Origin of the sequence: Streptomyces albus subsp. albus (assembly GCF_000725885.1) — a bacterium.
In the GTDB taxonomy this organism is placed as follows: Bacteria; Actinomycetota; Actinomycetes; order Streptomycetales; family Streptomycetaceae; genus Streptomyces; species Streptomyces albus.
In genome coordinates this window covers 114,418-172,088 of the sequence record NZ_JODR01000022.1, presented here as the reverse complement: position 1 = coordinate 172,088, position 57,671 = coordinate 114,418, and the positions used below count along the sequence as shown (strand labels likewise).

Genomic DNA, 57,671 nt, shown 5'->3' with positions numbered 1-57,671 from the left:
TTGGCCAGTTCGCCCGGGCGGGGCCGCCAGTCACGGAGGACGGTCCCGTCCGGGTCCAGGATGCGCATGGCCTGGCCCTCGGGACGGGACAGCGCCTGGAACTCGGCCGACAGTCCCGCCTTCTCCAGCGCCAGTTGGCCCATCCCCTCGTGCAGGTCCAGCGTGCCGCCGGGCGGCCGGGCGTCGGGGGCGGCATCACGTTCGAGGACGGTGACAGGGTGGCCGTGACGGTGCAGGACGCGGGCGAAGGTGAGGCCGGCAGGGCCGCTGCCGACCACGGCGATACGGGTTCTCATGCCGTCAACGTACGGCCCCCTCAGCCAACCGCTCACGCCCGTCACCGAACCGGGACAACGGCAAGCGACCGGTCCCGCTCCGCCTGTTTGCCGTCGGCCACGACACCGCCCTCTTCGACGCCGGTTCCGCCGCCACTCGTGACGCCCGCCGTGGCCGAGGGTACGGCGAGGCGGCTTCGGACAGGGCCGATCCAACTCCGTGCAGCACAGAGCCTCAGAGAACGTCCTCACGGAACGTCCTCGAACAGTCGCCGTATCAACTCCGGGTACGTCAAACCCGCTTCGGCCAGGACCGTCCTCAAGGCATCGGGCGGGCCCGAGCGGAGCGGGGACGGTGCGCCCACCAGGCCGGGGACGGCGGACAAGTCGCCGCCGGCGAACCGCGACTCCGGAGTGGCCGGGGCACGCACCTCGTACGTGCGCCACGCGCGTGCCGGGGAATTGAGCAGGATTAGCCCGGACCCGGCCCAGGCCGCGAACGCCCACCGCTTTCTTCCGGTGGCACGGACGAGCACGCTCCCGGTGTGGTGGCGGCCGAGTCGGTCGGCGGCTCTGGCCACGACCGGGACCGGGTTTCCGAAAGAGCCGGTGACTTCCCAGATCCCGTCCTCGTAGCTGACGGACCACCCCGCCTTGGAGAGTTCCTCGATCGCCTCGGCGTGCGGATCGTCCTCCTCGGCAAGGGCCACGAGCCGTTCCACCTCGCTCCACGACGCCACGCGAGCGAGCGCCTGCTCCGGTGGCAGCATCAGATCCTTTGCCTCGGCGGGGTCGGCACGGGCGATCATGTGCTTGTGCTTCCGCCACGCGCGGGCGGCCAGCACGTCGTGCTCGCCGCCACCGGTGAAGGTGGCGTCCTGGCTGAGCAGGGTCATCAGGACGGCCGCCACCGCGTCCACACGCCGTCCGGTCTCGGGTGGCGCCTCCCGTCCGGCCGTACCGTCCCCCGGCCCGTCCCCGAACGCGAGGGCGTCGAGAAGGCCGCTCAGATCCTCGCGCCAGCTGTGATCGTCGTCGTCCCAGACCCTTGCGGCCAGGAGCTGGATGTACAGACCCGCCACCAGCAGCCGTATCGGAAGCGGTTGCGCCCGTCGCGGCGCCGCAGCGGTGCCGGAGCCGTCGCGCGTGCCCGGTTCCACGAGCCTCTCGGGTTCGACGAGCGTGTCGGCCCAGCGCCGCGCCCAACTGCGGCAGCGGGGGCGCTGGTCAGGGGGAACGCTGGGGACGCGCGGTGCCTCGGCCTCGACGGGGTCCTCGCCCTCCGCTTCCGCGGCGTCGTCCTCGTCCTCCCCTGCGGTCGCGGTGGAGGTCACCGCCGAGACGGTCCACCCCGGGGCCGGTGCCTGGGGCAGATCCATCTGCACGGAGCCCAACGCCAGCTCGGTCAGTGGCAGCCCGAGCATCCGGCGGCAGTCGGCGAGGTAGGCGTCCCAGCGGTCGACATCGCTCGTGACCACGGCGTGCGCCGCACCCTCCGTCGCCGGACTCGGCCGGGATACGGACCTGTCGGCCGCGAACTCGCGCAGCCGCAGGAGGTCCGCCTCGAAGCGCCGTGCGGCATGTTCGTCGGTGAAGAGCGCCTGGGCGGTGTAGTCGTACCTAAGCCGGGGCCCGCTGTCGTGGATGGAGCGACGCGCGCACTGAACGGGGCTGTAGACGAAGACCACGGACGACTCGACGCTGCTGCCGTCGGGGCGGACGCACGTGGCGCGCACGGCAGCACCGGGCACGTCCGGCGTCGGGAAGGAGAACTCCGTCCTTCCGGGAGGGATGGGCCCCACTTCGGTCCAGGAGCCCGGCGCCCCCTCCGGGGAGGTGCTGATCAGGACGGGGGCCGGTTCGCCGCAGGCCAGTAGGACGTGGAGCCCCTCGCTGTCCGTCTTGGCACCCAGCAGGACGAGCGCGCGGCCGTCACCGGCGGGGTGCGGCCGAAGGGTGCGGCCCTTCAGGTCGGCGAGCGCGGTGGAGGGGCCTTCTTCCGGCAGCAGGGGCAGGGTGTCGGCGGAGAGTACGGCGAGTTCGCAGTTGCCCCCACCCTCGGTGCTCTCGCACAGGGCGGCACGGGTGAGGTTGGGGCTTCCGGTGAGTGCGTGCCGGCGCTCACCGGTGCGCCACTCGATGAACTTGCCGTGCCGCATCCGCGTCTCCTCCAGGAGCCGGATGCCCACAGCGCGGCCGTCGAGCGCGTTTTGGACCGTCTCGGCGTCGTAGCTCGACCAGCGCGGCTGGAGGCCGAGCGTGACCTTCCCCGGGGACATGCGGTCGACGAGTGCGCGCAGCGCGCGGGCCTCGGGATCGATGAACGGAGCGTACGCCCGGACCTCGTCGACGGGGCCCGACGGCAACTGGTCCAGCAGACTCCGGTGGAGGTTGTGCACGAGCCGTGGGCCGGAGCCCTGGCAGGCGGAGGCGTGAGCGTGCCGCTCGCACAGCAGTTTCGCGAGTTCTCTCAGGTGATCCGCCGTCCAGCGGGCCATCCCCACGACGTCGGGCAACTTTTCCAACCAGTGCGCGAGGTCGGCGAGCAGGGGATGTGAGGCGCCGTCCTCGGTCTCGACCACGGTCCACAGCTCGTCGTTGGCCCCCCAGCCGGACAGTGTCGGATTCCCCGACCCGACGGCCAGCCGGCAGGCGTGTTCCCCGAGCAGCAGGACGACCTTGGGGTGGAAGGCCCCCCGGCAGCGGGCGAGGCCGTGCAGATAGTCGCGGCCCGCCATGCGCACATCGACCGGGTCGTACAGCCCTTGGGCGGCATCGCCGATCACCGCCGTGCGGGCACCCAGGCCACGTGCTGCCGGGATCGCGAACCGTTCCAGGAAGGGGAGGTCGACGGTGTACCCGAGGAGGAGCACTTCGTGCAGTGCCTGTTTGTCGGCCCGCACGGCCCACTCGCTCAGCAGGCTGTACGGGGACGCGAACCGGGTGTGCCGCGCCGCGCTCACCGCCCCGCCTCCAGGATCCCGAGGCCGCGTTCCGTGACGATGTGACAGCCGTCCCGGACGACGAAGAGCCCGAGCTGCCGACCGAAGAAACCCAGTTGGGGAATGCGCGTGCCGATGTCGGCATCACCCTCGTCCCCGGTCTTGAAGTAACGCTCGTTGCGTACGTGCAGCCGCGAGAAGATCTTCAGCCCGCCTGTCGCGGGGTCGGTGCGCAGCTTGGCGAGCGCCACCCGGCGCGACTGGGCCAGCATGTCGTCCACCAGCCGGGCCGCCAGGTCGCGGACCGGCCGGTCCCCGTAGTCATGGATGAGGCCGTCGACCCACGTCGGGTCGAGGAACTCCGCCGAACGACGCTGCCGGCCGAGGAAGACGGCGCGTACGTCGTCGGGCAGGTGCCCCTCCCTGGACCGCAGAGCGCCCACCAGCAGCAGCCTCACATCGGTCATGGGCCCGCCGTCGCCCGTCTCGAGAAGCCGCTGCTCGGCCGGCAGGAGCACCCCGCCCGGACCCTGGAGCGGCGGCAGATCGCGCAGGACGCCCCGTACGTCTCCCGCCGGGGCCTGCTCCGCCAGCCAGTCACGCAGTTCCTGCGCCGTCCGGTCCGCCTCACCCTCCTTGGACCCGATGCTGGAAACCAGAGCGGACCACAGTCTGCGCCAGGCACCCACGGAGTAGTGACGCAGCAGCAGTCCTCGCCAGCCCGCCGTCTCCGGAATGGCGGACAGGACCGGATCGGTGGTGACCTCCTGGCCGAAGGCGACGGCCGAGCGCAGCGTCTCCTGGTGGTCCTGCCCGTCCCGGCCGTGCAGGACGATCGCCCGGGCGAGGATCCGGAAGGCGGCCCTGCGGGTGCGGTCGGACGCTTCCCAGTCCCGAGGTGCGTGCCTGCCGCCGCTGTCCGTGGCTGTCAGCACCCGCGTCAGCCAGTCCTGCTCGGCCGGGGACGGTACGCCGAGCGCGGCCTGACCTGCCCGGTCCAGCTCGTCGAGGGGCACCACGTCCCGCTCGGCGAGCGAGAGCAGCGGGGCGAACAGTTCGCGCAGGGCCGCAGGGCAGGGATGCCGACCCGGCCGAAGCGCTCCGTCCCGGACCTCCACGGTCCGGAGAACCGTGGCCGAGCCTCCGTACTGGTCCCAGAAACCCCAACGACGCGGCGAATAGGACTGGTTCAGATTCTCTTCGTCGGCCGCCCGGGCCAGGTCCAGCTCCTGCGTACGGAACCGCCGCACCCGATCGACGCCGTGCGGGAACCACGTGTCCTCGGCGGTCTCGGCATCACGATGGAGCGCGGCCATCAACACCTCGCAGCGACGGACCAGCCGACGGCAGGCGACCAGGTCCAGAGCTTTCCGCTCGGCATGTGCGGCGATCGCCGCGTACAGCGAGTGATAACGGATGTAGCGGGTCACGGTGGAAACACCCGGCACCAAGCGGTCGACCGCCCGCATCACCGGGCCCTCCACGGCCAACGGGTACTTCCCGGCCCGCACTCCGAGCCCTTCCACCGCCCATGCCGGCCCCTGAACACGCGTGGTCACTGCCCCACCCCCTCCCAACAGACGCGATGGCGCAGCACGCCAGCCACCACACTGTGATCCACCCGCCAGACTAGGTGCCGGTCCCCCTCCACGAGCCCCCTTTGCCGGACTCGCCGGATGGCACGGCCCGGCACGAGACGGCGACCGGTCGCGGGCCGACAGGAGGCGGCGGACGGTCACGGGCCGGCACGAGGCGGCGACGGTCACGGGCCGGCACGAGACGGCGGACGGTCGCGGGCCGTCGGCGCACGGCTCACGTCTTCCCACCTGGTTTGGCGTTGGGTCGGCTCTGTTCCTTACGGTGACCGCGCCTCGCGAGCGCCCAGGGCCGGCTTGCCCTCCGTGCGGTCAAGTGGCGCACCGCCCGGGAACTGATCTCCGTCAGCCCAGGAAGCTCAGCCGGATCTTCCGCGCGGTTGTCGACGTTCGTGTCCACCGAATTCCGCTGGGACAACCCGGGCTGAGGCCCTCGACGTGCAGTCGCGCGATCTCGCTGGCATCGGCCGCGCAACCACTGGAGTGCGGCCGATTACCGGGCTGCCCGTCTCACCGTTGATGATTGGGATCGCCCAGTGCAGCCCATCGGCCGCCCGGTCGGTGTGAATGCTGACGCTGGGGAGGCGCATACGGCAGTTGTCGTCGCCAACTCGCTACCGGCCGCTCCCCAATGCCGAAGGCCGATGCTCACCCTCTGTGCCGCGTGGTCCGTTCGGTGTCGGCCACCGACCGGATGAAGGCGACCGTGCGTGCACGCAAGCCTTCCCGGCGTTCCTCGACACGGTCGCCGTCCTCAAGACCGAAGCCTTGGCGGATCGGCTTGGCGCTCACCTTGACCGCACAGTCGAGATCGGTGCACAGGAGAAGACCGAGCACGTTGAGGCGTTCGCGCTTGTCGCGCGAGGGGCGTCGAGCGGTGAACCGCGAAACCTCGTTGAACCGACGGGAGGACCTGCACAGGTCGCACATCACCGCTCGCGATTCGAGTTCGGCTCTGTTCGGCGCCTGCCGCAGCAGCACTCCCAATGCCTGGTCGTCGGCCTCGGTGACGAGGTACGCGAGTTGCGGAGCCCGGAGGTCCCGCCACCCGAGATAGTCGATCTGACGCCACGGGACGTCGTCCAACCAGGCAGGAAGTCGGATCTTCTTCGTGGTGGGGTCCGGGTTCACGAACGCACCGCGAACCTCTTCCCTGGTCATGGGGCGCATTGCTTCTCCTGACGAGGCTGAAGGAAGCGTGGACGAGGAGGCGTCGGTGCTCTGTCACACGACGCAGCGAGGTGGGGGCTCCGGGTACGGGCAGTGCTCAGGGCGTCGGCGGGGATCTGCTGGTGGGCCCCGGTGCGCGTCCCCCGTCGGGGTCCGAGACCCGCGGGGACCTCGCTGCACCACCCTGGCCGGGACGCTGGCGACGCCCCGGCCTCGCACGGCCCAGCAGGCGGCGTCGATCCGGTCGAGGTCGGCTTTCGGCGGACGACGCTTCCCCGTGGGCCATGCGGTGAGCGTGCGGTCGAATCGCGGCGCCCTTGCTGCTGCACGCCTACGACGCGGGCGCCTTGGCGGGCAGGTCATCGGAGGGTCGGCCACCGTGGCCTGTCGTATTCGGGGCCGGTCGAGAAGGCCGCCAGGGCCGAGGCGAGGCCGAACGCGGCGGCGCCGGTCAGCAGCACCCGCCGCCGCCCGACCCGGTCCCCGAGGGTGCCCATCGTGACAAGCAGGCCGGCCAGCAGGAACCCGTACGAGTCCATGATCCACAGACATGTCCATGGAGGCCAAGACACACGGCAAGACCAGGACCGCGAGCCCCATCCACTGTCGGGTACTGGCTCTCTCGCCTGTTCCTTGCGCCATCTGGTGCTCCAGCCAGACTCGGTTACGTCACTCGTGCGTACTTAGTACGCATCACAGTGTGCAGCATACGCATGGGGGCACCCCCGACGGCAAATGCATTGCACAAGCGACGAGCCACCACGCCGGGCCACCAGCCGCACCGACGAGCTAGAATTTCGTCACACGTTCAGGGTGTGACGAAATGGAGTACGGGGATGCCGGATCAGACGGTCTGCGAGGTGTGCGGAAAGGATCTGCACACTGCGGAACGGGGACGGCCGCGACGGTTCTGCAGCCACGCCTGCCGGACTCGGGCCTATCGGTCGCGGCTGTCGGAGAAGACAACGGAAGCGAGCAGCACGGGGAGCGGCACACGGAGCAGCACGGGAAATCGCGTGCCGGAGGACGCGGACCGGTCCGGCACACCCCATCTCACCGCCGAGCGCATCGCGTGGGCCGGCATCGCTCTCGCGGACGCGGAGGGGCTCGAGGCACTGTCCATGCGGCGGGTCGCCGCGGAACTCGGCGCGAGCACGATGGCCCTGTACCGGCACGTCGCGTCCAAGGAAGACCTGGTGGCCCTGATGGTGGAAGCCGCGCTGACCGAGGTCCCACTGCCCGACACCCCACCCAGGGACTGGCGGCACGGCCTGGAGCGGGCCGCCCGGCGCGACTGGGACCTGTACCACCGTCATCCGTGGATCCTGTCGAAGGTCCTCGTGACGACCCGCACGCACTCCAGCCCGGCACTCGCCGCGGACAGCGAGCACGCCTTCTCCGCATTCGACGGACTCGGCCTCGACCCTGCCGATGCCTTCCGCTACATGTTCATGTTCGCTTCCTACGTCCAGGGGGTGGCCCTGACCCACGTCAGCGACGTGGAAGCGGAACGGCAAGCCCGGCGTGCCGGCCGGAGCACGGCGAACGGCACGGACGACGCGCGCCGTTCGCTCTACCAGCCCGGCGCCTACCCGCGGCTCGGGCCCGCGATGCGTGCGGGTGCCGATCCTTGGGATCTCGACGCACTCTTCTTCTCGGGTCTCGCCGGTGTCCTGGACGGCATCGCCGCCGACCTCGCACGACGCGGCATCGCGTAGCGGAAAGCTCCCATCCGGCCCGCAGCGAAGGACACATCAGCACACGCTGGAAGACAGCGACGGGACGCGCGCACGCCGAGCAGGCACTCGCCGCCTCCGCCATCAGGCCGTCCGACCCTCCCAGGTCCGTAGCACCGTGCACGCTCTCTTCATCCCGGAAGTGCAGGGCACGGAGAAACGGTGGCACTGCCCTGGGAGTTGACCACCATCAGCACAGGAAACTCAGCCGCACCTTCCGCTCCGGGTTGTCGACGTGTCCACCAACCTCTGTTGATACAACCCACCCACGCTACTGAGGATCGGCCTGTATCACCACGAACCTGGCCCTCCGGCAACTCACACCGCTGCTCGGGCCTCGAAGCCGGCCGCCTTCATCAACCGCCTCGGCCCGTTGCTCGTGCTCCAGCCCCGCCAGCGATTCCGCAGGAACACCGTGTCGATCATGGCCGGTACTCCGGTCCCCACCTGCGATCACACCGTCGCCGAGGAGTGGAAGAACTACCAGCACTCGACCAACCGTCAGGTCGTCATCGACGCCGACACGCGCCGGGTCGTCGCCGTCGGCCGACCGGTGTCCGGCAACCGCAACGACTGCACGGATGGGAGTTGTCGGGCGCCAAGGCCGCCGGCAGCAAGACCACGGCGATCGCGAACGGTGGCTACCGGGGCACCAACCTGGTCATCCCACACCGACGAGAGCACGGCCAGACCGAACTACCGGCTGGGCGAGAGGAACACCATGCCTCCCACCGCAAAACCCGCGCTCGCATCGAGCACGCCTTCCCCGGCACGAAGACAGTCTCGACACGGACCATCCCCCACGGGCGCGGGGAGCACAACGCCCCCGCCCCGCTCGATTCCTGCTCGTTGGGGTGTCCCGGCAGCTACGGGACGAGGTGGGCGAGGGCCGTCAGGTCGTCCGGCGGGACGGGACGTCGCCCACGCCCGCAGTCGGCTCGGGTGCTGGTTCCGCTCGTCCGGCACGGTCGCCCTGAGTTGCGACTGACGTCCAGCCTCGACTCTCCGCCTCCTTGACCAGCATGTTTACGGAGCCCGCCGTAGCGCAACCCCCGACCCATATTCGCCTTTCTTCGTATGCACACCCTGTATAAACTCGGTGTATACAGGGTGTGTATAGTGGCCGTCATGATCGAAGTCATACGAACGAAAGCGACGCCGTCCCTGTCCCTGCTCACCGCCGTGGCGGCCACGCTGGCGCTAAGCGGCTGTGCCAAGGTCGACACGACGTCCCCGGCGGACGCTCGCAACCATCCCGCCCCGCAGGCAGCAGGCGAGGGCAAGGGGAAAGCCGCCGTGGCCTCGGGCCACCCGGACTGCCGGAAGGCCAAGTGCGTCGCCCTCACGTTCGACGCCGGTCCGAGCGGGAACACGCCCCGGCTGCTGGACATCCTCAAGAAAGAAAAGGTCTCCGCGACCTTCTTCCTGCTCGGCAAGAAGCACATCACCAAGCACCCCGACCTGGTGCGCCGCATCGCGGACGAGGGACACGAAGTCGCCAACCACACTTGGTCGCACGGCATTCTGACCGACCTCACAGACGACGAGGTGCGCGAGGAGATCTCCCGGGTGCAGCGCTCGGTCAAGAAGCTCACCGGCACCGAGCCCTCACTGATGCGCCCGCCCCAGGGACGTACGGACGAGAACATCACCAAAATCTGCGAGGACCTCGGCGTCTCCCAGGTGCTGTGGAGCGTCACCGCGAAGGACTACCAGACCACCGACTCGACGCTCATCAAGAAGCGCGTCCTGGAGCAGACCGACCGGGACGGCATCATCCTGCTGCACGACATCTACAAGGGGACGGTCCCCGCCGTTCCGGGGATCATCAAGGCGCTGAAGAAGAGGGGCTACACGTTCGTCACGGTCCCCGATCTCCTCGCACCCGCGGTCCCGGAGCCCGGGAAGATCTACCGGCCCTGAGAAGACCACTCAGGACCGTCAGAGCTGCTGATACCTGACGTGCGGCCCAACGCACCGCTCGCTCGGGTGGTGGAAGCTCCCGAGCACCGTGCCGACGACCTCGAAGCCGAGGGACACCCAGAGGGTGACAGCCAGGTGGGCGCACTCCACGACGGCCTTGAACCGCACGCCCCGCCCGTCAGCGTGGCCAGGCGAGCGTGCCCTCGCCGGGGGCCGGTCCGACGCCCCTGCCGCGCGCGGGAGGCGACCATGAAGCTGCCGTTGGAGATGAGTCGCGCCCCGCGGGTCGCATCCATGCTGGACCTGCAGAGGAGCGCTAGCCGACGGCACGCTGGAGGCCGACCGCGTCCGCCAGGTGTGCGGGAGTGCGCAGAAGGCTCGGCAGCTACTTCGCGGAACAAGTCCTCGAAGCCTCCCTGCCGCGCACGGCTGCGGCCTCCGCCCGGCATATCCGTGACCTGGCCAACGATGCGTCCCTCGCGCCCGGCCGACTCATCGCCCAGGCCGCCACTGCTCTCGTCCCACTCGATGAGCTGCGCCGACGCCGAGGCACCGCTGGAGACTCCACGTCAGGGCAGATGGCCACGACTGGCCCTCCGCGTGCGCAGCCTGCTGCCCGCGCCCGCACCCTCGCTCGGCAACAAATCGGGCCCATAGCGCCGCCGAACCTACGTCCTATCAGCCTTCGCCTGTCGCGTTTCGTTCGGATCACGGTGCGAGACAGATAGATGGTTGTGGTCTTGTCACAGCAGGTGGCCACGCCGCGCCGCTCCTTGAGCCTGCTGATGGCGCTGGACAGTGGTGCCGCTCTCGCACGGCCGGTACCGTATGCGGCCTGTTTGTCGGCCGGACACCCGTTCCCGGACATGACCTGCCCAGCCTCAACCTGGATGCGATCGGACCAACCGGGGGGTACAGGCGACCCAGACCGGAATGCCGATGCCGGTTTCCACGGGAGTGCCGAATGGTCGTCCGGTGATGAGGTCCGTCAATTGTGTCGCCCCATGCCGATCGGTGCGAGCGGCCAGGAGAAGGCCGCCGGAACAACTCACGACGGTCACTCCCCCACCATCGGGAGCGGTAAGGGGCTGGTCGAGGAGCCGGCCGGTGGTTGTGTCCCAAAGCCGAACCGTGCCGTCCCCGCTGCTGGTGGCCAGGATTTGTCCGTCAGGGGAAAATGCGACCGCCCAGACCGTGTCAGAGTGGCCGGTCAAGGGTCTGCCGACAGGCTTCCTGGTGGCCGTGTCCCACAGCCGCACTGTCCAGTCCCGGCTGGTCGTGGCCAGCAGGCGACTGTCGGGCGAGAACGCCACCCCCTCCGAGTCGGCAGTGTGGCCGGTCAAGGGCCTGCCCACGCGCTTTCCCCGAACCGGGTTCCACAGTCGCACTGTTCTGTCCCGGGTGGTTGTGGCGAGCAAGCGGCCGTCGGGAGAGAAGGCCATCCTGACCACGGTGTCGTTGTGACCGGTGAGGGGTTTGCCGACGAGACGGCCGGTAGTCGTGTCCCACAGCCGGACCGCGCAGTCCCGGCCACCTGAGGCGATCAGGCGGCCGTCCGGTGAGACGGCCACGCCCACCACAGCATGCACGTGGCCGGTGAGCGGCGGGAGAAGGGGCTTGCCGGTGACTGTGTCCCAAAGCCGGACGGAGCTGTCGCCGCTGCCGGTGGCCAGAAAGCTGCCGTCGAAGGAGAACTTCAGGTCCCAGACGGCGGCGGTGTGCCCGGTCAACGGTTGCCCGATCGGTCGCCCGGTCATCGGGTCCCATAGGCGCACCTCGGAGCTGCTCGCCGGCAACGTCTGCTCTCCGCCTGTAGTGGCGACCACGTATTCCCCGGGTCTGATCCCTCTGTGAAACGAGCCGGTCACTTCGCCATCTGTGGTGGTGACGAAGTACTCACCGTGCCCTGCGCCTGATTCCTCCGGTGGGAGGACCGTGGTTCGGGACAGGTCTGCGTCCTCTCTGGTGTAGGACACCGTCGGTTCGGATGGATGGTCGAGCCGCCGCAAGGCATGGGCGAGATGCCTTGCGTCCCAGCGCCGTTGGCCGGGCTCCTTGTGGAGCAGGGTCAGTACGAGCCGGTCCCATGCGGGCGGGACGTGGCCGGAGACCGAGCTGGGCGGAGGCGGATCTTGGAAGAGGTGTGCCGCAAGCTGGCCTACGGCGTCCGGAGCTCGGAACGGCAAATGCCCTGTGAGCATTTCGAACAGGAGACAACCGACCGCGTACAGATCGCTGCTGGGTACGGGGTGCCCCTTAGCCTGTTCCGGGGCCATGTACGCGGGGGTACCCACGGGAGAGCCGGTCTGCGTGAGCCGTTCGGCTGTCGTCCCCGCTCCGACCGCCCGTGCGACGCCGAAGTCCAGAACCTTCACGCTACCGGCCTGCGTGATCAGGATGTTCGACGGCTTGATGTCCCGATGGAGAATCCCGGCCTCGTGCACGGCTGCCAGCGCGTCGCAAATCTGTGCGCCCCATCGGGCGGTCTCCGGCAGAGCGACTGGACCCCGGCGCAGGATTGTGTTCAGGCCCTCGCCTAGGAGCAGCTCCATCACCAGATACGGCACCGTGCCGGCTTCGGACCCACTTCCGGCTTCGGTCTCGGAGAGGGCTTCGGTCTGACCGAAATCGTGGATGGTCACAATGTTCGGGTGCTGTAGCCGCGCGGTGAGTTGTGTCTCCCGCAGAAACCTGGCGCGTGCCTGGTGCATGCCGGTTCCGCTACCGGCGAGCGGGGAAATGACCTTGACCGCGACGGGTCTTCTCAGGGTCTCGTCCTGGGCCTCCCACACCTGTCCCATTCCGCCCTCGCCGATGAGGCGTACCAACCGGTAGCGGCCACCGAGAAGTTGCCCTGGTCCCATCTCGCCTCCTGCCGTCTCAGCCCCGCACCGCATCTCCCACCGCTTCGGGGAGGCCCGTGCCTCCGCACGAAGACCCGCAGGAGCGGGAGACAACCAGTCGGCCCTGGAGCAGCATCCCACCTGCTGCGTCTTCGCGACTACCGAATGGCTGCTGGTGCACACAAGCAACGCGGGTTAGGGCGCTTTGGGACGACCTGGTGGCCACCGTCACCGCGCTGGTGGCCCAAGGCCAGCAGCAGGCCGACGCCCTGGCCCGGCTCACCGAGGAACAGCCCATCCGGGAAGAGGGTGCGAACAAAACGGGCCCGGCCGGGAAGCCACTTCCCCAGCAGGCGCGGAGGAGGGCTCCGAGGGGCCGTCTTCGCCGTTCATCCTCACGCTGGAGGGCCACGCCTACGAGCAGCAATTGGCCGCGCTCGACATGGGTGCATGACCTGCTGCTGCCCGGTCTACGGGCGGGAGGTCACCTCCAGCAGCCCGTGGTGCCAGCAGTGGGCCCATCATCCCGAGGCCGTCGCGCGGCTCCACGCCCTGTGGCTGGCCTGGCAGCAGTACACCGACGCCGAAGCCGGCCTGGCCGGACCCTGCGGCGCCGCGACCACCTCGACCCTGCCCTGCTCCAGCTGCGCGCGGCGGAAGGTGCCTTCGGTGCCTGCACCGCCAGCCCCGCCCGCCCACCACCGGCTGCTGGCCTCCCCCGCACCCGCGTCCGAAGGGGAGGTGGCATGACAGCCCCGACTACCGCATCGACGGCTTCGAACCAGCCTCCGACCACGTTCAGCGCGTCGTGCGTCATCCGGTCCCACAGCCCCTCGCAGAGCCGTACCGGATTGCCCTCCTGGTCGATGACCGGCTTGCCGCGGTGCATGAGGTAGCCCAGAACGGCCTCCGAAAGGAGGATGTTCTTCAAACTCGTCGGATACCACCGCCGCCCCCGCGCGGGCTTGCCGTACATCGCATCGGTGTGGTCGGCAGGCGCGAGTTCGCCGATGCGGTTCAACCGCGCCGCCTCGCTGCTGGGAGTCACATTCATTGGATCGGCGAGGATGCGCTGCGCCACGTTCCTGATGACAACGGCCGCGTGCGGGTGCAGCTCCACGCTGTCGACCCTGCCGTTCATCACCTTCCGCACGTTCCGGAACCCGTAGGACGGCTGATGCTTGGGACGGCCCGCCGTGCGCGCCTTGACCGTGGCGTCACGGTTACGGCGCTGAATGGAGCGCAGCTCCATCTGCGCGCCCCACGCCTCGATCGTGAAGCTGTTCTCGTCGGCCGGATCATCGAGGTTCCAGGGACCGTCGTGGCCACGGGTGAGGAGGAGCTTGCCCTCGTCACGCATTTTGCAGCCGGTGTTCAGGCAGTCGACGACGTTCCGCCCGAGCCGGTCCACCGCCGCGGCGACCAAGCCGTCGTAGGAGCCCATCTCGTCCCGCAGCCAGGGCCCCAGCTGCGGCCTGGTCACCGGATCGGTGGCACCGGAGACTTCCCCGTCATCGGCCCCAGCCGATGATGTGCCCGCCGATCGACGCGGCGGCTGTCAGCACGTCCTGCCGCTGCCGTTCCGGCGAAGTCGTGGCCGCCCTCATGCGGGACAGCCGCCGCACGCCGACCAGACACTTTCCGCAGCCGTCCCGGGGACGTTCCGCCACATCCATGCCCACACCACGCACCGCCGCTCCGTTGCGGCCGGGCAGAGCACGGCGACATGGCGGCCACACCAAGGACGACCTTGGATCAGCCCAGGAAACTCAACCGCACCTTCCGCTCCGGGTTGTCGACGTTGGTGTCCACCAGGCAGACGGACTGCCAGGTGCCGAGGGCGAGGGAGCCGCCGAGGACGGGGAGGGTGGCGTGCGGGGGGACGAGGGCGGGCAGGACGTGGTCGCGGCCGTGGCCGGGGCTGCCGTGCCGGTGGCGCCAGCGGTCGTCCGGGGGAAGAAGGTCGCGCAGGGCGGAGAGGAGATCGTCGTCGCTGCCGGCGCCGGTCTCCAGGATGGCGATGCCCGCGGTGGCGTGCGGGACGAAGACGTTGAGCAGTCCGTCCCGGCCCTGGGCCGCGTCGGCGAGGAAGGTCTCGCAGTCCCGGGTGAGGTCGTGGACCGTCTCGCTGGAGCCGGTCGTGATCCGCAGGACATGGGTGCGCAGTGCGTCGGTCATGCCTCCATTCTGGGGGCCGGGTGGTCACGGGACGCGGGAAGGTTCCGGGGCCGTGTGTGGTTCGTACGGGCATGGAGAACGTGGAGGTCGTGGTCATCGGCGCCGGTCAGGCGGGGCTGTCCAGCGCGTACCACCTGCGGCGTACGGGTTTGACGCCCGGTGAGGACTTCGTGGTGCTCGACCATGCGCCGGCACCCGGTGGGGCGTGGCAGTTCCGGTGGCCGACCCTCACCTACGGCCGGGTCCACGGGATGCACGCGCTGCCCGGTATGCAGCTGACCGGCGCCGATCCCGGGCGGCCGTCCTCCGAGGTGATCGGCGAGTACTTCACCCACTACGAACACCGGTTCGGATTGTCGGTGCGGCGGCCGGTGGACGTCCGGGAGGTGCGGGACGCCGGCTGGGGAGGCCGGCTGCTGGTGCGGACTTCGGAGGGTGACTGGGCCGCACGTGCCGTGATCAACGCGACGGGGACCTGGGACCGGCCGTTCTGGCCCCGGGTTCCGGGACAGGAGCTGTTCCGGGGCCGGCAGCTGCACACCTCCGGATACCGGGGGCCGGACACGGACGCGTTCGTGGGCAAGCGGGTGGTCGTCGTAGGGGGCGGGACCTCGGCCGTGCAGCATCTGCTGGAGATCTCAGAGGTGGCGCGGGAGACGGTATGGGTGACGCGCCGCCCGCCGCTGTTCCGTGCCGGCCCTTTCGGGCCCGAGGAGGGCCGCGCCGCCGTCGCGCTGGTCGAGCAGCGGGTACGGCAGGGGCTGCCGCCGCAGAGTGTGGTCTCCGTGACAGGGCTGCCGATGACGGAGGAGATGCGGCGCGCGCGGGAGCGGGGGGTGCTGGAGCGGGTGCCGATGTTCAGCCGCGTCACCGAGGACGGCGTGGCCTGGGACGACGGCAGCCAGGCTGCGGCGGACACCATCCTGTGGGCGACCGGCTTCCGGCCCGCCATCGACCATCTGGCTCCGCTGCGGCTGCGCGAGCCCGGCGGCGGCATCCGGCTGGAGGGCACCCGCGCGGTCCGCGACGAGCGCGTCCATCTGGTCGGGTACGGCCCCTCCGCCAGCACCATCGGCGCCAACCGGGCCGGCCGCGCCGCCGTGCGGGACATCCGGGCGCTGCTGGCAGGCGGCCATGAGGTCACGGCCGACACCGGCACCGGTCTGACGAGGAACCCGGCAGCCTGATCCTGAGTAACGCGGTGCCCCTCCGCGGGACTGATGTGCCACGGCGGCACCCGTCCGGTGCGACTTCCGGTCCCATCCAGTGCGTTCTCTGGGGGCCGACAGCAGCGTCACCCCCGCTTCGTGCCGCACCGCGCCGCGCGAGCGGGTGTGCCCGGGGGCTCCGTACGGGGCGCTCTTGGTGCCGACGGTGTGCGGCTGCGAGAGTATGTTCCCGAGATGATCATCCGTCGCGGGAGCGGACCGCACAGTCCGCACCCCGACGGGGTCCCCGCGAGGGCCGACTGGACCAGGACGCGAGAGCCGGGACGGAAGGAGGCGCCGTGCGCGTAGCGCTCTTCGTCACCTGTATCAACGACGCGCTGTATCCGCGCACGGGTCAGGCCGTGGTGACGCTGCTGGAGCGCCTGGGCGTGGAGGTCGACTTCCCCCAGGAGCAGTCGTGCTGCGGCCAGCCGCAGTTCAACACCGGTTACCGGCACGCCACCGAGCCCTTGGTGCACCGCTGTGCCGCCGCTTTCGAGGGCTACGACCACATCGTCGTACCGTCCGGGTCGTGTGCGGCCATGGTGCGGGAGAACTATCCACGGATCGGGGCGAAGGCCGCCGCCGAGGGCCGGGGCCAGGCTCTGGCCCGGGCTGCGGAGCGCCTGGTGCCCCGCACCTGGGAGCTGACGGAGTTCTTGGTCGACGTCCTGGGGGTCACCGATGTCGGGGCCTACTACCCCCACACGGTCACCTACCACCCGACCTGCCACGGCCTGCGCATGCTCGGCCTGGGTGAGCGCCCCAGGAAGCTGCTGGAGCAGGTGGAGGGGCTGGAGCTGCGGGAGCTGGGGGGCGCCGAGGAGTGCTGCGGTTTCGGCGGCACGTTCGCCGTCAAGAACGCGGCCGTCTCGTCGGCCATGGGCGCCGACAAGGTGCGGCACATCGAGAAGACGGGAGCGTCGTCGGTGTGCACGGTGGACAACTCCTGTCTGATGCACATCGGGGGCACGCTGTCCCGTGCCGGCTCGCGGGTGCGGCCCGTGCATCTGGCGGAGATCCTGGCGAGCACGAGGGAGGCCCCCCTGTGAACGGACGGACGAACGCCTCGAGTGTCACGTACGTGGGGATGCCGACGTTTCCGGAGGCGGCCGAAGCCTCCACACGGGACGCACGGCTGCGCCGCAATCTGCGGCACGCGACCCACACCATCCGCGACAAGCGGGCGGGTGCGGTGGCCGAACTGCCGGACTGGGCGGCGCTGCGCGAGGCAGGAGCACACATCAAGGACCGTACGCTGCGCCATCTCGACCACTATTTGGAGCAGTTGGAACAGTCGGTGACCGATGCCGGCGGAATCGTGCACTGGGCGGCGGACGCCCAGGAGGCCAACGACATCGTCACGCGACTGGTGCGGGAGACCGGCGAGCGTGAGGTGGTCAAGGTCAAGTCGATGGCCACCCAGGAGATCGGTCTCAACGAGGCGCTGGAGCGCGCCGGGATCGCCGCGTACGAGACCGACCTGGCGGAGCTGATCGTGCAGCTGGGCGACGACCGCCCGTCGCACATCCTGGTGCCCGCCATCCACCGCAACAGGGGCGAGATCCAGGAGATTTTCCAGGACCGGATGGGACGGTGGGGGCGTGCCGCGCCGGAGGGGCTGTCGGACGACCCGGCTGAGCTGGCGGAAGCCGCCCGGCTGCATCTGCGCGAGAAGTTCCTCCGCGCGAAAGTGGGCATCTCGGGGGCGAACTTCATGGTCGCCGAGAGCGGCACGCTGGTCGTCGTGGAGTCCGAGGGCAACGGCCGGATGTGTCTGACGCTCCCGGAGACGCTGATCTCGGTCGTCGGCATCGAGAAGGTCGTGCCGACGTGGCGGGACCTCGAGGTGTTCCTCCAGTTGCTGCCGCGTTCGTCCACGGCGGAGCGGATGAATCCGTACACCTCGACGTGGACGGGCACCACCGACGGGGACGGCCCGAGCGCCTTCCATCTGGTGCTGCTGGACAACGGCCGTACCGACACGCTGGCCGACCAGGTGGGCCGGCAGACGCTGCGCTGCATCCGCTGCTCCGCCTGTCTCAATGTGTGCCCGGTCTACGAGCGGGCGGGCGGTCATGCCTACGGCTCGCCCTATCCGGGGCCGATCGGCGCCATCCTCACCCCGCAGCTGGACAGTCTGGAGACGGGTCTGGACGCGTCCTTGCCGTACGCGTCGTCGCTGTGCGGAGCCTGCTACGAGGTGTGCCCGGTGGCGATCGACATTCCGGAGGTGCTGGTGCACCTGAGGGAGCGCGTGGTGCAGGGCGGTACCGCGACGGTGCGGGGGCAGCGCACGACGGTGCAGCCCGCCAAAGGCCACGCCGCGGAACGGGCCGCCATGCGGGCGGCCACGTGGGCGTTCGACCATCCCGGTGCGCTGCGGGCCGGTGAGCGGCTGGCCTCCCGGGCCCGGCGGCTGGTGCCGCGCCGGCTCCCGGGCCCGGGCAGCGCCTGGACGGACACCAGGGATGTGCCGCGCGTGCCGCCGGAGTCCTTCCGGGACTGGTGGCGCCGCACCCGAGGCGGCGCCACGGGCACCGGCCCGGACCAGCGGGAGCGCGGCACCGGCCGAGGAGCGCGGAGCGGCGGCACCGTCCCGCGAGAGCAGAGCGGTCGCACCGGAGCGGACGGGCGGCACAGCGGGGGCGGCCCGGACGGAGGCGGGCGGCGGCCGGGCGGTCGGGCCGGTGGCAGCCGGACGGAAGGAGGCGGAGATGAGCAGCCCGAGCAGCCGTGAGACGGTGCTGGGCCGGGTGCGCCGTGCCCTGGCGGACGTCCCGCGCACCGAGCGGCCCGAGGACGTGCCGGTCCCCCGCGACTATCTGCGGGTGCACGGCGACCGCGACCCTCGCGAGACGGCACGTCTGCTGGCGGAGAACCTGGCCGACTACCGGGCCCGGGTGCACCACTGTGTGCCCTCGGCGCTGCCGGAGACGATCGCACGGCTGCTGGCCCGGCAGGGCTCGCGCAGCGTGGTGGTGCCCGCCGGGCTGCCGGACTCCTGGCTGCCCGCGGGCGTCGAGCGGGTCCACGATTCGGCGGAGCTGCCTTCGCACGCCCTGGACGCCGTGGGCAGCGTGGTGACCGGGTGCGCCGTCGCCGTGGCGGAGACGGGCACGCTGGTGCTGGACGCATCCCGGGACCAGGGGCGCCGCCGGATCACGCTGGTGCCGGATCATCACCTCTGTGTGGTGCGGGTTCCCGAGCAGGTCGTCGGGTCGGTGCCGCAGGCGCTGGAACGGCTGGATCCGGCCCGGCCCCAGACGTGGATCTCGGGCCCTTCGGCGACCAGCGACATCGAGCTGAACCGGGTGGAGGGCGTCCACGGGCCGCGCACCCTGGACGTGATCCTGGTCTCCGAGGAGGGGTTCCTTCTCTGACCGGCCGCGGGCCCGTGTGCCGACGGCTTACCGACGCTCCCCGCACTTGGGGGCGTTGAGGAATGTGTTCTTCAAGTTACTGACCGGAACGGGTGGTTCACCGGGCGGCACCGTGGAAGGGTCGAGTCGATCAACCTGCCCCTCACGTGTCGTACAAGGAGACACCCGCCCGTGAGCCACTCCCCGACCACCACCGCCACCGGCTCCCCGTCCGGCCTCCCGGACGCCGGAGGACCACCGGGAGCGCCGACACGCAGACCCGTCCCACTGGTCGCCATGCTGTGCACCGCCGTGCTGTCCGCGCTCTCCAGCGCACTGGGGGCGCTGATGGTGTACCTGGGCGGCAAGGATCTCGCGGACGAAAATGTCCGCAACGCCGTCGCGAGTGACCCGTCCGCCGTGGGGCTCCCCTCGGGTACGCGCCCCGCCGACATCGCACGGATGGCAGGCACCGCCTGGGACAGCGTCGTCACCGACTGGCAGGGCACCATGTCGGCCCGCGCCCTTCTGGCCGCCGTACTCGCCGTCGCCCTGCTGCTGTGCGCCTTGTCCGCCCGTACCGGAAACCGGTGGGCCCGCCTGGCGCTGACGCTCGTGGCGCTGACGGCCGCCGCCGTCCCGCACGTGTTCATCCTGCGCGACGCCGCACCGGTCACCTTGCACGCGACCAGCCTGTGCGCTGCCGTGCTGGCCGTAGCTGCGGTCGTCCTGTGCTGGCTGCCGTCGGTGGGACGGTACGCCGAAACGCCCACCGACTGGTGAAGCCTCGCGTCTGGCGGGCGTCCGCCGTGTGGGCACCGGAGCCCCGGGTGAGGTGGTGACCGTCCGCCTCGGCACCTGGGAGTCGCCGGCCGTCTCCGGTGGTGAGACGCCGACGCGGACCGCTGCCTGTTACAGCTAGTCTGGGCGCCCGCTCGGCGCGCGGAGCCGCCCGGCCCGCCCGCCGCATTCCGCCGCAGGTCCGGGAGGCCCCGCCATGAACAACTCGTCGCCCCGCCACGTCGCCGCGCTGGAGGGGGTCAGCGTCCGCCGCACGACCTCGGACCAGCTCATCCTCGACGGCATCGACTGGTCGGTGCGGGCCGGCGAGCACTGGGCTCTCCTGGGGGCCAACGGGGCGGGCAAGACGACACTGCTGAAACTGATCGGCGCCGTGATGCACCCCACCACCGGCAGCGTGGAGGTGCTCGGCAACCGGCTGGGCCGGGTGGACGTGCGGGAGCTGCGCGCCCACATCGGTCACGTCTCCACCTCGCAGCGGGTGCCGCAGGACGCGACGGCGCACACGGTCGTCCTGACCGGTGCGACGGGTACGGTCCAGCCGCTGTGGCGCAAGTACGACGATGCGACACGGCAGTTGGCGAGCGAGCTGCTGTCCGAGCTGGGGTGCAAGGAGCTGGCCGACCGGCCCTTCGGGGTCTGCTCCGGCGGCCAGCGTGCCCGCATCCTGATCGCCCGCGCCCTGATGCCGTCCCCTTCCCTGCTCCTGCTGGACGAGCCCTTCAACGCCCTGGACCTGCCCTCCCGCGAGGACCTGATCGACGCGCTGCGCCGGCTGGCCGCGGACCGTCCCACGCTGGCGACCGTGACGGTGACCCACCACCTGGAGGAGCTGCCGCCGACCACCAGTCATGCCCTGCTGCTGCGCGAGGGCCGTGTCGGGGCGCAGGGGCCCGTCTCCGACGTGCTCACCGGCGAGCTGATGACGCAGTGCTTCGGCCGCCCCATCGAGGTGAGCCGGCAGGACGGCCGCTGGCTGGCCCGCTCGGGCACCCGGCGCTGACCTCCGCCCACCGGGCCGTACGCCGCGCCGGGCAGCGTGGCGTACGGCCCGGCGCACGCAGCCAGGTCCGCCACCGGGGCGCACGCCGGTCGGCCCGCACGCCCGTCGACCCGTGCGACCGTCGCCCCGCACGGCAGGCGGCCCGCGCGCACAGGTCAGCCCGCGTACAGGTCGGCCCGTGCGCCGGTCCTAAGTCCCGCGGCAGCCGTAACTCGGTCCTGGGCCTGTTTCCGCCCGTGGCGCCCCCTCGTAGCGTCCCGGTATGGACACCACGACGAAGGACGCGGGCAGCCCCGACACGTCCGGGACGCTGGACGAGGCGCTGGAGCGTCTCCACGCCAGCGGCCCCGAGCGTGAGGGCTGGCTCTCCAATCACGCGCCGATGGCCGTCGAAGCACTCGTGCGGCACGGTCAGGCCGCAGCCGTGCACCGCTGGATCGACGGCTATTCCGACAAACTGGAGGACATGCCCCGCCCGGACTCGCCCCTCACCGACGAGGACTGGCGGACGGCGCTGGGCGATCCTGGGCGGCTGGCGGACTGGACGCACTACTTCACCCGGCAGATGACCGAACGTCCCTGGCGGGATGTCCTGGCCCTGTGGTGGCCGCGTCTGCTGCCGGGGATCTCCGGTGCGGCCACCCATCCGGTGATCCGCACCGGCCATGCCGTGCGCGCCCTGCTCGTCGACGGCGGCGAGACCGAGGCGCGCCGCGCGGAGCTGGCCCACGCGCTGGGCTACTGGGCGGCGCGGCACAGCACGCTGCCGGACGGCCTCGAACCGCTGCCCGGGGCCGCCTCCGCGACGGACGGGTACGAGAGCGTGCCGCTCATCGCCGAGCAGAGCGGCGGCATCCGCGAGCGCCTGGGCCGCATCACCGCGCTCCCCCGCAGGCCCCGCACCACAGCCGCCGGTACACAGAACGGAAGCGGCACACACGACCCGGAGCAGGCCCGCGCCGACCTGGCGGAGATCGTACGGGTGGCCACCCACCGGTACGCCACCCATGCGCATGGCGAGCCGGTGATGCTGGTGCACGCGGCGACGGCGCCCAACGCCGTCCTGCGCGTCCTGCCGGCGCTGCCGCGCGAGCTGTGGGCCGCCAGTGCGGACGCGGCCTGGGCGGCGAGCGCCGCCGTCACGGCCGTCTACGCTCCCCGGCTGGCCCGTCCCGTTGCCTCCGGCGGCGGACTCGCCCCGCAGGAAGTCTTCGCCCGTGCGGCGGCGCACGGGGACGAACACGCGATCAAGTTCGCGGACACGGCCCTGGACGTGGCCGCCCGGCAGGGCGGTGAGGACCCGCAGGCCGTGGCGGCGGTCCTCCGGGCGACCGAACTGATCGAGCCCGGTATGTGACTCGGTGACACCGGCCCGCCCGGGGAGTGGGTTTGTGCGCCGGCGGTTCCACCGGCTCCGGAGCGCGGTGCCACCGTACCGAGCGGTCCGGCGGCCCCCGTCAGCCGATCTGTGCGGCGAACGCCGCGTAGGCCCTTTGATCGAAGAGTACGAACCTGGCCTCTTCGACCTCGGTGTCCGCCGCGCGTACCGTCTCGACGGCCACTCGGGCCGCCTCCTCCAGCGGCCAGCGGTAGGCGCCTGTGGAGATGGCCGGGAAGGCCACTGTCCGGGCACCCAACCGGTCGGCGACGCGCAGGGACTCGCGGTAGCAGGACGCGAGTGGTGCCGGGTCGCTGCCGGCGCCCTGGTGGACCGGACCCACGGTGTGGATGACCCAGCGGGCCGGCAGCCGTCCCGCCGTGGTGGCGACGGCCTGGCCGGTGGGGAGCCCGCGTCCGTACTGCGTGGCGCGCAGCTCGCGGCACTCGGCGAGGATGTCGGGGCCGCCCTTGCGGTGGATGGCACCGTCCACGCCTCCGCCGCCCAGCAGCGAGGAATTGGCCGCGTTCACAACAGCGTCGACGTCCTGTTCGGTGATGTCGCCCTGCACCAAGGTGATGTTCGTCGGCATGCGCCCCATCCTGACGCGCCCCGCACCGGTGTGCACACGAGATGCCCGCCGCGTGCCCCCTGGTGGGCACCGGCGGGTTCGTATTAGCTTGCCCCACCGCGCGGCTTGTCGTACCGCTCGGCTTGACGTACCGCCTCGCCCGCCTCGCGCCGTGCCCGGACGCTGGAAGGACGGTTCCTCATGGCCGCCATGCCCTCTCGCCGTTCGCTGATGGCCGGTGGTACCGCCGCCGCCCTCGCCTCCCCACTGCTCGGCCGGTCCGCCGCCGCGGCGCCGACGGCACCGCCCCCGGGTCCCGCTCCCGCCGACGCCCGTGCGGTGGGACGCGGAGTGACGCCGGGGGCCGATGCCGCCGCTGCGGACGGCTGGCGCCTCCTGCGGGGCCGGAAGGCCGGCGTCGTCAGCAACCCCACGGGCGTACTGCGCGACGCCCGCCATGTGGTCGATTCGATGGCCGCGCAGAAGGGCCTGGAGATCGTGGGCGTCTTCGGCCCAGAGCACGGTTTCCGGGGCAGCGCGCAGGCGGGCGAGTCCGAACCCGAGTTCCAGGACCCGCGCACGGGCCTCACCGTGTACGACGCCTATGGGGCGGACGCCGCGAAAATGGCCTCCCTCTTCCGCAAGGCAGGCGTGGACACCGTCGTCTTCGACATCCAGGACGTCGGGGTGCGCTTCTACACGTACATCTGGACGATGTACCACGCCATGGTGGCGGCGCGGGATGTGAAGGCCTCGTTCATCGTGCTGGACCGCCCCAACCCGATCGGACGCAGAGCCGACGGGCCGCTGCTGACGCCCGAGTTCGCCTCCGGAGTCGGCCTCAAACCGATCATCCAGCAGCACGGCATGACGGTCGGGGAGCTGGCCCGGTACTTCAACGGAGAACTGCTGCCGGGCGAGGGCGCCGGCGGAAGGGTGGATCTGGAGGTCGTACGGGTACGCGGCTGGTCCCCGGACGCGACGGCCCAGCAGACGGGACTCCCCTGGGTGCCGCCGTCCCCCAACATGCCGACGCCCGACACGGCCACCGTCTACGCGGGCACCGGGTACTTCGAGGGGACGAACCTGTCGGAGGGGCGGGGCACCACCCAGCCGTTCCAGTTCGTCGGGGCGCCCTTCCTCGACCACCACTACAGCGACCGGCTCAACGCCCTGCGGCTGCCCGGCGTCCGCTTCCGTGAGGGCTATTTCGTCCCGACCTTCAGCAAGCACCAGGGCAAGACCTGCGCCGGCGTCCAGCTGCTGGTGACCGATCCGAGGCGCTACGAGGCGGTGCCGACGGCGGTGGCCATGCTGCGGGAGGCCATGCGGTACGAGGGCTTCGCCTGGCGGAAGGACGCGGACACCGAACGGCCGTACTGGATCGACAAGCTGTCGGGCTCCCCCCGGCTGCGGGAGATGCTCGACGCGGGTGCCGCGCTGCGGGAGATCACCGACGCCTGGCGCGATGAGGTACGCGCCTTCGAACGCACCCGGAGGCAGTACCTGCTCTACCGGTGACGGGGCGTCCCCGCAGCCGTCCGGCCGGCCGGTTCGGTCCGTCGGGCGGCCCGGTGGTGACACCGCGCGTTCCGTGCCGCCAACCGGGCGGCTGCGGCCGTACGCTCCCCTCATGCCCGCACGTTTCAAGGACCTCGCGCTCGACGCCGTCGATCATCAGGCACTCGCCGACTGGTGGTGCCGGGCACTGGGCTACGCCCGGCGCCAGCCCCCGGCCGGCTCCCCGGAACGGCCCCGCACCTGGCCGGTGCCCATCTACGACCCGAACGGATCGGGTCCGCTCATCTGGATCAACCCGGTAGACGAGCCCAAAAGAAGCAAGAACCGGATGCATCTGGATGTCTATGGGGACGCCCGGGAGCTGGTGTCGATGGGCGCCACACTGGTGCGTTCCCGCGACGAGGAGATCGAGTGGGATGTCCTCAGCGATCCCGAGGGCAACGAGTTCTGCGTGTTCGTCCCGCCGAAACCCAAGCCCCAGCCGACGCGCCGCTAGACGCCCTCCGCCCGGTCGGTTCCGGACACAACCGTGCCGTGCCCGGCCGCGGCGGATCCGCGGTCGGGCACGGCGTGGGTGCGCCTTCCTCGTCAGTTCCTCCGCGCGCTGAGCAGCAGGTTGATCGGCGGATGGATGCCGCCGTCCGGGATGCCGCGGAGGGGCTCCCAGGACACGTCCTGGAAGCCGGAGGCCGTGAGCGCCTCCTCAAGGGTCCCCCGACGCCAGTACCGGGCCGGCAGCGTGGTCGGCGGGGTGGTCGGAATGGTCAGATGGTAGGTGTCGCCGTCGGCCGGGTCGTCGGGGCGCGAGACCACGAGTCCGTTCATCTGCGCGCTTCCCGGAGGGAGTGCGGGGTTGGCGACGTAGGCCAGAAGCCGTCCTCCACTCTTGAGGTTGGCGTACGTGCGCTCGCACATCCGGGCGAGAGTGGCCGTACTGTCCGCGTAGTGGAGCACGGCGACGGCCACGACGACATCGAAAGAACCGAGCACCGGCATTTCCGCGATGTCGTGCACCGCGTATTCGGCGCCCACGGGATCCTTTCTCTCCAATTCCCGCGCCACCTCGATCATGGCCGGTGAGGAGTCCACGCCCAGCGTCCGGCCGGCGCCCCGCTGCCTGAGCAGACGGGCGTACGCCCCCGTGCCGCAGCCGGCGTCGAGCACCGAAAGTCCCTCGGCCGGACCGAGCGCCTCCAGGAACGAGGGAAGTTCCACCAGGTGGCGATAGGTGCTGAAGACGCGTTCGACTGCGAGATAGCTCTCCGCGATCCTGTCGTACTCGATCACGTCATGCTCCTGGGGCACTGGTCATCTCCCGCTCTCGGGGGTTCCGGTCGGTGGGCCGCACGACGATGAAGCCTTGCTGAGGGTGCCTGGTGGCTTCTTCCCGGCCCCGGTAGACCGCTTCCACGACCGGCATCAGCTTGTGGTAGCAGGTCACCGAGGAGCGGGCGCCCACGATCTGAGGGGTGTTCAAGAGAAAGGGGAATTCGGCGCGGATGTACGCCATTCCTGCTTTGAACACCGCCGAATCGGCGTCCAGATCCTCGGGTTTTCCGGCGCCTTCCCCCAGAAGGGCGGCCACCTGTTCCCGGCACGCCTGCATGAGGTAGGTGTCCTGCGCCAGCAGCCGGTCGATCGCCGGCTGGACCGCGGTGTAACCGGCCAGCGAAGTGCATTCGGATAACGAGCGGACCGTGATGGCGGCAGAGGAACCTGCCGCGTTCTCCACGGCCCGGCGTATTCTCCGGCGCAGATCTTTCAGCCGGGACCTGGCGTGTTTCGCCGCCTGAGCCGGTGAGCTGCCTTGCGCTTCGAGCATGGTGTCGATGTGCGTATCGACGTAGAGGACATCGACACGGTCGAACCGCGACTGAGCCCAGTGGAGGAGCGTACTCATGCGCTCGGCGCTGAAATAGGAGTTCCCCGCGCTGACCCCGATCAGCAGATGGTCGCCGTGCTCGAAGATGCGCCGGCAGGACCGGGTGACGGGATGCACCTCGAAAGGCTCCGCGGAATCCTCTTCGAGGAAGAGACGGCCATCGGGGGCGCGGGCCGCTTCGCCCTCCGGACGCCCGGGCCCCTGCTCCTGCCCCGCGTCGCCGAAGGAACAGCGGCGGTTCACTCCTGGTGGCCCGTGGAAGCGGAGATCAGCTCCGAATCCTTCAGCGCGGTGATCAGGCTCCCGCACACCTCGTCGAGGAATCCCGGAAGGTCCCGGTATTCCATCGGGCCGCACATGCAGTCGTCCAGGCGGGCGCGGACGGCGGAGAGCCGCTCGTCATGGAGTCCCGCCTGCTCGACCAGCGTGAGGACCCTGCGTCCCGCGTCCAGGCAGCGCAGCGGTCCGTAGGCCTGCGGCTCCTCCAGAAGGCCCCTGCCGCAGCTGAGCAGGTAGGCCGCCAGGAGCACCAACTCCTCAGCCACGGGTCGCGTCGTGGTTTCCCCAGAACTCATAGCTGATCACCTCGCTTCGGTCGCGGCGGGGCGGCGACGCCAGGGGGCGCGCCGGATATCCGATGGGTACGAGGAGCAGCGGCTCCACGTGCTTGGGCAGTTCCAGCAGCGCCTGCACGGATTCCCGCCGGAAGCTGGCGACCGGGCAACCGCCGAGCCCCATGGAATGTGCGGCGAGGAGAAGGTTCTCCACGGCCATTGCCACACACAGCAGTCCCTCGTCCCAGAACGTTCCGTCATTCTTGACGGCGCGGGAACGGTCGAAACAGGCCGCGACGATCAGCGGCGGTGGCTGAATGATGCCCGGTGCGAAGGCCCGGAGGAGTTTCAGATTGCGGGGGTTCTGGATGGCGACGAATGCCCACGCCTGGAGATTTCCGCCGGTCGGAGCGGCCAGCATGGCATCCAGTAACTCTTCGACCGATTCACGTGCGACCGGACGTTCCGCGTAGTCCCTGACCACGCTTCTCGTGCGCATCGTGCGAATAAAATCGGGTGAACGACTGGTGGACGTCAAGTGAACCTCCTGAAAACGGAGAGCTTCTTCTTTTCTGTCCTGACTTTCGCCAGAGGGAACTCTGACAGTCCCCTTGTATGACAGTCACCAGCGCCCGGCCGCAGATCCCCCGCTCTCAGTAGGTTCTCAGTAATGCGATTACCGTATTCGGACCATGGCGGCGGCCTCTCCCGTCGCTCAGGCACCACAAATGGCACGCCGTCCGTGCATGCCGGTGCGTCCGTCCACCAGGGAAAAGCGCGTGGCGGACGGCGGAACGGCGCGGCCTCAGCCGACCGCCACGTCGGCCGTCCCGCCTCCGGGAGAGAGTTCCGCGCCGCCCTTCGCCCTGTGCTCGGGACGCATCGGCTCACGGCCGGCTCCCCCGTCCTCGGCGCCGGTGCGGACCACCTCCAGTGCGCCGCCGCCTGACGCGGTCTCGCTGTCACGCCGCACCAGAGCGGCGTACTTCCCGCCGGCCGCCAGAAGTTCCTCATGGGTGCCGCGTTCGGCGATCCGGCCGCCGTCCAGGACGACGATCTGGTCGGCGTCCCGGATGGTGGAGAGGCGGTGCGCGATGGTGAGGGTCGTGCGGCCGGCGGACAGCGCGTCGATGGCCTCCTGGACGGCGCGTTCGGTGCGCGTGTCGAGCGCACTGGTGGCCTCGTCCAGGATCAGCACCGGTGGGTCCCGCAGGATGGTGCGCGCCAGGGCCAGACGCTGCTTCTCCCCTCCCGAGAAACGGTAGCCGCGCTCCCCCACGAGCGTGTCGTAACCGTCGGGCAGGGCGGCGATGTGGTCGTGGATCTGCGCGGCCCGCGCCGCTGCGCGCAGTTCACCGTCGGTGGCGTCCGGCTTGGCGAAGCGCAGGTTCTCGGCGACGGTGGCGTGGAAGAGATACGTCTCCTGGGAGACCACGCCCACCGCCTGGGAGAGGGTCGCGAAGGAGAGTTCCCGCACGTCCACACCGTCGAGGGTGACCCTGCCGCCGGTCACGTCGTAGAGGCGGGGCACCAGATAGCTCAGGGTGCTCTTGCCAGAACCCGTGGCGCCGACGATGGCGAGGCTGCTGCCGGCCGGGACGCTTAGGTCGATACCGCGCAGGGTGAGCCGCCGGCGCTCTCCGGCCGGGCCGTTCCGGTCCGCGGCCTCGGCCCTGCCGCTGCCGGACTGAGCGCCGGTCCGGCCGCTTCCGTCGCTCCGGTCGTGTCCGTCGCCCTGGTCGTGCCCGTCGATCCGGTCGTAGGAGAAGTCGACGTTCTCGAAACGGACCTCCCCCCGCACCGTCTGCAGGGTGACGGGCCGCTGCGGTTCGGTGATGGTGACCGGCAGATCGAGGTATTCGAAGATGCGCTGGAAGAGCGCCATGGAGGTCTGCATCTCCACACCGGTCGTCAGCAGGGAGACGGTCGGCCGCAACAGGCCCTGCTGGAGGGTGACGAAGGCGACGAGGGTGCCGATGGAGAAGGCCGGGCCGCCGAACTGCGTGAGCATGCCGGCCGTCCAGTAGAGCAGCGCGGGGATGGCCGCCATGACGATGCCGATGGTGGCCATGCGCCAGCGCCCGGCCATGCTGGAGCGCACTTCGAGGCCGACGAGCCGTTCGGACTCGTCGGCGAAGTTCCTGGTGAGCGAGTCGGACCTGCCCATGGTGCGGCCGAGCAGGATGCCGCTGACCGACAGGGACTCGGTGACGAGGGCGGACATCGAGGCCATCTGCTTCTGCCGCTCGGTGGTGATGCGCTTGCGCTCGCGCCCCACCCGGCGGCTCACCCACACGAAGAAGGGCAGCAGCGCCAGCGACGCGAGGGTCAGCCGCCAGTCGAGAGCCAGCATGGCCACCACGGTCGCCACGACGCTGGTGAGGTTGGAGACGAGCGAGGTGGCCGTCGAGGTGACGGTGGCCTGCATGCCGCCGATGTCGTTGGCGATACGGGACTGGACCTCGCCGGTCCTGGTCCGGGTGAAGAAGGCCAGCGGCATCCGCTGGAGCTTGGCGTACACGCCGGTGCGCAGGTCGTGCATGACCCGCTGGCCGACCGTCGTGCTGATCAGCGTCTGGAGCACGCCGAAGACGCTGGTCATGACGGCGGTGGCGATCATCCCCAGGGCGAGCAGGGACAGCAGACCGGTGCGCTGCCGGGGAATGGCCACATCGAGGATCTCGCGCAGCAGGAAGGGCGAGGCGACGGAGACCAGCGAGGAGGCGGCCACCAAGAGCCCGACCAGGGCCAGACGCCCGCGGTAGGGGCGGAACAGGCGCAGGATGCGGCGTACCTGCGCGGGCTGTTCGGGGCTCAGCGGGTCCTTCGGTGACGGCGTCCAGCCGGGCGCTGCATGGTGCAAGGGGCTCCCTCGGGGTCGGATGCGGCTGTGTAGTCCGGGTGGGACGGAAGACCTGGCGGTGGCCTGGCGCGGAGCACTGGCGGTACCACAGGGGCGAATCCTCGTGGCCTCGCCGAGGCGCGCAGCCTGTGCCAGGTCCTCCGGATCGTCTTCCGGACTCCCAGGCTCCCGGAGCATAGTTCATTGTTACCTATACTCACAATGAACTATGTCCTGCTAATCTGCACCCATGGCCCACCACCCCGTCGACGAGTCCGCCTCCGACCTGGCCGACCGGCTGCTGCGGCTGACGAAACGGATCAACCACGCCCACCGGCAGAACCTCGCCCCTCTGGGAGTCACACCGGCCCAGGGCAGGATGCTGCGTACGGTCGCCCACAGTGCCCGGCCGCCCCGTATGGCGGACCTCGCCGAACGCCTCGGCGTCGTCCCCCGCCAGGTCACCAGCCTCGTCGACGCGCTGGAGGAGCGCGGGCTGGTCCGCCGTGCCCCCGACGCCGCCAATCGCCGGGTGACCCGCATCGAGCTGACGGACGGCGGCGTCCGGGCGCTCACCGAGCTGCGGCAGGCCCGCAGGAGCGCGACGGAGGAGCTGCTGGCCCCGTTGACACCGGGGCAGCGCGACGAGCTCAGCCGCCTGCTGGCGCTGCTGGACGGCCACCACCCGAACCACCACGCTCCCGGTCCCACGAGGCACTCCGGGAACAACCCCCGGACGGACACCGGCTCAGGCGCGGGCGCGGACACAGGCGTCGGCTCCTGATCCGGCACCGGCACCGAGCGCGGGGGCGACGCACGGGGTGAGCCGCAGCACCCGGTGCGAGCGTGTGACGAGCGTTTCCGGGCCGGGACGACCCCCGCCTTGGCTGTCGGTGGCCGGAACTAGCATGAATCGCACATCCGCGCCCCACCCGTCTCTGCGCCCAGGAGATGCCATGCCGCTGCTCGAACCCAAGCCCGGAGCACTGCGCCCCCGCACCGGCGCCGGCCACTCCCCCGCCGCCGACCGGGTTCCGGAGGACCGCGCGCAGGGCACCCCGCAGCCCCTGCGGAGCGACCTGGAGCGCCTTCTGGGTGCGGACAAGGTGCTCTCCAAGGTCTCCGATCTGGTGCGGTACGCCTCCGACGCCAGCCCCTACCGCTTCGTCCCCAAGGTCGTGGTGCTCGCGGAGGACGTGTCAGACGTCGCCGCGGTCCTTAGCTACGCCCGCGAGAAGAGACGCGACGTCGTCTTCCGTGCGGCCGGCACCTCGCTGAACGGACAGGCACAGGGCGAGGACATCCTGGTCGACGTACGGCGCCACTGGGCGGGCGTCGAGGTGCTCGACGAGGGCAGGCGGGCACGGATCCGGCCGGGCACGACCGTCTTCCGTGCGAACGCGGCGCTGGCCCCGCACGGGCGTCTGCTGGGCCCCGACCCGGCGAGTGCCATCGCGTGCACGGTCGGCGGTGTCGTCGCCAACAACGCCTCCGGCATGACGGCCGGTACCACCCGGAACTCCTACCGCACGGTGGCCTCCCTCACCTGCGTCCTGCCGAGCGGCACGGTGGTGGACACCGGGGACCCGGCGGCCGATGAGAAGCTGGCCCGCGACGAACCCGCGCTGTGCGAGGGGCTGCTCGCCCTCAAGGCGGAGATCGAGGCCGATCCCGCACTCGTGGCGCGGATCCGGGCCAAGTACGAACTGAAGAACACCAACGGCTACCGGCTGGACGCCTTCTTGGACGGCGCGACGCCGGTGGAGATCCTGCGCGGACTGATGGTCGGCTCCCAGGGGACGCTCGGCTTCCTGGCCGAGGTCGTCTTCGACACCCTCCCGCTGCACCGGCGCACCTCCACGGGGATGTTCTTCTTCCCCACGCTGTCGGCCGCCGCCGCGGCCGTGCCACGCTTCAACGAGGCCGGGGCGATGTCCGTCGAGCTCATGGACGGCAACACCCTGCGGGCCTCGGTGAGCGTGGCCGGAGTGCCGCAGGACTGGGCGGATCTCCCGAAGGAGACCACGGCGCTGCTCGTTGAGTTCCGTTCGCCCGACGAGGCCGCCCAGGAGGAGCACGAGCGCGCGGCGCGCGAGGTGCTGGCCGGGCTGGAGCTGGTCGCGCCCGTGCCGTCCGTCACCAACGAACTGACCCGGGACGCCAAAACCATCTCCTTCTACTGGAAGGCGCGCAAGGCGTTCGTCACGGCGGTCGGCGGTTCCCGCCCCTCGGGCACGACGCTGATCACCGAGGACTTCGCCGTACCGCCCTCGCGTCTGGCGGAGGCCTGCGAGGCGCTGCTGGAGCTCCAGGAGAAGCACGGTTTCGACGCCGCCGTCGCGGGTCACGCCGCTCACGGCAATCTGCACTTCCTGCTGGCCTTCGACGCGGCCGATACGGACGACGTGTCACGCTACGCCGCCTTCATGGACGAGTTCTGCCGGATGACCGTCGAACGCTTCGACGGCTCCCTCAAGGCCGAGCACGCCACCGGGCGGAACATCGCGCCCTTCCTGGAACTGGAGTGGGGCACCCGGGCCACCGACCTGATGTGGCGCATCAAGCGGCTGCTGGACCCGACCGGCGTGCTGGCCCCCCGCGTCCTGCTGGACCGTGACCCGCGCGCGCACCTGCGCGGCCTCAAGTCCATCCCGGGTGTCGAGGCGATCGCCGACCCGTGCATCGAGTGCGGCTTCTGCGAGCCGACCTGCCCGAGCGAGGACCTGACCACCACACCGCGCCAGCGGATCGTGCTGCGCCGGGAGATGCTGCGCCAGCCCCCCGGGTCCCTGGTGGGTGAGAACCTGCTCGCCAGCTACGGCTACGACGCGGTGGACACCTGTGCGGGTGACTCCACCTGCAAGCTGGACTGCCCCGTCGGCATCGACACCGGCGCGCTGATGAAGACCTTCCGCCACGCGCGGCACAGCGCCCGGGAGGAGCGCACCGCGGAACGGGCCGCCCGCCACTTCGCACAGGTGGAACGCTCCGCACGGCTGGCTGTCGCCGCGGCCGACCAGTTGCGCCGGCGTGTCCGCGGCCGGACCGGCGATCTGGGCGACCGGCTGCTCGGCGCCGTGACCGGCACGGCACGCAAGGCCGTCCGGCCGGATCTGGTGCCCGAGTGGCTGCCGGAGATCCCGGCCCCCGCCGCCAAACGGCTCCCGGCCACGAACCGGCAGGCGGCCTCCGCCGTGTACTACCCGGCATGTGTCAACCGCATCTTCGGCGACCCGGACGGCTACCAGGGCCTGTCGCTGCCGGAGGCCATGGTCGTCGTCTCGGCCCGCGCCGGCCGCCCGGTGTGGATCCCCGAGGACGTGACGGGCACCTGCTGCGCCACCATCTGGCACTCCAAGGGCTACGAGGCGGGCAACAGGCTGATGGCCAACCGGATGGTGGAGGCCGCCTGGCGGTGGACCGACGGCGGTGAGCTGCCGCTCGTGGTGGACGCCTCCTCCTGCACCCTGGGCATCGCCGAGGATGTCGTGCCCTACCTCACCCCCGCCAACCGCAAGCTCCACGAGCGGCTGACGATCCACGACTCCCTCGTCTGGGCCGCACACGAGCTGCTGCCCCGGCTGTCGGTGGAGAACCGTGTCGCCTCCGCCGTTCTCCACCCCACCTGCTCGATGCGGCACCTGGGTGACGAGGGCGAGCTGCGCCAGGTCGCCGAGGCGTGCGCGGAGGAAGTCGTGGTGCCGCTCGACGCCGGATGCTGCGCCTTCGCGGGCGACCGCGGGCTGCTGCACGAGGAGCTGACCGCCTCGGCGACGGCGCGGGAGGCAGCGCAGGTGACGGAGCGCGAATACGACACCTATCTGTCGGCGAACCGCACGTGCGAGATCGGGCTGGACCACGCGACGGGCAACCGGGGGTACCACTCGGCGATCCAGGAGCTGGAAAAGGCCACCCGGCCGCGCTGACGGGGCCCACGGCGCATGCCGCGCGCGGCCGGGCCCGGGCTGTCCCAGGCCCGGCGCGCCGCGTCCTCGGAGGCTCCCGGCACAGCATGCGTCCCGGTCTCCTCCCGGGAGCCGGACGGCCGGTGGTCCGGCAGCCCCGCGGCCGGCCGGACACCGGTCCGGCCTCCGCGCTGCGGGCCGCCCGGATGCGAGTGGTCGCCGCGCGGGCGCGTGCGGGGCCTTGTCCGGGCGGCCCACAGGTGGGCGGCTCCCCTGCCCTGCCGCCGAACGCTTCCGCACGAAAGTCCATCCACGAACAACGAGAGTCCAAGCCCGCACTCTTGCGCCCCACTGGTCTCAACCATCAGGGTCCTTGCCGAGCTCACCCACCCGACATGCGGACACCTGCGGGAGACCCGATGAGTGACGACCAAGGATTCAGCCGCCGTTCCGTCCTTCGCACGGCCGGAGCCGCCGGAGCCGGGCTGGGCATCGGCGCGCTCGGCACCTCCCCGGCCGAAGCGGCGGCACCCGGCGGCGCACCCGCCGCGGTCACCGGCGAGCAGGCGGCGGCGACACCGCCCCGGCGGGGCCGGACGATGATCGGGGTGCCGTTCGAGGAACGCCGCACCGTCCGGGTCGGCATCATCGGCCTCGGCCAGCGGGGCGGCAGCATGATCGACCTCTTCCTGGCGCTGGAGGGCGTGCGAGTGGTCGCGCTGTGCGACCCGGTCCGGGAGAAGGCCGAACGCGCCGCGAAGAAGGTCACCGACGCGGGGCAGCCGGCCCCGGCCCTCTACACCAAGGGCGATCACGACTTCGAGAAGCTGTGCAGACGCGGCGACCTCGACTTCGTGTACGTCGCCACCCCGTGGGACTGGCACTTCGAGATGGCCAAGGCCGCGATGAAGGGCGGCAAGCACGTCGGTGTCGAGTGCCCGATCGCGATGGAGCTGCACCAGCTGTGGGAGCTGGTGGACCTCTCCGAGACGACCCGCAAGCACTGTATGCAGCTGGAGAACTGCGCGTACGGGCAGAACGAGATGCGGGTCCTGCGCATGGCGCACGCCGGTCTCTTCGGCGAGCTGCTGCACGGCGCGGGCGCCTACCTCCATGACCTGCGCGGTCTGATGTTCGACCCGGATTACTACGAGGGCCCGTGGCGCCGCAAATGGCACACACGGCTCAAGGGCGACCTGTACCCGAACCACGGCTTCGGGCCCGTCGCCAACTACATGGACGTCAACCGTGGTGACCGTGCCGTCCGCATCACCACGTTCGGCTCCCCGGCGCTCGGCCTGGCCGCGTACCGCAAGGAGCACATGCCGCCCGGCGACGAAAGCTGGAAGGAGACGTACGTCAAGAGTGACATGGCGATCAGCCTCGTGCAGACCGCCAAGGGCCGGGTCATCCGGCTGGAGCAGGACGTCTCCAACCCGCACCCGTACTCGCGCCTCAACATCCTCGGCGGCACCAAGGGCGTCTTCGAGGACTACCCGCCGCGTATCTACCTGGAGCCGGACATGTCCGGTGACCGGTGGGGCGACTTCGGCAAGTACAAGGAACACGACCACTGGCTGTGGAAGGAACACGCCAACCCGCCCGGCGGGCACGGCGGCATGGACTACATCATGCTGTTCCGCCTCATCCAGTGCATGCGGCTGGGTCTGGTGCCGGACTTCGACGTCTACGACGCCGCGACCTGGACCGCGCCCGTACCGCTCAGCCACGCCTCCATCAAGGCACACGGCCGGCCGCAGGAGTTCCCCGACTTCACCCGGGGGCTGTGGCGCAAGGAGCGGCCGGGCGTGGACTCGGAGAAGCCCGCCGGGTAGACCGTCCGCTCAGTGCCGCAGTGAGGCGCTGTCCCCCATCACGACCACTGGATGCTTCTTCGGGTCGAGGGTGCGCAAAAGCGTCTCCATACCGGCCTTGGACAGGCTCACACACCCCGAGGTCCCGCTGCCGTGATCCATGTGCAGCCAGATGCTTCCCCCCTTGGCCTGGCCCTGCGGCCGGGTCGGGTCGAGGGGGGAGGTTCCCTTCACGCGGTTGTAGTCGATGGCGATCACATGGTCGAAGTCGTGCCGCGTCTTCTTCGGCCAGTACGACGGCGGAGTGAACGCCGCGGTGTGCGCGTAGGGCAGCTTCGCGTCCGGCTCGGGCAGGACGCCGCCCGCGTCCGACAGGGAGAAGACCCCCACCGGGCTGCGCTTGTCCCCCTGATGGTGGTCGTGGGTCCAGCCCCGCTTGCCGTTGTGCGCGGCCCAACGGTGCTCCTCGTGCCAGGCGCCGCCTTGCCTCGTGTAGAGGCGCACCGTCGCGTCCGGTGAGTTCTTTCCCTTCCCCTCGACGGCGACCACCTGGGTGCTCTCGTCGGGGATCTTCGCCTGAAGGCGGTCACCGACACGCGGGATGCGGGTCGGGTTCTTCGCCGGGTCCGCCTGGGGGGACGGGCCGGACGCATGCCGCCCCTCCGCGCTTCCGGACGGCTTGTCCTGGCCGGCGTCCCCACCACAGCCGGAGAGCAGGACCGCCAGCACCGTGCCGCCCGCAGCCGCCACCAGAGCCGCCTTGGCCTTGGCCCGCGCTCTGGCCCGCGCCGCCGCCACGTCCTGGGGCCGCCGAGTGGCCGTCCCGCGCGTCACCGTCCTGCCGCCTGTCCGTCCTGCCCCTCGTTTGCGCATGTCCTCCATCCTCCCATTGGCCGGAAGTGTGCCGCAGCCGGGGAAAACCCGTTGCCATGAGCGCGTTGACGGGATGAGATCAACGGATGCCCGCAGGCTTGCGCCTGCCTCGCCGCCTGCCCTCCCGCCGTGCTCCTCCGCTCCCCCGTCTTTGCCGGTACCCGGCCTCCCTCCGTTTCCGCTCCGCAACCTCTCTGGAACCTCATGCAGATTCGCGACCTTCCCTACCTCGATCCCGGCGACCCGGATGTCCGGTCGGGCTTCCGGCTGCTCGTGTGGCTGGGGCGCAAGCAGTTGGGCGGCCAGCTCAAGGCTCTGGCCTGGGGGATACTGCATCTGGCCTCGATCGCCTCGTTCCCGGCCGTCGCCGGGCTCGCCGTGAACGCCATGGTCGACCGTTCGGGCCGCGGGCTGGCGTGGGCCGGGGCGGCGATGGCCGCCGTCACCGTGACGGTGACCCTCGGGGAGACGATGCTCCACCGCGTGGCGATCACCAACTGGATCACCGCCGCGGCACGCGTCCAGCAGTTGCTGGCCCGCCGGACGGCCGCGCTGGGCGCCACACTCACCCGCCGGGTCGCGGCCGGTGAGGTGGTCGCCGTCTCGACGGGTGACATCGAACGCATCGGATGGTGCGTCGAGGCGGTGTCCCGGTTCAGCGCGGCGCTGCTGACGACGATCGGTGTCTGCGGGGCACTGGCGGTCTACCAGCCCCGGCTGGGTCTGCTGGCCTGTGCGGGCATGGTGGCCCTGGCGCTGACGGTGCTGCCGCTGCTGCCCAGGGCGACCCGGCGCGCCGACGCCCAGCGGGAGAAGGCGGGCCGCGCCACGGAACTGGCCGCCGACACGGTCGCCGGTCTGCGGGTGCTGCGCGGTATCGGCGGCGAGCAGCTCTTCCTCGACCGGTACCGGAAAGCGTCCCAGGACGTGCGGCGGGCTGCCGTGCGGACGGCCCGCATGTGGTCGTTCATCGAAGCCCTCCAGGTCGCTCTCCCGGGCCTGCTGCTGATCGCGGTGGTGTGGTACGGCGCCCGGCTGGCGCTGGACGGGCACATCGCGGTCGGCGAACTGGTCACGGTGTACGGCGCGATCAGCTTTCTGCTCCTCCCGTTGCAGCTCTTCGGCGAGTTCGCCATGTCGTACTCCTTCTCCCGCCCCTCCGCCGCCCGCGCCGCACGAGTGCTGGCGCTGCGCCGGAGCGGCGAGCAGAACGGCGCAGCGCAGAACGCGCCCGGTGCGGAACCCGCGAACACCGCTTTCGCCGGGGCCGGACCCACGGCACCCGCCAGCGCGGCCTCCCGCACCCGCCCGGGGCCGGGCACCACACAGACCGGTGCCGGTCCCGCGAAAGCGTTCCGGGACGGAGACCTCCGGTCGCCGGACAGCCGTCATGGCGCACCGCCAGGCCTGTACGACCCCGCCACCGGGCTGCACGCGCCCTCCGGGTTGCTCACCGCCGTGGTCTGCGGAGACCCGGACGCCGCCGGACACCTCGCGGAACGGCTCGGCGGGCATCCCCCCTCCGCTCCCGACCCGCTGCTCGGCACTGAGCACGAGCCCGGGAGGGCAACCGGCGCGTCCCCCGGGGCGGAAGACGCGGACGGGCGGCCCGCACAGGTGTCCGTCCTGCTCGACGGTGCGCCCCTGGACGGTATGCCGCTGGAGGAGGCCCGCACCGCCGTACTGGTGCAGGACAAGGACCCGGTCCTCCTGTCGGGCACCCTCGCGGATCTGTTCGACGTACCCTCCTCCGGTGCGGTCGGCACCGACGAGGCGCTGGCCGCGGCCCAGTGCGGTGATGTGCTGGACGCCTTGGTGCAGGGCAGCCCCGATGCCGAAGGGGACCCCATGCGGGCGCGCGTCACCGAGCGGGGACGTTCGCTCTCCGGCGGCCAGCGACAGCGCCTGGCCCTGGCCCGCTCCCTGTTGACCGACCCGGACGTGCTGGTACTCGACGAGCCCACCTCCGCCGTCGACTCCCACACTGAGGCCCGTATCGCCCGCGAGCTGGCACGGCTCAGGGCCGGCCGCACGACGGTGGTCTTCTCCTCCAGTCCGCTGCTGCTCGACCGGGCGGACCGGGTCGTCTTCGTCCACGAGGAACGCGCCGTCGCAGCCGGCACCCACCGCGAACTGCTCCGCAGCCAGTCCGTGTACCGGGCTGTCGTCACCCGCGAACCGCAAACCGCCACGCCCCCGCGCACGACCGTGCGGTCCGCCAGACCGCACACCGAGGAGGTCGAGTCCGCGTGACCACCCAGCAGACGCTGCCGCAGCCCGCTGCGGACCGGCCGGGAGGCGAAGAAGCCCTCCCCACGCCGAAGGCGCCACGAGCGCGCCGTCTGGGCGTACCGGAGCCGGCCTACGACCCGTCGGCCCCCGAGGACGTCACCATCCTGCCGGTGGGCTCCCCGGCGACCGTGCGCTCGTACGTCAGGGCCCTGCTGCGGCGCCACCGCCGTACCTTCGCGCTGCTGATCGTCGTCAACAGCATCGCCGTCATCGCCTCGATGGCCGGTCCGCAGCTGCTGGGCGGTGTCGTCGACGATCTGGCAGCCGGTGCACGCGAACTGCATCTGGGGCGGATCGTCGCGCTGTTCGGCGTGGCACTGCTCGTCCAGACGGTCTTCACCCAGCAGGTGCGGCTGCGCAGCGCCGTACTGGGCGAGGAGATACTGGCCGACCTGCGTGAGGACTTCCTCGTCAGGTCCGTGGGATTGCCGCCCAGCGTGCTGGAGCGGGCCGGCACCGGCGATCTGCTCTCCCGGATCACCACCGACATCGACCGCCTGGCCGACGCCATGCGCAAGGCCGTGCCCCAGCTGGCGGTCGGCCTGGTGTGGACGGTCCTCCTCATCGGCGCGCTGTGCGTCACCGCACCGCCGCTCGCGCTGGCGGTACTCATCGCCGTGCCGGTGCTGCTGACCGGGTGCCGGTGGTACTTCCGGCGCGCCCCGCACGCCTACCGGGCCGAGGCTGCCGGCTACGCCGCCGTCGCCGCCGCACTGGCCGAGACCGTGGACGCGGGCCGGACGGTGGAGGCCCACCGGCTGGGTGCCCGCCGCATCGCCCTCTCCGAGCGGCGCATCGCCGAGTGGACGGCGTGGGAGCGGCGCACTATGTGGCTGCGCACCGTCCTCTTCCCCGCTGTCAGCCTCAGCAACATGCTGATCATGGGCGGGGTGCTCCTGCTGGGCGGGGCCTTCGTGCTCCAGGGCTGGATCAGTGTCGGTCAGCTGACGACCGGCGCACTGCTGGCGCAGATGCTGGTCGAGCCGGTGGGCCTGATCCTGCGCTGGTACGACGAGCTCCAGGTGGCCCAGGTCTCCCTCGCCCGGCTGGTCGGGGTGCGGGAGATCGAGCCGGACAGCACGGCGGACGGACGGCCGCCGCACGGGAAGGACGTGCGCGCCAGCGATGTGCGCTTCGGTTACCACGCCGATGTGGACGTACTGCACGGCGTCTCGCTGGAGGTGGCGCCCGGCAGCAGGGTGGCGCTGGTCGGCCCCTCGGGGGCGAGCAAATCGACGCTGGGGCGGCTGCTCGCGGGCATCTACGGCCCGCGGCGGGGAGCGGTCACCCTGGGCGGCGCCCATTTGAGCGAGATGCCCACGGAGGAGGTACGCCGCCACGTGGCCCTCGTCAACCAGGAACACCACGTGTTCGTCGGCAGCCTGCGCGACAATCTGCGGCTGGCCCGCCCCGATGCCCAGGACGCCGAGCTGTGGGCCGCGCTGGGCGCCGTGGACGCGGACGGCTGGGCCACCTCGCTCCCGGACGGTCTGGACAGCGAGGTGGGTTCGGGGGGACTGACGGTCACCCCCGCTCAGGCCCAGCAGATTGCGCTGGCCCGTCTGGTGCTGGCCGACCCCCACACTCTCGTGCTCGACGAGGCCACCTCCCTGCTGGATCCCCGCGCGGCACGGCATCTGGAGCGTTCGCTGGCGCAGGTGCTGGAAGGGCGCACGGTGATCGCCATCGCCCACCGGCTGCACACGGCACACGACGCCGACGTGATCGCCGTGGTGGAGAACGGCCGTATCAGCGAGCTGGGCAGCCATGACGCGCTCGTCGCGGCCGACGGTCCGTACGCGGCGCTGTGGCGCTCCTGGCACGGCTGAGGGACGCCGGGCGGGCCGAGAGGTCGACGGCGTGGTGCGGGGCGGAACTCCGCGCTCGTCCTCGGGGGCCTGACGAGAGCTGTCAGGCCCCTATGAGCCCGAGAGCGACCAGGCTGCCCGCACCTCCGACGACCATGAAGGCCGGCATCAGGACCGCATTCTCCACCCGGGCGCCCGCCCGGAAACGCATGAACCGGGGGGTGCCCAGCGGATACCACCGCTTCCCGGCTATCGGGATGGGCCACAGTATCGGGCACCCGGATATGGTCAGCGCGTCCCCGATGTTGTGCACCAGGGCACCGAGCGCGATGGGGACGCCCAGCCACAGGTACTCCTGGCCGGCACCGGAGAAGAGCCAGTCCGCGCCGTTGCCGGGCTCCTCCAGCACACCGGCCAGGATCCAGGCGCAGGCGGCCCCCAGCAGCCACACCAGAACATCGCTGGACACCCGCGCCATGCGCCACAGCAGGCCCTCCACGGCCAGCACCACGTGGATGAACAGGATCACCAGTACGCCCCAGCGGTCCCAGATGGCGGCTGCCGTCGAGAACCCGGCCCCTATGAACAGCGCCCAGGGCCAGGTGTGGGTGAGCGTCCGGTGCCCTCCCGACCTGCGGCGCTCCCCCCGCGAACGGGTGCTGTTGTAGACGACGGTGGAGAGCTTGTCTATCACTCCGCAGAGGGCGTGGGAGAGGGGACCGAAGGCGCGGGAGATCGTCGCGGACTTCTGGTCGAGGTCCGGTGCCAGCGCGGCGCCCGCGCACAGCAGCGTGCCGACCACCACCACGGGCCAGGGCATCGGGTGGCCCGCCACAGCCACCGCGGCTCCCAGGCCGAGCCAGGCTGCGGCTCCCGACAGCGAGTGCGCCGGTCCCATCATGCGTATCCCCGCCCTGTCCTCTACGTCGCGTGTTCCGCGGCCCCGCTGTCGGGCCTCGGCCCCGCGCCCCCGCGCTGCTCGTTCCGGGATCTGACACCCGGTCGGCAACACAGCGTAGCGCCGGGTGATCTTCAAGCGCCCACCGGTTCCGTGATCGGCCGGGGCAGCAGGCAGTATGGGGGGCGTGACAGCCACCCTTATCGACCAGATGCCGAGTGACGCCGATCCCGATGCCCTCTTCGAGTCCTTCTCCGGGTGGGCGGAAGAGCGGGGCATCTCGCTCTATCCCGCCCAGGAGGAAGCGCTGATCGAGGTGGTTTCCGGGGCGAACGTGATCCTGTCGACACCGACCGGGTCCGGTAAGAGTCTGGTCGCGGCGGGGGCCCACTTCACCGCTCTCGCCCAGGACAAGGTCACCTTCTACACGGCGCCGATCAAGGCGCTGGTATCGGAGAAGTTCTTCGACCTGTGCAAGCTGTTCGGCACCGAGAACGTCGGCATGCTCACCGGTGACGCCTCCGTCAACGCGGACGCCCCCGTCATCTGCTGCACCGCCGAGGTGCTCGCCTCCATCGCGTTGCGCGACGGAGCGGACGCCGACATCGGCCAGGTGGTGATGGACGAGTTCCACTTCTACGCCGAACCCGACCGCGGCTGGGCCTGGCAGATTCCGCTGCTGGAGCTGCCGCAGGCACAGTTCATCCTGATGTCGGCGACCCTGGGCGACGTCAGCCGGTTCGAGAAGGATCTGACCCGCCGCACGGGACGTCCCACCGCCGTCGTCCGGTCCGCCACCCGACCGGTGCCCCTCAGCTACGAGTACCGCACCACCCCCCTGACGGAGACGCTGACCGAGCTGCTGGAGACCCACCAGGCGCCGGTCTACATCGTGCACTTCACCCAGGCGCAGGCCGTGGAGCGGGCGCAGGCCCTCATGAGCATCAACATGGCCACCCGCGCCGAGAAGGACGAGATCGCGAAGGTCATCGGCAACTTCCGGTTCACCACCAAGTTCGGCCGCAACCTCTCCCGCTACGTGCGGCACGGAATCGGTGTGCACCACGCCGGCATGCTGCCCAAGTACCGGCGGCTGGTGGAGCGGCTGGCGCAGGCCGGGCTGCTGAAGGTCATCTGCGGCACGGACACCCTCGGCGTCGGCGTCAACGTCCCCATCCGCACCGTGCTGTTCACCGCTCTCACCAAGTACGACGGCAACCGGGTGCGCACCCTGCGCGCCCGCGAGTTCCACCAGATCGCCGGCCGCGCCGGGCGCGCGGGCTTCGACACGTCCGGTCTGGTGGTCGCGCAGGCGCCCGAACACGTCATCGAGAACGAGAAGGCTCTGGCCAAGGCCGGTGACGACCCGAAGAAACGCCGCAAGGTAGTCCGCAAGAAGGCTCCGGAAGGCTTCGTCAACTGGAGCCAGCAGACCTTCGAGAAGCTGATCGCCTCCGAGCCGGAACCGCTCACCTCCCGTTTCCGGGTCACACACGCGATGCTGCTCTCGGTGATCGCACGCCCCGGTGACGCGTTCACGCAGATGCGCCGGCTGCTGGAGGACAACCACGAGGACCGCCGCTCCCAGCTCCGGCACATCAGGCGGGCCATCGCCATCTACCGGTCGCTGCTGGACGGCGGCATCGTGGAGCGGTTGCCCGAACCCGATGCCGAGGGCCGCACCATCCGGCTGACCGTGGACCTGCAGCAGGACTTCGCCCTCAACCAGCCGCTGTCGACGTTCGCGCTCGCCGCGTTCGAACTCCTGGACCCCGAGTCGCCCTCCTACGCGCTGGACATGGTCTCCGTCGTCGAGTCCACGCTGGACGACCCGCGGCAGATCCTGGCGGCGCAGACGAACAAGGCCAAGGGCGAGGCGGTCGCCCAGATGAAGGCCGACGGCATCGAGTACGAGGAGCGGATGGAACGGCTGATGGACATCAGCTACCCCCAGCCGCTGGAGGAGTTGCTCTTCCACGCCTACGGCCTCTACCGCAAATCGCACCCGTGGGTGGGCGACCATCCGCTGTCGCCCAAGTCGGTGGTCCGTGACATGTACGAACGGGCCATGACCTTCAGCGAGTTCGTCTCCTTCTACGAGCTCGCCCGCACCGAGGGCATCGTGCTGCGCTATCTGGCCGGCGCGTACAAGGCTCTGGAACACACCGTCCCGGACGATCTGAAGTCGGAGGACTTCCAGGACATCATCGAATGGCTCGGTGAGATGGTGCGGCAGGTGGACTCCAGCCTGCTGGACGAGTGGGAGCAGCTGGCCAACCCGGAGGACGAGACCGCCGAGGAGGCGCAGGAGCGCGCCGACCAGGTCAAGCCCGTCACGGCGAACCCGCGGGCCTTCCGGGTGCTGGTGCGCAACGCGATGTTCCGCAGGGTGGAGCTGGCCGCGCTCGACAAGTTCGCCGAGCTGGGAGAGCTGGACGCGGAGTCCGGCTGGGACGAGGACGCGTGGGCCGACGCCATGGACGCGTACTGGGAGGAGTACGACGAGTTGGGCACCGGGCCCGACGCGCGCGGACCCCGCCTGCTGCACATCGAGGAGGTACCCGAGGACGGACTGTGGCGCGTGCGGCAGACATTCGCCGATCCGCGCGGGGATCATGACTGGGGCATCTCGGCCGAGGTCGATCTCGTCGCCTCGGACGAGGAAGGGCGTGCGGTGGTCAAGGTGACCGGCGTGGGCCCGATGTGACCGCCGCCCCGGACCGGAGAGAGGAAGGCGCGAGATGAGTGGGCCGAGCCCTGCGGAACGCCTCGTCGACCTGCTGGACCTGGAGGAGATCGACCTCAACATCTTCCGGGGCGAGAGCCCCCACGAATCGCTCCAGCGGGTCTTCGGCGGGCAGGTCGCCGGGCAGGCGCTGGTGGCGGCGGGCCGCACCGTGGACGACGAGCGCCCCGTGCATTCGCTGCACGCGTACTTCCTGCGACCCGGCATTCCGGGCGTCCCCATCGTGTACGAGGTGGAGCGCGTGCGCGACGGGCGTTCGTTCACCACGCGCCGGGTGATCGCAATCCAGCGTGGCCGGGTCATCTTCAATCTGACCGCCTCCTTCCATATCCGTGAGCCCGGTTTCGAGCACCAGATGCCGATGCCGCAGGTGCCGGAGCCGGAGAGCCTGCCGAAACTCGCGGACGAGATCCGCGAGCATCTGGGCTCGCTTCCGGTGCCGTTGGAGCGCATGGCCCGCCGGCAGGCGTTCGACCTGCGCTACGTCGAGCGGCTGCGCTGGGATGCCTCCGAACTCCAAGGGGTGGAGCCGCGCAGCGCCGTGTGGATGCGCGCGATCGGCTCGCTCGGTGACGATCCGCTCGTGCACACGTGCGCGCTGACGTACGCCAGCGACATGACCCTGCTGGATGCCGTACGCCTGCCGGTGGAACCGCTGTGGGGGGCGCGGAACTTCGACACCGCCTCGCTGGACCACGCCATGTGGTTCCACCGCCCGTTCCGCGCCGACGAGTGGTTCCTCTACGAGCAGGAGTCCCCCATCGCCACCGGGGCGCGGGGGCTTGCCCGTGGGCAGATCTACGACCGCGAGGGCAGGCTGATCGTCTCGGTGATGCAGGAAGGGCTCTTCCGTCCGATCACCGGCGAGCGGCAGGCTCCCCCGGCACGCTGATCCCGGTCAGCCGGTCGCCGGGCGTGCCGTGGCTTTCCGGCTGCGGCGCCCCAGGCCGAGCCAGCGTCGTCGTGGCCTGCCCCTCCTGCCCTCCGTGGTGACCGGCCGCGCCGTGCCGGGCTCGGGCCGCCGGTGTCCTTCCGGGCCTGCCCCGGAGCCGGCCGGGCCGCTGATCTGCCGGGCGGACGGCGCCGGAAAAGCGGCCCGGAAGGGCTCGGCGGCCCTGGCAGCCTCCAGTTCGGCGTCCAGGACCAGCCGGTGCCAGCGGATCTCGTCCTCCCCCTCGGCGTGGGAGAGTTTCTCCAGGATCCGCCGCGTGGGCTCCGACTCGCTGCGCGTCTCCACCAGGCAGGGGCGCAGTGCGCTCAACCGCGCCCTCTCGTCCGGCTCGGGTACCGCTTCGGCGAGCACCACCTCACTCAGCACGCTCGCCCGTGCGGCGGCACGCTCCCAGGGCGTGGCGGCGTGCCTGGTCAGCTGCAGCACGCGCCTGCTGCGCCAGCCGCGGGCCCGCTCGTCCATGCCCGCTTCCAAAGCGGCCCGCAGGCCCTCCGGCAGGTGCCCCGTCCGCAAGGCCTGGTCGTTCTCCGCGAAGTCCCGCAGTTCTTGGGCGAGATAGAGCCATACCACGGTGCGGTACCGGTTCACGTAAAAGCTGACCGGTGTGAAGCATCCCAGCCTCGCCAGGCGGGCGAAGCGTGAGGCGCTGACATCCAGCAGCGCCGCACCCTCGCCCGCCCCCATGACCCGCACCCGTTCCCGTAGCCCGCCGGGGAAGTCAGGGGTCCGCCTGACCCGTTCGAGCTCGGCACGTGGCACCCTGCGCGGACCGCTCGGGGCGCCCGGAACGCTGCGTACCAGGCCCAGTTGCACAGCAAGTTCCAGTTCCTTCGGCCTCAGGCCCAGTTCCCTTGCCGCCGTGCGTGGCGTCACCTCGGCCGCGGTGGGCGCGGGCGTCCGGTTCCCGGCAGTGTTCTTCTGCATCTCGTCATCCCCCGTCAGTGCTCGACTGCTCTGCGTGAGAACGACGATAGCCCGCGGGGCGGATTCTCGGAGCGCCTGTGGATAACTCGGATTCGTGCAGGTCAATGACCATTTCTCGCGGCCACACCGAGGTGTTCGCCCACTCGGTTGACCAACAGCGTCATCTCGTAGGCCACCTGGCCGATGTCGGCTTCGGCGCCGGTGAGGACGCACAGGCAGCTGCCGTCCCCCGCCGAGGTCACGAACAGCACCCCCTCATCGAACTCGATCATCGTCTGCCGTACCCGCCCCGCCTTGAAGTGCTGCCCGGACCCCTTGGCCAGACTGTGCAGCCCCGAGGAGACCGCCGCCAGATGTTCGGCGTCCTCTCGGTCGAGATCGTGGCTGCTGCCGGTCACCAGTCCGTCGGTGGAGAGGACCAACGCGTGCCGGACCGACGAAATCCGTTGTGTCAGGTCGTCCAGCAACCAGTCGAGTCCTGTGTTCAGTGCCACCGCTCGCCCCCTTTTCCTCGCATCTGCCGTGCCACCCTTACCCACGAGCGCACCGTGAGCAACCACAGCGTTTCATTTCGTCGCGCACAGTTACACGCCTGTCGCTCCTGTCACAACTGCAACGCCGAATCAGGACATGTCTCCCCCGCACCCCTCACGCTTGGCAGTACCGCGGCAGACGCGACCGCAGCACGGGAAGACGCGCGACGACGTGTGAGGATGCCCTGACGAGTCGAGACATTCCGGCGTCACGGAACGTAACGGGACATGACGGGAGAGACGCGGACCGGCTGAGGAATGCGGAAGATCGCGGAGGGCGAGACGAAGGGTGAGGATGTGGGAATGACACACGACTTGGCTGACGACCGGGCCGCGGTCCGTGAGTTCTTCACCGAACGGGCCGCGCGCTGGGACACCCGCTTCCCCGACGACGGTCCCGCCTATGCCGCGGCCGTCGCGGAGGTGGGCCTGCGGGCAGGTGACGCGGTCCTGGACGCGGGATGCGGCACCGGCCGCGCCCTGCCGCCGCTCCGGGCGGCGGTGGGCCCGCAGGGCACGGTACTCGGCGCCGATCTGACCCCCGCCATGCTGGATCAGGCCTCACGCGCCGGACGGGACGCGTACGCCACTCTGCTGCTCGCCGACGCCTCGCGGCTGCCGCTGCGGGACGGCTGTCTGGACGCCGTTTTCGGGGCCGGGCTCATCTCCCACCTGCCCGGCCCCGCAAGCGGCCTGCGCGAACTGGCCCGTGTCGTCCGTCCCGGGGGACGGCTGGCGCTCTTCCACCCGGTGGGCCGTGCGGCGCTCGCGGCGCGACAGGGCCGGCAGCTCACACCTGACGACGTCCGTGCCGAGCCACGGCTTCGCGATCTGCTGGCAGAGACCGGCTGGCGGTTGCTCTCCTACGTGGACGAGGACGACCGCTATCTGGCACTGGCCGCACGCGAGGCGGGCTGACCACCGCCGACGGCCGGGCGCTCGCGGTTCAGCGGCGCTCCTGCCGCGAAGTACGGAACACCGGGCATGTCCCGGGGCCCGTGCCGCCGCGTTCGGGGAAAGTGCCGAGATCGGCGACGCGATAGCCGGCGGGGTAGCCGGGATAGCTCCTGACCTCCCGGTTCTGCCGTGCGTAGTGGGGACGACGGCGCGGCGGAAGCAGCCGTACGCCCCGGGCCCGCAGCCGCAGTGCGCTCCGGGTGAGTTCTCGGGCGAGCGGGCCGGGCGGGGTGTAGCGGAAGGCCCGCAGCAGCGACTCGTCCAGCAGTGCCAGGCTGGCTCCCCGCACCAGCGGGGCGAGCGGCCGTGGGTACCAGGAGGCGACAAGGTCGAGCGTGGCGTCCGAGACGCTCCGCCCTCCTTCGTCCCAGCCGAAGTGCGCCTCTTCGTAGGCGTCCAGGCACCGCTCGAACTCCTCGTAGCTGCCCGGCAGGTCCTTGATGCCCATGTGGCGGCCCAGCGTGCGGTAGTAGTGGGTGACCGCACGCAGTTCGTGCTGGGTCAGCCGCCGCCAGCCGAAGGAGTCGAGCCACCGTTTGGGCACGACGACGAAGGTGCACAGTACGTAGCGCATGTCGTCGTTGGTGATGTCGTATGCCCCGTGCATCTGGTTCATGCGGCGGATGGCGGTACGTCCGTCCACGCTGTCGAAGCCGTGCTCGACGACGGCGTCCAGCAGGAGTGCCGTGTCGTCGTAGCGCTTCTGTGTGCGGTCCGTCAGTTCCGCCGTCTCGGCCAGCAGCTTGCCGATGCTGGGGACGGCGTAGGTGCGGTACAGAGCCAGTTCCAGGGCCCGGGCGATGTCCCACGGGAACTCGTAGGAAGCGATCAGCCGGTAGATCGTGTGCGCGTCGCGCTCCGGGTCGAGCTGAAGGATGTACTTGAGCCGGTCGTAGCGCCCCACATCGTGCCCCTCTCCGCAGTGGTGGCGCAGCGGCGGCCTTTCACGTCTGTCGCGCACGCGCCCTTGACGGCTATGGTCACCGAGATCCGCCGCAAAGGGGAGGCCATCGGTGACCACGGACGGGGAAGATTCCCTCTATGTGCTGACTGCGGTGCTGTTGACGCCCGCGCAGTTCCCGAGCGTGCTGGGTGACGACTATCCAGCCGTCTGCCGGGCGCTGGGGCTCGGACCGCGTAGCGAGGGCTACGGGCTGGTGCTGGGCCAGGACCACAGCGGCGCCCGCTGGACGGTGGTGACCGGGGATGTGACGCAGGTGGCCTGTGCCGTGGCGGCGTGGGACTGCGGTATGGAGTACGACCTGTCGCCGGACGAGCGAACCGTTGTCCAGGTGCTGCCCGGCTGGCCGCTCGCACTGGCCGTGTCGGCACCGGGGCTGCCCGCGCCCCACGATCCCGTCGTCGGAGAAGGACCGAACGGGCTTCCTCCGGTGCTCTCGCCACCCGACACCTCCCGGTGGGGGCCGGCACAACGGCGGCTCGGGGCGGACGAGATAGCCCTCCAGTGGGCCCAGTGGCGGGCGCAGGTCGAGGAGGGGGTGGAGTTCGTGGAATCGGGCGGCCGGCCCGATTCCGGGGTGCGGCGTGTGCTGGAGGAGATCCGGGGCTATCTGGACGCTCCGCCACCACCGGGCCGGATCCGGTCCGCCTTCGCCTCGGGAAACGCGCGCACGCTGCGCGCGGACGGGCCGGGATGGAGTGTGGTGGCGCGCACGGACGACATCGCCTTCGTGCTGCTGGACGAGGCTCCCGGCGAGATACGCCCCGTCGGGCGCGGCAGCGAACTGCCGGGCCTTCTCGCGGCTCTCGACAGCATCGCCGTGCGGCCGGCTGCCTGAGAAAGGCATCGCCCCTGGGCGGGGCTTGCCGCACCCAAGTGCCGTCGGTGCGCGGGCGTGCGCGCCGCCCGAGCGGAAGGCGGCCGTCAGCCGGGGAGGGCGACCGTCAGCGTCCCAGCTCCTTGCGGCTGACCCGGCGCAGCCTCCGCCGCTGGGAGGGGTCGAGCGCCAGATACGCGGCCACCGGAACCCCGACGATGACCAGCAGTGCGATCCAGAACGACGTCAGCCACCACAGGAGCAGACCGACCGCCACTCCGCCCACGGCGACCTTGGCCCGGTTCGTCATCTCATGCCCTCCTCCACGCGGGGCGGTGCTCCCGCTGCTGCCGTCCGCACGGTGCTCCGCCTCTTCTTTCCTCAAAACGCCGTTCCGGCCCGTCAGGTTCCCTCCACCGCTCTCGGACGTCCGGTGCCGGTGGGCTCCGCCACGGCGTTTTCGCATCCGTCCCGCTGTGCTGTACCCTCAGCGCCCCTCCCCACTAGTCAAATTTGAGGAATGCGCGGAACTGTGGCACAGACCCTGGCAAACCCCTCATGGATGTCCCAGCTCACCCACTGCGTGGCCGTGTTCTTGCCGGCCGACCCGCCACGCCTCTCACAGGTCGCTTTCTGGCACCCGGACGGTGCCCTGCCCGAGACACCGGCATCGGCCAGCCCCAGCGGACTGACGGTCGTCCTGCCTGGTGACGACGGTGTGACGACGCGCACCGTGCCCGCGCTGAGGCTGACCGTACGAGACGCCCTGCCTGTCCTCACCCGCGCCCACGCCGCACGGGAGGACGAGTGTGCGGACGACACCACTGTCTTCTGGGGAGCCGTCGCCCTGCACGCTCTTCGGATCACCGCACAGGGGCGACTGCTGCCGGGCGTCAGCCCGGGAGGATACGACATCTGGCGGCCGGCGCCCCTGCGCACCGAGGACAACGCCGTGGTGGCCGGGCTGGCCGCCGCCGTGCCACCGCCCGCCCACGCCGTACCGATATCCCAGGACGGCTCTTTGCTGATGCCGGCGCCCGACCCTCTGGTGCGCGCTTTCCTCGACGCCGTGGCCGACACGCTCCCCCGTACCCCGGCGGCCCCTCTTGTCGCGGGCGGGCCCGCGTACGCCGATGAAGCACCCACAGCCGTTCCGCATCTGCGGGAGTGGGCGTCCCGGATGGCGGCGGGGTCCGACGGCGGGGTGCGGCTGTCCCTGCGCATCGAGGTCAGCGGGTTGCCCCAGGCCGACCCGGCGGCGGAGACGGAACCGGATCTGTTGCTGTCACAGGAGACGCAGACACGGCCGGCCTTCCGGGGAGTCCTGCAACTGCACGCGACGACCGACAGCGCGCTGGTCGCGGACGCCGCCGAGGTGTGGGCCGGAAACACGGCCACCGCCCGCCGGTTCGGGCCCCAGGCGCGCACCTTCGCGCTGCGCACGTTGCGCCGGGCCGCGGCAGCATGGGAAGCGCTGTCCCCACTGCTGACAGCGGCGGTGCCGGACGCGATCGACCTGGCCGACGACGAGATCGCCGAGCTGCTCGGCTCCGCCGTTCCCCGGGCACTGGCCGCGGCCGGCGTTCAGGTGCACTGGCCGCGGGAGTTCGTCCGCTCGCTCACCTCCCGTGCGGTGATCGGCGCCGCGGACGAGGAGGCACAGTCCGCTCGGGACGGCCGCGGGCGGACGGAAACCGGGCTGCCCTCCTTGCTCGCCCCCGACACGCTGCTGCGCTTCGACTGGCGCTTCGCCGTCGGCGGCCAGGAGGTGACCCGCGCCGAACTGGATCAGCTGGCCGAAGCCGGCCGCCCCCTGGTGCGGCTGCGCGACCAGTGGGTGCTGCTGGACCCGGAGCAGGTGCGTACGGCGCGGCAACGGGTGGACCGCGAAGTGGGCACACTGGAGGCACTGGACGCGGTGCTGACAGGCTCCGTCGAGCAGGACGGCGAGCACGTCACGGTGGAGGCCGCCGGACCGCTGGAGGCCCTGCGGGAGCGGCTGTCCGACCCGGAGCGCCGGGAAGAGCCCCCGCTGCCGCCGCCGGCACGGTTGCGTGCCACGCTGCGCGACTACCAGCTGCGCGGTCTGGACTGGCTGCACCGTATGACCTCCCTCGGCCTGGGTGCGTGCCTGGCCGACGACATGGGGCTGGGCAAGACGATCACGGTGATCGCCCTCCATCTGCGCCGCCAGGAGGAAGGCGCCACGGCCGGTCCCACACTGGTGGTGTGTCCCGCCTCGCTGATGGGCAACTGGCAGCGGGAGATCGAACGGTTCGCGCCCGGCACCCCGGTGCGGCGCTACCACGGCCCCGGCCGCCGTCTCGACGAACTCCGTGCGGGAGAAGTCGTTCTCACCACCTACGGCACGATGCGGCTGGACGCCGCCCGTCTGGTGCCCGGTGACGGCCGGAGCTGGGGCATGGTCGTCGCCGACGAGGCGCAGCATGTGAAGAATCCGTTCGCCGCCACGGCGAAGGCACTGCGGACCCTGCCCACTCGGGCACGTGTCGCTCTGACGGGCACGCCGGTCGAGAACAACCTGTCGGAACTGTGGTCGGTGCTCGACTGGACGACTCCCGGTCTGCTGGGCCGCCTGGGTACGTTCCGCAGGCGGTACGCCGACGCGGTCGAGGGCGGCGATCCAGCGGCGGCCGAACGGCTCTCGCGGCTCGTCCGTCCGTTCCTGCTGCGGCGTCACAAGACCGACCCGGGGATCGCGCCGGAACTGCCGGCCAAGACGGAGACCGACCGCAGTGTCCGGCTGACCCCCGAGCAGGCCGGACTGTACGAGGCGGTGGTCCGTGAGAGCCTCGACGCGCTGCGGGGCACGGCCGGCATCGAGCGGCGCGGACTGGTCGTCAAACTGCTCACCTCGCTCAAGCAGATCTGCAACCACCCGGCGCAATACCTCAAGGAGGACGACGCCCGGCTGCCGGGCCGCTCGGGAAAGCTGGAACTGCTGGACGAACTGCTCGACGCGCTCCTCGCCGAGCAGGCGAGCGTGCTGGTGTTCACCCAGTACGTGCACATGGCACAGCTGCTGGAGCGGCACCTGGGCGCTCGGGGTGTGGCCAGTCAGTTGCTGCACGGCGGCACACCGGTGGCCCGGCGCGAGGAGATGGTGCGCCGCTTCCAGGAAGGTGCCGCACCGGTCTTCCTGCTCTCCCTCAAGGCAGCCGGCACCGGCCTCAATCTCACCCGTGCCAGCCATGTCATCCACTACGACCGCTGGTGGAACCCGGCGGTCGAGGCACAGGCGACCGACCGTGCGTACCGGATCGGCCAGACACAGCCCGTCCAGGTGCACCGGCTCATCACCGAGGGCACGGTCGAGGACCGCATCGCCGAGATGCTGCGCCGCAAGCAGGCGCTCGCCGACTCCGTGCTCGGTTCCGGGGAGGCCGCGTTGACCGAACTGAGCGACACGGAGCTGGCCGAACTGGTGGCGCTGCGCGGGGAGGCCCGGTGAACGGGGTCCGACCGGTACACGACGGGGAGAGGAAAACGATGGACAGGGACGACGCCGGGCAGGAGCACGGAACGGCGGAGCGGGAGCGCCTCTACGCACCGCCGCCGCCCGCCCAGGGGCAGGGCTTCGCCCGTACATGGTGGGGCCGGACATGGTTGCAGGCCCTGGAGGACACCGCACTGGACGGCAAACAGCTCAAACGGGGCAGGGCGCTCGCCCGGCAGGGAGCGGTCGGTGCCGTCTCGGTACGCCCCGGCCGGATCACCGCCGTGGTACCGGGAAGCGACCGGTCGCCGCTGCGGGCAGACGTACTGCTGCGCGAACTCGACGCGGACGAGTGGGAACGGCTGCTCGATGTGATGGTCGCTCAGGCTGGACACATCGCGGCCCTGCTGGACCGCGACATGCCGCCCCGTCTCATGGAGGACGCGGCCGACGCCGGGCTCGACCTGCTGCCGGGCATCGGCGATCTGGACGCCGAGTGTGCGTGCGGTGCCTGGGACCACTGTCCGCACACCGCGGCGCTCAGTTACCAGATGGCCCGGGTGCTGGACGAGGATCCCTTCGCGCTGCTGTTGCTGCGCGGCCGGGCGGAGCGCGAGGTGCTGGAAGCCTTGCAGGAACGCAGCACAGCACGCGCGGCACGTGAGTCGTCCGGTGGTCCAGGCGACGGGGCGCCCGTTACCGGTGCGGAACCGGCCGGAGTGGACGCGGCCGAAGCGTTCGTCCTGGGTGCTCTGCTGCCGCCGCTGCCCCCACAGCCGACACCGGTAGGGGAAGCACCGCGTGTCCTAGCGCTGGAGGGCGCGGAATCCGCCGGTCCGGACGTGGACGTCGAAGCACTGGAACTGCTGGCGGAGGACGCCGCGGCGAGGGCCGGCCGACTGCTCGCCGAGGCCCTGTCCGCGGAACACGCCGACGCCGCTCCACCACGGACGCTCACCGCGTGGGAGGACGCCGTGCGGTTCGCCGCCACGCACCCGAGCGCGACGCTCGGCCGGCTCGCGGAGGGCTGTGGCCGCGGGGTGGAGGATCTGCGACGTGCCGTACGGGCTTGGCGGTTCGGCGGTGCGGAGGCGCTGGCCGTCCTGGAGGAGAGCTGGACGCCGCCTCCGGGGGCCGTGGAGCGGGCGCGGGACCTGCTGGAGGACTCCTGGCCGCAGGAGGAGGCCCGTCCCGCCCTGCGTGCCGCGGGAACGTGCTGGACGGCGGTGGGAGCGGAGGCGCAGCTGCGCTACGGGCCGGACGGCCGCTGGTGGCCGTTCCGCCGGCAGCGGGGCGCGTGGTGGCCGGTGGGCCGCCCGGAGCGGGACGCGGCGGTGGCGCTCGCGGCGGCACTCGCGGACGACGCGGAGCCGCCCGCCGGGGAGGACTGAGACGACCGTGTGCCGCCGCCTCTGCGGGCAGAGGCGGCGGCACACACGGAGCATCGGGTCAGGCAAGACCTTCCAGCACCGGGAGGTAGCCGCCGGACTGGCCCGCGGCGGTGGGGTGGTACGACTCGTCCACCGGAAGGGTGACACTGTGCAGCCACTCGTCGCCCGAGCAGATCTCATGCCCGGAGAAGGCCGGCCGCACATCGCCGAAGCTGTAGCCGTGGTCCGCGGCGCGCTTGGCGGTGATCTCGTTCAGATCGTCGGAGGCGGCGTTGATCGCCGCACGGGACTTCTCGCTGATGCCGACGGAGCAGTTGCCGTCGAGCTTGTACATGTGGGGGTAGCCCAGCACGACCACCTTCGCCGAGGGGGCCTTGGCCCGGATGGCGTCGTAGACGGTGTCGAGTTTGCCGGGGAGGGTCTGAGCGATGTAGGTGCGGGCCTGCTGGACGCGCTCCAGGCAGGCGCTCTCGCCCTGTGTGACACAGGCCGTCATCGTGTCGCCGAAGCCCGCGTCGTTGCCGCCGATACTGATGCTGACCAGACCGGTCGAGGAGTTGAGCGCACCGAGCTGGTTGGCGAGCACGTCGTCCGTGCGCGCTCCCGAGCAGGCGGGGAAGTCGAAGGAGGAGGGTGAGTTGGCGGTGCGCCACAGCTGGGGGTAGGCGTTCGCGCTGCGTTTGCAGTCGCTTCCGTCGTAGTCCCCGGCGCCCACCCCGGAGGAGTAGGAATCGCCGAGTGCCACATAGCCCGTGGCGGCGGTGTCTTCGGCCGCCACGGCGGTGGCGCCGGTGAGGGACGACAGTCCGAGGAGGGCGGTGACGGCGGTGGCCGCGAATGCCCGTCTGCGCAGCTTCATGGGACCTCTCATGGATGGCACGGAAGGAACAGCTGTCACACCAGCCGCAGCGGATTTACCCTCCGGTAGACGCGTTCATGCCAAACAAGGAGGCCCAACTGGTGACATTCGCAGTCGCGTTGACGTCACCGGGGGCGCGTTCGGGGGCTCACCTCACACCAAAGGCTTCTGCAGCTTCTTGTTCTTGCCCGCGGTGAGACTGCACGTGACGTAGCTGAAGCTCGTTCCGACGTTCTCGGCTTTCGGGTACGTGATGAGCGTGCCGCCCACCGTGCCGCTCGGCTGCTTGGCGGCCTTGTTACGCAAGGAGGAGCGGCAGAGCGAGTCGGCCTCCAGGCGGACCCCGCTGTCGGTGCTGTAGTCGCCGGTGATCTTCTCGCGGCTGACGACCTCCGCGTCGTGCGGACCGTCGCAGTCCCGCCTCTCCACGGCACCCTCGCGCTCCTCGGACCGGTCGTAGCAGTCGCCGACCTGGAGCAGGAAGGTGGGCAGCGGCACGTCGCTGGCCCCCTCGTCCGGCTCCTCGGAGGGCTCGTCGTCCTCGTCGAGGTCCGGGAAGTCCGTTGAGCTGTCACCCGAGGGCTCACTGGAGGGCTCCGTGCCCGGCTCGTCCGACGGCGCAGCGGGCGACGTCGAGGGCTTGTCGTCCGCCTTGTCGTCAGCCTGGGAGCCGTCGCGCGTCAGATAGAGCACCGACGCCGTGATGAGAGCGAGAGCGACGACGGCGGCTGCCACCACCGCGGCGATCACCTTGCCCCGGCCGCCACCCTGCGGCGGAGGCGGCGGGGGCGGCCAGCCGCCCGGCGTGACCGGCGGTCCGAAACCGCCGGAACCAGGAGGGCCGAAGCCCGCCGGAGGCTGGGCAGGGGGCGGCGGACCACCCGACGGCGGGTGGTTCGGCGGAGGCGGCATCGTCATGAGCGCCACTGTGTCATGCCGTGCTCACCCTATGCGATCTGATTACCCGCCAGCACGCTGTCTTTGGGTGGATGGCCGGACGGACACACCCGCATACCGTCTCCGTGGCCTGCGGCGGCGTGGGGCAGACCGCGGTACGGCCTGCCCCGGGTTCACTCGGTGGCGGCAGGGATCACTTGACGGCGACCCCGCCGTAGCCCATGTGCCGGGTGAGTTCGCCGGCGGTGGGCACGGGGCCGTCGGGCCGCCACAGCGGAAGCTGCACCAGGCCGGGCTCCAGCAGCTCAAAGCCCTCGAAGAAGGCGGAGATCTCCTTGCCGGTGCGCCACTGGGCGCTGGCTGTGGACTCCTCGTTGTAGACCTTCGCGACCTGACCGAAGCCCTGGTTGTCGTTGAAGTCCGCCGTCCCGTGGCTGAGGACGAGGTAGCTGCCGGCGGGCAGCCGTTCGGTGAGCGTCCGCACGATACCCGCGGCGTCCTCCTCGTCGGTGACGAAGTGCAGCACCGCCAGAAGCATCAGCGCGACCGGCTGGTCGAAGTCGATGAGTTCGCGGGTGACCGGGTGGTCGAGGATCCCCTTGGGGTCACGGATGTCGGCGAGGACGAACCCGGCGTTGCCCGAGTTGGTCAGCTTCGCCCCCGCGTAGGTGGACACGATCGGGTCGTTGTCGACATAGGCGACCCGCACGTCCGGGGCGACCTGCCGGGCCACCTCGTGGGTGTTGGGCGAAGTGGGGATGCCGGTGCCGATGTCGATGATCTGCCGGATCCCGTTCCCGACGACCGTACGCACCGCGCGGTGCATGAAATCTCGGTTGCTGCGGGCGGTGACGCCCACGTCCGGAAGAGCGGACAGGATGCGGTCGGCCGCGTCCCTGTCGGCCTCGTAGTTGTCCTTCCCCCCGAGGTAGTAGTCGTACATGCGGGCCGGGTGCGGCCTCGTGGTGTCTATCTGCTCCGGGCTGAAGCCGGTCTCCGACACGCTCTTCTCCGTCTCGTTGGTCATTTCGGTCAGGTCGGTGCGGTCCGGAGTGGCGGTCAGGCGACCAGGAAGTCGGCTTCGCCGGCCTTGGCCGCCCGGATGAAGCCCGATATGTCGCTCCGGCTGCAGATGAGGGCGGGACCGTCCGGGTCGGTGGACTGGCGCAGCGCCACCCGTCCGTCGGCGAGCTTGAGCGCTTCCACGCAGCTGCCCCCGTTGCCCCCGCTCCATGGCTTGCGCCAGCCCTCACTGCCCAGGTGAGCGGCTGGCATCCCGTTGTAGATACGACCCATGGTTCAGATCTCCTTGCGCAGTGCACTCAGGACCGCCCGGGTCCGCGCCAGGGGCACGGCCTGGGCGCTCATCCGGTCCAGTGCCTCGAGGAACATGCTGACGTCGTCCCTCTGGTCGAAGTAGGAGGCGCCCACGAGGCTCTCCGCGCAGACCATGTCCGGCAGTTCGTCGAGGGGGAACCGGAAAAGGTGGAAGGGGCCGTACATGGCCGGGTGCGGGCCGGCACTGAACGGCATGATCTGCAACGCCACGTTCGGCCGTTCCGTGGCCTGGAGCAGATGGTCGATCTGTTCGCGCATCACCTCCGGTCCGCCGAGCGGACGGCGCAGAACCGTCTCGTCGATCACCGACCACAGCAGGGGCGCGCCCGTCTCGCGGGTGAGCACCGTCTGGCGCTCCATGCGCAGCGCGACACCGCGCTTGATCTCCCCCTCGGGCGCGTGCGGCATGCCCGCACGAAGCACCGCCCTGGCGTAGCTCTCGGTCTGGAGCAGCCCGGGCACATA

At 70.9% G+C, this 57,671-nt stretch carries 46 protein-coding genes and 4 pseudogenes (2 of these 50 only partly in view); 24 read left to right on the top strand and 26 right to left on the bottom strand.

What is annotated here, in order from left to right:
* From IO40_RS34055 to IO40_RS36215, 5 genes and pseudogenes are all read right to left on the bottom strand, one after another.
* Window positions 1–296: pseudogene (locus tag IO40_RS34055) on the bottom strand (FAD-dependent oxidoreductase) (it extends 858 nt beyond the left edge of the window).
* Window positions 297–523: 227 nt separating this feature from the next.
* Window positions 524–3,238, bottom strand: a complete 2,715-nt coding sequence (locus IO40_RS0125035; RefSeq protein WP_031176182.1) for a phospholipase D-like domain-containing protein — start codon at window positions 3,236–3,238, stop codon at window positions 524–526.
* Entirely contained in the window at window positions 3,235–4,776 is a 1,542-nt protein-coding gene (locus IO40_RS0125030; protein WP_234336575.1) for a hypothetical protein, read from the bottom strand. Before IO40_RS0125030 ends, IO40_RS0125035 begins: the two co-directional genes overlap by 4 nt.
* A 684-nt stretch (window positions 4,777–5,460) precedes the next feature.
* Window positions 5,461–5,973: an FBP domain-containing protein gene (locus IO40_RS0125025; protein ID WP_234336576.1), complete on the bottom strand. Its 513-nt coding sequence runs from the start codon at window positions 5,971–5,973 to the stop codon at window positions 5,461–5,463.
* 413 nt (window positions 5,974–6,386) lie between these two features.
* Window positions 6,387–6,624: pseudogene (locus tag IO40_RS36215) on the bottom strand (MFS transporter); the annotation flags it as partial.
* Window positions 6,625–6,998: 374 nt separating this feature from the next.
* Here IO40_RS36215 and IO40_RS0125015 point away from each other — a divergent pair.
* The 3 genes and pseudogenes from IO40_RS0125015 (at window position 6,999) to IO40_RS0125005 (ending at window position 9,641) form a co-directional block, all read left to right on the top strand.
* Entirely contained in the window at window positions 6,999–7,700 is a 702-nt protein-coding gene (locus IO40_RS0125015) for a TetR/AcrR family transcriptional regulator (protein WP_234324685.1), read from the top strand.
* A gap of 314 nt (window positions 7,701–8,014) precedes the next feature.
* Window positions 8,015–8,498 (top strand): annotated as a pseudogene (locus IO40_RS39005) (transposase); the annotation flags it as partial.
* Between the two features lie 348 nt (window positions 8,499–8,846).
* Complete coding sequence (locus tag IO40_RS0125005) at window positions 8,847–9,641, top strand: polysaccharide deacetylase family protein (protein WP_031176178.1); 795 nt, start codon at window positions 8,847–8,849, stop codon at window positions 9,639–9,641.
* Window positions 9,642–9,659: 18 nt separating this feature from the next.
* Here the strand turns inward: IO40_RS0125005 and IO40_RS37750 are convergent, their stop codons facing one another.
* Both IO40_RS37750 and IO40_RS35000 read right to left on the bottom strand, forming a co-directional pair.
* A complete protein-coding gene (locus IO40_RS37750; protein WP_157846450.1) occupies window positions 9,660–9,809 on the bottom strand; it encodes a hypothetical protein in 150 nt (49 codons plus the stop codon).
* A gap of 713 nt (window positions 9,810–10,522) precedes the next feature.
* On the bottom strand, window positions 10,523–12,505 hold the full coding sequence (locus tag IO40_RS35000) for a WD40 repeat domain-containing serine/threonine protein kinase (protein ID WP_051719303.1): 1,983 nt from the start codon (window positions 12,503–12,505) through the stop codon (window positions 10,523–10,525).
* A 144-nt stretch (window positions 12,506–12,649) separates the two neighbouring features.
* On the opposite strand from IO40_RS35000, the gene IO40_RS39885 reads away from it, so the two are divergent.
* On the top strand, window positions 12,650–13,234 hold the full coding sequence (locus IO40_RS39885) for a DUF4913 domain-containing protein (protein WP_425264244.1): 585 nt from the start codon (window positions 12,650–12,652) through the stop codon (window positions 13,232–13,234).
* Window positions 13,235–13,730: 496 nt separating this feature from the next.
* On the opposite strand, the pseudogene IO40_RS39000 reads toward IO40_RS39885, so the two are convergent.
* Both IO40_RS39000 and IO40_RS0124985 read right to left on the bottom strand, forming a co-directional pair.
* Window positions 13,731–13,967 (bottom strand): annotated as a pseudogene (locus IO40_RS39000) (recombinase family protein); the annotation flags it as partial.
* 272 nt (window positions 13,968–14,239) lie between these two features.
* The gene (locus IO40_RS0124985; RefSeq protein WP_030405646.1) at window positions 14,240–14,662 is read right to left on the bottom strand and encodes a secondary thiamine-phosphate synthase enzyme YjbQ; all 423 of its coding nucleotides are present in this window, start codon (window positions 14,660–14,662) and stop codon (window positions 14,240–14,242) included.
* Between the two features lie 71 nt (window positions 14,663–14,733).
* Here IO40_RS0124985 and IO40_RS0124980 point away from each other — a divergent pair, with 71 nt between their 5' ends.
* The 7 genes from IO40_RS0124980 (at window position 14,734) to IO40_RS0124950 (ending at window position 22,393) form a co-directional block, all read left to right on the top strand.
* Window positions 14,734–15,849, top strand: a complete 1,116-nt coding sequence (locus IO40_RS0124980; RefSeq protein ID WP_031176176.1) for an NAD(P)-binding domain-containing protein — start codon at window positions 14,734–14,736, stop codon at window positions 15,847–15,849.
* 320 nt (window positions 15,850–16,169) lie between these two features.
* Window positions 16,170–16,922 (top strand): (Fe-S)-binding protein, encoded by a 753-nt coding sequence (locus tag IO40_RS0124975; RefSeq protein ID WP_031176175.1) that lies wholly within the window; start codon window positions 16,170–16,172, stop codon window positions 16,920–16,922.
* A 38-nt stretch (window positions 16,923–16,960) separates the two neighbouring features.
* Window positions 16,961–18,610 carry a lactate utilization protein B gene (locus tag IO40_RS0124970; protein WP_041968576.1) on the top strand — a complete coding sequence of 550 codons (1,650 nt, stop codon included), beginning with the start codon at window positions 16,961–16,963 and terminating at the stop codon, window positions 18,608–18,610.
* Window positions 18,588–19,253 carry a LutC/YkgG family protein gene (locus IO40_RS0124965; protein ID WP_031028823.1) on the top strand — a complete coding sequence of 222 codons (666 nt, stop codon included), beginning with the start codon at window positions 18,588–18,590 and terminating at the stop codon, window positions 19,251–19,253. The genes IO40_RS0124970 and IO40_RS0124965 overlap by 23 nt, the downstream gene beginning before the upstream one ends.
* 171 nt (window positions 19,254–19,424) lie before the next feature.
* Complete coding sequence (locus IO40_RS0124960; protein ID WP_031176173.1) at window positions 19,425–20,015, top strand: hypothetical protein; 591 nt, start codon at window positions 19,425–19,427, stop codon at window positions 20,013–20,015.
* Between the two features lie 214 nt (window positions 20,016–20,229).
* Complete coding sequence (locus IO40_RS0124955; RefSeq protein ID WP_031176172.1) at window positions 20,230–21,036, top strand: ABC transporter ATP-binding protein; 807 nt, start codon at window positions 20,230–20,232, stop codon at window positions 21,034–21,036.
* 262 nt (window positions 21,037–21,298) lie between these two features.
* Complete coding sequence (locus IO40_RS0124950) at window positions 21,299–22,393, top strand: questin oxidase family protein (RefSeq protein WP_031176171.1); 1,095 nt, start codon at window positions 21,299–21,301, stop codon at window positions 22,391–22,393.
* A 100-nt stretch (window positions 22,394–22,493) separates the two neighbouring features.
* On the opposite strand, the gene IO40_RS0124945 is transcribed toward IO40_RS0124950, so the two are convergent.
* On the bottom strand, window positions 22,494–23,006 hold the full coding sequence (locus IO40_RS0124945; protein ID WP_031176170.1) for an O-acetyl-ADP-ribose deacetylase: 513 nt from the start codon (window positions 23,004–23,006) through the stop codon (window positions 22,494–22,496).
* A 180-nt stretch (window positions 23,007–23,186) separates the two neighbouring features.
* On the opposite strand from IO40_RS0124945, the gene IO40_RS0124940 reads away from it, so the two are divergent.
* Window positions 23,187–24,506 carry an exo-beta-N-acetylmuramidase NamZ family protein gene (locus IO40_RS0124940; RefSeq protein WP_031176169.1) on the top strand — a complete coding sequence of 440 codons (1,320 nt, stop codon included), beginning with the start codon at window positions 23,187–23,189 and terminating at the stop codon, window positions 24,504–24,506.
* 112 nt (window positions 24,507–24,618) lie between these two features.
* Window positions 24,619–25,002, top strand: a complete 384-nt coding sequence (locus tag IO40_RS0124935) for a VOC family protein (RefSeq protein ID WP_016471400.1) — start codon at window positions 24,619–24,621, stop codon at window positions 25,000–25,002.
* Window positions 25,003–25,094: 92 nt separating this feature from the next.
* On the opposite strand, the gene IO40_RS0124930 is transcribed toward IO40_RS0124935, so the two are convergent.
* From IO40_RS0124930 to IO40_RS0124910, 5 genes are all read right to left on the bottom strand, one after another.
* Entirely contained in the window at window positions 25,095–25,793 is a 699-nt protein-coding gene (locus IO40_RS0124930; RefSeq protein WP_031176168.1) for a class I SAM-dependent methyltransferase, read from the bottom strand.
* Window position 25,794: 1 nt separating this feature from the next.
* Window positions 25,795–26,505 carry a tRNA-dependent cyclodipeptide synthase gene (locus IO40_RS0124925; RefSeq protein WP_041968578.1) on the bottom strand — a complete coding sequence of 237 codons (711 nt, stop codon included), beginning with the start codon at window positions 26,503–26,505 and terminating at the stop codon, window positions 25,795–25,797.
* A gap of 122 nt (window positions 26,506–26,627) precedes the next feature.
* Window positions 26,628–26,933, bottom strand: coding sequence for a DUF6092 family protein (locus IO40_RS0124920; RefSeq protein WP_225842730.1), 306 nt, complete (start codon window positions 26,931–26,933; stop codon window positions 26,628–26,630).
* The gene (locus tag IO40_RS0124915) at window positions 26,926–27,480 is read right to left on the bottom strand and encodes a nitroreductase family protein (protein WP_033229616.1); all 555 of its coding nucleotides are present in this window, start codon (window positions 27,478–27,480) and stop codon (window positions 26,926–26,928) included. Before IO40_RS0124915 ends, IO40_RS0124920 begins: the two co-directional genes overlap by 8 nt.
* A gap of 267 nt (window positions 27,481–27,747) precedes the next feature.
* Entirely contained in the window at window positions 27,748–29,805 is a 2,058-nt protein-coding gene (locus tag IO40_RS0124910) for an ABC transporter ATP-binding protein (protein WP_033229617.1), read from the bottom strand.
* Window positions 29,806–30,034: 229 nt separating this feature from the next.
* Between IO40_RS0124910 and IO40_RS34040 the strand changes: the two genes are divergently transcribed.
* The 3 genes from IO40_RS34040 (at window position 30,035) to IO40_RS0124895 (ending at window position 35,524) form a co-directional block, all read left to right on the top strand.
* Window positions 30,035–30,568, top strand: a complete 534-nt coding sequence (locus tag IO40_RS34040; RefSeq protein WP_016471394.1) for a MarR family winged helix-turn-helix transcriptional regulator — start codon at window positions 30,035–30,037, stop codon at window positions 30,566–30,568.
* Window positions 30,569–30,740: 172 nt separating this feature from the next.
* On the top strand, window positions 30,741–33,710 hold the full coding sequence (locus IO40_RS0124900) for an FAD-binding and (Fe-S)-binding domain-containing protein (RefSeq protein ID WP_016471392.1): 2,970 nt from the start codon (window positions 30,741–30,743) through the stop codon (window positions 33,708–33,710).
* Between the two features lie 398 nt (window positions 33,711–34,108).
* Window positions 34,109–35,524 carry a Gfo/Idh/MocA family protein gene (locus tag IO40_RS0124895; RefSeq protein WP_016471391.1) on the top strand — a complete coding sequence of 472 codons (1,416 nt, stop codon included), beginning with the start codon at window positions 34,109–34,111 and terminating at the stop codon, window positions 35,522–35,524.
* 9 nt (window positions 35,525–35,533) lie between these two features.
* On the opposite strand, the gene IO40_RS0124890 is transcribed toward IO40_RS0124895, so the two are convergent.
* Window positions 35,534–36,376 (bottom strand): L,D-transpeptidase family protein, encoded by an 843-nt coding sequence (locus tag IO40_RS0124890; protein ID WP_016471390.1) that lies wholly within the window; start codon window positions 36,374–36,376, stop codon window positions 35,534–35,536.
* Window positions 36,377–36,580: 204 nt separating this feature from the next.
* On the opposite strand from IO40_RS0124890, the gene IO40_RS36200 reads away from it, so the two are divergent.
* Window positions 36,581–38,629, top strand: a complete 2,049-nt coding sequence (locus tag IO40_RS36200) for an ABC transporter transmembrane domain-containing protein (protein WP_016471389.1) — start codon at window positions 36,581–36,583, stop codon at window positions 38,627–38,629.
* A gap of 89 nt (window positions 38,630–38,718) precedes the next feature.
* The gene (locus IO40_RS0124880) at window positions 38,719–40,497 is read left to right on the top strand and encodes an ABC transporter ATP-binding protein (RefSeq protein WP_031176164.1); all 1,779 of its coding nucleotides are present in this window, start codon (window positions 38,719–38,721) and stop codon (window positions 40,495–40,497) included.
* Between the two features lie 82 nt (window positions 40,498–40,579).
* Here the strand turns inward: IO40_RS0124880 and IO40_RS0124875 are convergent, their stop codons facing one another.
* Window positions 40,580–41,377 (bottom strand): metal-dependent hydrolase, encoded by a 798-nt coding sequence (locus tag IO40_RS0124875; protein WP_030405628.1) that lies wholly within the window; start codon window positions 41,375–41,377, stop codon window positions 40,580–40,582.
* 175 nt (window positions 41,378–41,552) lie between these two features.
* Between IO40_RS0124875 and IO40_RS0124870 the strand changes: the two genes are divergently transcribed.
* Window positions 41,553–44,081, top strand: a complete 2,529-nt coding sequence (locus IO40_RS0124870; protein WP_030405627.1) for a DEAD/DEAH box helicase — start codon at window positions 41,553–41,555, stop codon at window positions 44,079–44,081.
* A 34-nt stretch (window positions 44,082–44,115) separates the two neighbouring features.
* Window positions 44,116–45,012 carry an acyl-CoA thioesterase II gene (gene tesB, locus IO40_RS0124865; RefSeq protein WP_016471385.1) on the top strand — a complete coding sequence of 299 codons (897 nt, stop codon included), beginning with the start codon at window positions 44,116–44,118 and terminating at the stop codon, window positions 45,010–45,012.
* Window positions 45,013–45,018: 6 nt separating this feature from the next.
* Here the strand turns inward: tesB and IO40_RS34035 are convergent, their stop codons facing one another.
* Together IO40_RS34035 and IO40_RS0124855 are read right to left on the bottom strand one after the other, a co-directional pair.
* Complete coding sequence (locus tag IO40_RS34035) at window positions 45,019–45,996, bottom strand: DUF6397 family protein (RefSeq protein ID WP_031176163.1); 978 nt, start codon at window positions 45,994–45,996, stop codon at window positions 45,019–45,021.
* 101 nt (window positions 45,997–46,097) lie between these two features.
* Window positions 46,098–46,490 carry a roadblock/LC7 domain-containing protein gene (locus IO40_RS0124855; protein ID WP_016471383.1) on the bottom strand — a complete coding sequence of 131 codons (393 nt, stop codon included), beginning with the start codon at window positions 46,488–46,490 and terminating at the stop codon, window positions 46,098–46,100.
* A 342-nt stretch (window positions 46,491–46,832) separates the two neighbouring features.
* Here IO40_RS0124855 and IO40_RS0124850 point away from each other — a divergent pair, with 342 nt between their 5' ends.
* A complete protein-coding gene (locus IO40_RS0124850) occupies window positions 46,833–47,447 on the top strand; it encodes a class I SAM-dependent methyltransferase (RefSeq protein WP_030405625.1) in 615 nt (204 codons plus the stop codon).
* A 28-nt stretch (window positions 47,448–47,475) separates the two neighbouring features.
* Here the strand turns inward: IO40_RS0124850 and IO40_RS0124845 are convergent, their stop codons facing one another.
* Window positions 47,476–48,390 carry an oxygenase MpaB family protein gene (locus IO40_RS0124845; RefSeq protein ID WP_031176162.1) on the bottom strand — a complete coding sequence of 305 codons (915 nt, stop codon included), beginning with the start codon at window positions 48,388–48,390 and terminating at the stop codon, window positions 47,476–47,478.
* A gap of 109 nt (window positions 48,391–48,499) precedes the next feature.
* Between IO40_RS0124845 and IO40_RS0124840 the strand changes: the two genes are divergently transcribed.
* Window positions 48,500–49,285, top strand: a complete 786-nt coding sequence (locus tag IO40_RS0124840) for a hypothetical protein (RefSeq protein ID WP_016471380.1) — start codon at window positions 48,500–48,502, stop codon at window positions 49,283–49,285.
* Window positions 49,286–49,391: 106 nt separating this feature from the next.
* Here the strand turns inward: IO40_RS0124840 and IO40_RS0124835 are convergent, their stop codons facing one another.
* On the bottom strand, window positions 49,392–49,574 hold the full coding sequence (locus IO40_RS0124835; protein WP_016471379.1) for a hypothetical protein: 183 nt from the start codon (window positions 49,572–49,574) through the stop codon (window positions 49,392–49,394).
* A 252-nt stretch (window positions 49,575–49,826) separates the two neighbouring features.
* Between IO40_RS0124835 and IO40_RS0124830 the strand changes: the two genes are divergently transcribed.
* Window positions 49,827–52,736, top strand: a complete 2,910-nt coding sequence (locus IO40_RS0124830; RefSeq protein WP_234336577.1) for a DEAD/DEAH box helicase — start codon at window positions 49,827–49,829, stop codon at window positions 52,734–52,736.
* 38 nt (window positions 52,737–52,774) lie between these two features.
* A complete protein-coding gene (locus IO40_RS0124825; protein WP_016471377.1) occupies window positions 52,775–54,112 on the top strand; it encodes an SWIM zinc finger family protein in 1,338 nt (445 codons plus the stop codon).
* Window positions 54,113–54,170: 58 nt separating this feature from the next.
* On the opposite strand, the gene IO40_RS0124820 is transcribed toward IO40_RS0124825, so the two are convergent.
* From IO40_RS0124820 to IO40_RS0124795, 5 genes are all read right to left on the bottom strand, one after another.
* Window positions 54,171–54,971: an SGNH/GDSL hydrolase family protein gene (locus IO40_RS0124820; protein WP_016471376.1), complete on the bottom strand. Its 801-nt coding sequence runs from the start codon at window positions 54,969–54,971 to the stop codon at window positions 54,171–54,173.
* Window positions 54,972–55,124: 153 nt separating this feature from the next.
* Entirely contained in the window at window positions 55,125–55,709 is a 585-nt protein-coding gene (locus IO40_RS0124815; RefSeq protein WP_016471375.1) for a hypothetical protein, read from the bottom strand.
* 352 nt (window positions 55,710–56,061) lie between these two features.
* Entirely contained in the window at window positions 56,062–56,895 is an 834-nt protein-coding gene (locus IO40_RS0124805; protein WP_016471374.1) for an SAM-dependent methyltransferase, read from the bottom strand.
* A 32-nt stretch (window positions 56,896–56,927) separates the two neighbouring features.
* The gene (locus IO40_RS0124800) at window positions 56,928–57,164 is read right to left on the bottom strand and encodes a DUF397 domain-containing protein (RefSeq protein ID WP_016471373.1); all 237 of its coding nucleotides are present in this window, start codon (window positions 57,162–57,164) and stop codon (window positions 56,928–56,930) included.
* A gap of 3 nt (window positions 57,165–57,167) precedes the next feature.
* Window positions 57,168–57,671: the 3' portion of a helix-turn-helix domain-containing protein gene (locus tag IO40_RS0124795; protein ID WP_016471372.1), read on the bottom strand. 369 nt of this gene lie beyond the right edge of the window; the window shows 504 of its 873 coding nt (coding positions 370–873); its start codon lies beyond the right edge, outside the window — the gene reads right to left on this strand; the stop codon is at window positions 57,168–57,170.

Coding starts and splice junctions, on each gene's coding strand:
- IO40_RS0125025 (WP_234336576.1), bottom strand. CDS start 5,973: ATGACCAGGGAAGAGGTTCGCGGTGCGTTCGTGAACCCGGACCCCACC.
- IO40_RS0125005 (WP_031176178.1), top strand. CDS start 8,847: ATGATCGAAGTCATACGAACGAAAGCGACGCCGTCCCTGTCCCTGCTC.
- IO40_RS35000 (WP_051719303.1), bottom strand. CDS start 12,505: ATGGGACCAGGGCAACTTCTCGGTGGCCGCTACCGGTTGGTACGCCTC.
- IO40_RS39885 (WP_425264244.1), top strand. CDS start 12,650: ATGGCTGCTGGTGCACACAAGCAACGCGGGTTAGGGCGCTTTGGGACG.
- IO40_RS0124985 (WP_030405646.1), bottom strand. CDS start 14,662: ATGACCGACGCACTGCGCACCCATGTCCTGCGGATCACGACCGGCTCC.
- IO40_RS0124980 (WP_031176176.1), top strand. CDS start 14,734: ATGGAGAACGTGGAGGTCGTGGTCATCGGCGCCGGTCAGGCGGGGCTG.
- IO40_RS0124970 (WP_041968576.1), top strand. CDS start 16,961: ATGCCGACGTTTCCGGAGGCGGCCGAAGCCTCCACACGGGACGCACGG.
- IO40_RS0124965 (WP_031028823.1), top strand. CDS start 18,588: ATGAGCAGCCCGAGCAGCCGTGAGACGGTGCTGGGCCGGGTGCGCCGT.
- IO40_RS0124955 (WP_031176172.1), top strand. CDS start 20,230: ATGAACAACTCGTCGCCCCGCCACGTCGCCGCGCTGGAGGGGGTCAGC.
- IO40_RS0124950 (WP_031176171.1), top strand. CDS start 21,299: ATGGACACCACGACGAAGGACGCGGGCAGCCCCGACACGTCCGGGACG.
- IO40_RS0124945 (WP_031176170.1), bottom strand. CDS start 23,006: ATGCCGACGAACATCACCTTGGTGCAGGGCGACATCACCGAACAGGAC.
- IO40_RS0124940 (WP_031176169.1), top strand. CDS start 23,187: ATGGCCGCCATGCCCTCTCGCCGTTCGCTGATGGCCGGTGGTACCGCC.
- IO40_RS0124935 (WP_016471400.1), top strand. CDS start 24,619: ATGCCCGCACGTTTCAAGGACCTCGCGCTCGACGCCGTCGATCATCAG.
- IO40_RS34040 (WP_016471394.1), top strand. CDS start 30,035: ATGGCCCACCACCCCGTCGACGAGTCCGCCTCCGACCTGGCCGACCGG.
- IO40_RS0124900 (WP_016471392.1), top strand. CDS start 30,741: ATGCCGCTGCTCGAACCCAAGCCCGGAGCACTGCGCCCCCGCACCGGC.
- IO40_RS0124895 (WP_016471391.1), top strand. CDS start 34,109: ATGAGTGACGACCAAGGATTCAGCCGCCGTTCCGTCCTTCGCACGGCC.
- IO40_RS0124890 (WP_016471390.1), bottom strand. CDS start 36,376: ATGCGCAAACGAGGGGCAGGACGGACAGGCGGCAGGACGGTGACGCGC.
- IO40_RS36200 (WP_016471389.1), top strand. CDS start 36,581: ATGCAGATTCGCGACCTTCCCTACCTCGATCCCGGCGACCCGGATGTC.
- IO40_RS0124875 (WP_030405628.1), bottom strand. CDS start 41,377: ATGATGGGACCGGCGCACTCGCTGTCGGGAGCCGCAGCCTGGCTCGGC.
- IO40_RS0124870 (WP_030405627.1), top strand. CDS start 41,553: ATGGGGGGCGTGACAGCCACCCTTATCGACCAGATGCCGAGTGACGCC.
- tesB (WP_016471385.1), top strand. CDS start 44,116: ATGAGTGGGCCGAGCCCTGCGGAACGCCTCGTCGACCTGCTGGACCTG.
- IO40_RS34035 (WP_031176163.1), bottom strand. CDS start 45,996: ATGCAGAAGAACACTGCCGGGAACCGGACGCCCGCGCCCACCGCGGCC.
- IO40_RS0124850 (WP_030405625.1), top strand. CDS start 46,833: ATGACACACGACTTGGCTGACGACCGGGCCGCGGTCCGTGAGTTCTTC.
- IO40_RS0124835 (WP_016471379.1), bottom strand. CDS start 49,574: ATGACGAACCGGGCCAAGGTCGCCGTGGGCGGAGTGGCGGTCGGTCTG.
- IO40_RS0124830 (WP_234336577.1), top strand. CDS start 49,827: ATGTCCCAGCTCACCCACTGCGTGGCCGTGTTCTTGCCGGCCGACCCG.
- IO40_RS0124825 (WP_016471377.1), top strand. CDS start 52,775: ATGGACAGGGACGACGCCGGGCAGGAGCACGGAACGGCGGAGCGGGAG.
- IO40_RS0124820 (WP_016471376.1), bottom strand. CDS start 54,971: ATGAAGCTGCGCAGACGGGCATTCGCGGCCACCGCCGTCACCGCCCTC.
- IO40_RS0124805 (WP_016471374.1), bottom strand. CDS start 56,895: ATGACCAACGAGACGGAGAAGAGCGTGTCGGAGACCGGCTTCAGCCCG.
- IO40_RS0124800 (WP_016471373.1), bottom strand. CDS start 57,164: ATGGGTCGTATCTACAACGGGATGCCAGCCGCTCACCTGGGCAGTGAG.